The sequence below is a fragment of the Actinomyces sp. oral taxon 180 str. F0310 genome, from assembly GCF_000185285.1.
In the GTDB taxonomy this organism is placed as follows: domain Bacteria; phylum Actinomycetota; class Actinomycetes; order Actinomycetales; family Actinomycetaceae; genus Pauljensenia.
In genome coordinates this window covers 2154715-2211640 of the sequence record NZ_GL622194.1, presented here as the reverse complement: position 1 = coordinate 2211640, position 56926 = coordinate 2154715, and the positions used below count along the sequence as shown (strand labels likewise).

The window sequence follows — 56926 nt, the reverse complement described above, 5'->3', positions numbered from 1 at the left end:
GGGGAGGCATCCAGGTTCGTCACGTGCGCCTGCAGCGGCATGTCCGGATCGAAAGTGGGGCCGGGGATGCGGTTCAGGATGGTTTCGAACAGGGGCTCGAGATCCTCGGCGGGTACCTGTCCATCGCCGGGGTTGGTCAGGGAGGACTTGCCCGCCTTGGCGGAGGCGTAGACGACCGGCACGTCCATCAGCGAGTCCACGTCGATGTCAACGCCTTCGTTCATGAGGTCCTCACCCAGGGAGAGGAGGAGATCCGTCGTCTCCGAGACGACCTCATCAATGCGAGAGTCGGGCCGGTCGACCTTGTTGACGACCACGATGACGGGCAGATGCGCCTGGAGCGCCTTGCGCAGCACGAAGCGCGTCTGCGGGAGGGGCCCCTCGGATGCGTCGACCATGAGGACGACGCCGTCAACCATGGACAGGCCGCGCTCGACCTCGCCGCCGAAGTCGGCGTGGCCGGGCGTGTCGATGACGTTGACCGTCACGCCGTCCGCGAGGCCGAGGGCCTGAGCCGCGGGACCCCGGTAGTGCACGGCCGTGTTCTTGGCCAGGATGGTGATGCCCTTCTCCCGCTCAAGGTCTCCGGAATCCATGACGCGCTCACCCGTCTTTTCGACGGTGTCACGTTCGGAGAAGGCGCCGGACTGCCAGAGCATCGCGTCAACCAGCGTGGTCTTCCCATGATCGACGTGTGCGACGATGGCGACATTTCGCAGGTCAGGACGCGTGGACATATGTGGACTCCTCAAACATGGATACGTATTACTGCGTGTGATAGGGCACAGTAGCCGCGCCACCGTTCGATCGTCTGACCGATTCCACGCACATTCCCCCCAAGAATATCGGCTTACCCAGGGCCGATGCGGGCACCTTCCTGCGACTTCCACCACGCTGCGGAGAGGATGGAGCGAACCAAGCGGTCTACTTGCTGAACAACTACAGGTGTCGTTAACTGATGACCATGACAGACGTCGCCACGCTCAGCGTAGATATTCCCTCGTGTTCGGCCCTTGTCACCCCCTTCGGAGCCCACCTGCTGTCATGGCGTCCCGCCGGGCACTCCGACATTCTCTGGCTCTCCTCGCGCGCCGTGATGGACGGAACCCGCGCGATCCGCGGCGGCATCCCCCTGTGCCTGCCCTGGTTTGGCAGCCCCGCGGATTCACCGGCCGCACCGGGCGCCGGGGCCGGCGCCCACGGCTTCGCGCGGACCTCGCGGTGGTCGCTCCTGGCCCAGACGACGCCGGCGGACGCCTCCCCCGCCACCGTCTCGTTCGAGCGCCACCACACGGGGGAAACGTCCCTCCTCTACCCGCACTCCTTCTGCGCTCGCCTCGACGTGGTGGTCGGCGCGGAGCTGCACCTGAGCCTGACCCTGATCAACGAGGACGACCACCCCTTCACGATCGAGGCAGCCATGCACACCTACCTGCGCGTCGGCGACGTCAAAGACCTCTCGATCGAGGGGCTTGACGGGGCGCCCTACGACGACAAGGTCAAGGAGCGCCGCGGGACTCAATGCGGCGCCCTGGCCGCCGTCGGCCCCCTCGATCGCATCTACACGACCACGCAACCGGTCCACGTCGTGGACCCGAGGCTGGGTAGGCGCATCATCGTTGACAAGAGCGGATCGGGCTCGACCATCGTGTGGAACCCGTGGGCACAGGCGGCGGCGTCCATGGCGGACGTCGGCGAGGGCGAGTGGCAGCATTTCGTGTGCGTCGAAACCGCAGCCGTGCGCGAACGCGCCCTCACGCTGTGGCCTGGCCACCCGCACATCATGACGCAGACACTGGCGGTGGAGACGCTGGACTGATCGCGACGCGAGTAGGATTGGCTCCAGCTACGAACAGAAAGGCCGCCATGGCTCTCACCCGCGCACTTGCATCCGCCTACCTTGGGGTCTCACGCTGGAAGCTGTCGATTCAGCCGCTTCCCGACAAGGTCATCGTGATCGGCGCACCGCACACGTCGAACTGGGATGGCGTTTTCATGGCTGTGGCGATGTGGAAGGCGGGACGTAGCTTTTCGTTCCTCGTCAAGGACTCCATTGTGAAGGCCCCGGTGTTGGGCTGGTTCGTCAAGAAGATCGGAGCGGTCCCGGTGGAGCGCGGCGCGGCTCATGGCCTCGTGGAGCAGGTTGCGGCGCGTATCGCGCGTTCCGATAGCTTTACTCTGTGCATCACCCCGAAGGGAACGCGGTCGCCGCGTGAGTTCTGGAAGTCGGGTTTCTACCGCATAGCGATGGAGGCGGACGTCCCGATTCAGTTCGGTTTCGTCGATCGCGCCACCCGCACGTTCGGCTGGGGTCCCACCTATCGGCTCACGGGCGACGTTCGGGCGGACATGGACGTGATCCGCGCCTTCTACGCCGACAAGGTCGGCGCGCGCCCGGAGTTGACGTCGGTGCCCCGCCTGCGCAGCGAGGACGACAGCGAATGAGGGTGAAGCGCCCCCTCCTCGCCACGCTGGGAGCCTTCGCGCTGACCGCTGTCGGCGGAGCGGCGTTCGCACAGGAGCCGACGTCAATCCGACTCGTTGAGGAGTACGACATCACGCCGGGAGTGAGCGCGACGCACGAGGTCACCCTCTCCGCCGACGAGCCCCTCAGCGCGGACCAGTGCGAGGCGATGGGGAGCGCGGCGGGGGCTGTGTCCTCGCTGTCGGTCTCGGTCGACGGCATCTCAGGGTGCCGCTTCACGTGGCAGCTCGCCGATGTGGGCGCCGAGGTCATCTCTGTCGATACCGGCGGAATCTTCCACTTTGAGTCTGCCTCGTCCAGGCTCCTAGAGGGGTATTCCTCTCCCGAGGCCTCTGCGACGATTACTCGGGTGACCCTGATCGCTCACAGCTCACAGGTCGAAGAAGCGTCCGCGGGCGCGACGATCATCTCTTACGCCGGTTCGACGAAGAAGGACGCGACGACCGTGACCTGGGAGAACGTCTCCGGTACCGTGAGTGCGACGGGCACGGTGACTCCAAGCGTCGCGGCCGATGCCACCGCACGCTCGACGGGTTCATCGTCAGCGGCCAGCCCCTCGACACCCGAAGGCGACTCCACCTCATGGTGGACGCTGTGGCCGTTCTTTGCTCTCGCGGTGGTCGCGCTCGGCCTCGGCGTGACCGCGGCGGTGGCCCGCTCGATGGCCGGCGCACGCCGCGCGGCTGCCGACGCACGTTTCGACCGCGACCGGAGGCTGCGCGCCGCGCTGCGCGAGGCCGCCTTGCCCCCACCTCGCACACGGGAAACACGAGACGGCCCGGCGCAGGGAAGAAGCCTCGCGGGCTCGGCCCCGGCGACGCGATTTGCGCCGCCGGAGCGGGACTAGGTCGGCGGTCGGGTCTCGCGCCCGCCCGCGGACGGGGGTGGCCCGCGTCCCGATCGACGATGTGACACCGACTTACCGTCCCTACCCGCAGATGGGGACCGCCCACTGATCAGCCGATGTGGAAGTACCGTTCGACGAGTTCCTCGACGCTGAGGCGCGAGTCCGCCAGATCCTCGCGCAGATGCTCGTCGCCGAGAGCAATGAGACGCGACGCCCACGAATCGATGAGCCCTGCGGGGAACACGCCGCGCGCCTCGTAATCGCCGCGCTGGGCGAGGAGCCGACCCGCGGCCTCGAAGCAGGAGGCAGGCAGCTGATCGAGGCCGGGAGTCTGGGAGGCATCTCCGTCAACCTTGCGCACTCTCGCATAGTCTGCCATTCCAGGCACGGTAAGCCCCAGACGCGCGGCGACGGTGATGCCCGCGAGGAGGAGATGAACGGCGGCGGAGCCGTCGGGACTGCGCAACTCAACGGTCTGGGAGTCATTGGGCAGATCACCGAGCGGGCCTTCGCTCGGGTTGGCATCACGGAACATGGAGTCGTCAATGTTTTGCCACCCGAGCGGGACGCGCACGAGGACGGAGCGATTGCGGTCTCCCCAGCAGATCGCGGTCGGCGCCTCCTGGTGGGGGACCAAACGCAGGAAGGAGGTGGGGGCCGTGTTGCCGAAGGCGGTCAGCGACGCCGCGTGCGAGAGGTATCCGCCGATGACCTTGAGGGCTTCCTCCGTCAATCCCGATCCCGTCGAAAACTGGTTGACTCCGTCCCGAACGAGGCGGGTGTGGAAGTGCATGCCGGATCCCGCTTGTCCGACGGCGATCTTCGGGGAGAAGGAGACCTCGATGCCGTAGGAGTGGGCCACCTCGCGGAGCACCCACTTGGCGAGCACCATCTGATCTGCCGCGTCGCAGGCATCGACCGGGAGGAACTCAATCTCCTGCTGAATCATCTGACGCCCGTCCGCAACGAAGTTACCGACCTCCGAGTGCGCGTACTTGACCGAGCAGCCCATGCGAACGAGATGCAGGAGGGTTTCCGTTCGTACATCCTCCCACTTCGAGAAGGGACCCGATTCGTGATACCCCCTCTGGGGTTCCACGGGGAAAAGCTCCTCCTGGGCGGAAAAGAGGTAGTACTCGAGCTCCCCCAGGGCTTGCAGCTCGCAGCCGGTATCCTCCTTGAGCGCGCGTTGAGCCTTGCGCAGGATCTCCTGTGGAGCCGAGGCAAGGGGAGCCCCGTCGACATCGTAGAACCCGCACAGGATGTCGAGGGTGGGGATCGGCGCAAAGGGGTTCAGGAACGCGGTCGACAGGCGCGGCACGACGTACAGGTCTGAGGAGGTTGCGTCAACGAAGGTGAAGAGAGAAGACCCATCGACGCGCTCGCCGAGGGTGAGGAGGCGATCGAGGTGAGCCTTAGATTGGATCGCAAAGTTGAGGGTCTTGAGGCGTCCGTCTCCGCCGACGTACCTCAGGTTGAGCATCGGGATGTTGTTGTCCTCGATATAGCCGATGATGTCGGCTTTCGTGAACTCCTTGGCCTGTTTTCCGAGGGCTTGGACAAGGGGATTGGGGTTGAGGGAAAGGTTGTCATTCGACAGCATGGATCACTCCTCGTTGAGCATGATTGGCTTCACACGATTGTGACACACGCCGTGCGCGCGCGGCGGTCGCTAGCGGACGCAGATTCGAAATCTGCTGCCTGTGGGCAATTGACGACCGAAACACACCCCACTGATTAGTGACCCTTGTTACACTCTTGCCTGTTAGTCGTAAGGAGCCCCAATGACGGCGATCCCCCCTCCCCTCCCGCACGATCCCCGCGAACGACCCGCGTTCTCATGGCGTGGGCTTCTCGTCGACTCCGCCCACACCTTCTGGCCCGTGCCCGCAATGGAGCTCTTCCTCTCCCTCATGGCCCGATATCGCTTCAACGTGCTGCACTGGCGCCTCACGGATGACCGGGGGTGGCGCATGCCCGTCCCAGGTTTCCCTCGCCTCACGAGCGTCGGGGCTCAGCTGCCGCGCACCACGGCGCGGGCGACGCGGCCCCCAGCGCGGACGACGTCGCTCCTGCGCGTCGCGCGCAGGCCTTCGCGCGACACGGCTTCTACTCCGATTCGAACATCCGACACCTCGTCTCCTACGCCGCCGACCGAGGAATCCGCATCGTTCCCGAGGTCTGCATCCCTTCCGGGGCAGGGGCCGCTATCCGTTCGTATCCGCACCTGGGAAACCCCCACCTCGTTCGCTGCGGCGACACGCGCAACGCCACCTCCCTGTGGCCGAGCACGTCCTCCTTGAGCTTCGTCCAGGCAGCGTTGCATCGCGCGTGCGATCTCTTCCCCTCACCCTTCATACACATCGGCGCCGGGCCGTGCGACTGGGGAGAGTGGGAGGCCGACTCCGCCCTCATGCGTGCGGGGTTTCCTCTCGGCAGCGACATCGAGCGCGTCTTCGTGGAGCGAGCCCTGCGCACGCTTCGCTTCCACGGGAGGCGTGCCGCCGCGTGGGAGTCGCTCACTCGGTCCTTCCCAACTCCGCCCGACGGCACCGCGCTGCTGTCGCGGGGTGAATCGGCGGCGACCATCGACGCGGCCGCCGCCGCGGGCGGATGCTGGGTCCTCGCCGACGAGCGCCTCCTCGCTCCATCGATGTCCGCTGCTCCGGCTACTGCCGCTCGCGCGATTGGGGATGCTCGCCGTCTCTACGAGCGGCTTCCAGAAGCGATGCGGGCACGCGGCCTGGCAGGATGCGAGGTGGTGGCGCGCCCGGCAACAACGGCGAGCCCCGAAAAGCTCATGACGCAGCTGGTTCCTCAGCTTCTTGTCGCAGCGGAGATCGCCTGGCATGGGGATCAGGCGCTCACCTGGGAGCGATTGGCTCCCCTCATTGAGGCCAACGCCGCCTACCTTGAGCGAGCGATTCCCCGCTGGATCGCTCAGCGCACGTGAACGCGTCGGCGTACGAGCACCCCACTGAGGCTCGCGCCGCGGCCGCTTCACGCCGAGAAGCGGAGGACTCGACCACGCCTCCCACCCGGCCGGGCACGAGGACGGGATCCGCCGCGGGGACGGGATCCGTCAGAGCCTCTCGGCTTTCCGCTGAAACGCCCAGATCGGGCAGCTGCGCTCCCGCATCGTGACGTCCACGCGATCAAGAAGCTCACACCCACCGTTGAGGTAGAAGCGAGCATTCGACTCGGTCGAGGTCACGAAGCCGTAGGCGTGGCCCCCCTTCCTCGCAACAAAGTCGGGGAGAACCTTGGAGACAAGCCACCGTCCGACTCCACGCCCACGCATCGTCTTGTCCACCGAGAGAATCTCGAGGTACCAGTCGAAGTCCCCGTTGTCGATGGCAATCTGGTCGGCCCGGTTGGTCACGTTCGCGAAGTCGGCGATGAGTCGCGGGGTGGCGTAGCGAAAGAGCTCGTATCCCCCGCTTGTGATGTTGCTGGCAAATCCGACCTTGCGATCATGCATGAGCGCCGTCGCGACGATTCGCCCGCCCGTCTCAACGACGAAGGCGTTGCGCGAGCGTTGGTAGGCGCAGGCAAGCATGCGGTTGAGCGCGGTCAAGCACTGCGGGTATTGCTCCGGGTGGTAGAGGTAGGGTTTGAGCATGATGTGCAGCGGGTAGTCCAGAAATCCCTCTGTGACAATTCGTGTTATCTCGGGGATATCCTCGCGCGTGGCGGGGCGACACCTCATGGGGCACCTCCTGAGTAGGCGGCTGGCGACAACGTCAGTCGTCTTTCAATTCCTGACCGTGGGTAGACATCAGTCATACTACGCGACACAGTTGGATCTCACCTTGTCAGAAGAGCCTCTTTCTCTTTGCCAGCGGCTCACACCTTCCTTGACAGCCGGTCAGTGAATCTCGCGTTGAGATTCCTCGTTGCTTTGTATCCACGAACGGACGATAATCGAGTGACTCATATCAGGAGGACTGCATGCGATTCTCTCGCGCCCTGTGCGCCGTGCTCGGGGCATGGCTCATCGTGTTGGTGGCGCCGACAGCCACGCGCGCTGCCGACGTACCTACTCTCTCCGAAGCGTATGTCGTGACCAAGGATGGGCAGCTCGTCGATACGCTGACCGTGGTCGATCCTTCGCGCACGATGAGCGAGTCCATCTGTGAGCCTCGCGTCGGCAGCTCGGCGGCACACCACGTCGAGTTCGTGACCCGCGCTGACGCGTCAGTCTGTCACATGCAGTTGATGTACAGCCGCGCCCAGGACGAGTCGGAATTTACGGTCCAGGACTCGGGCGAGTTTGTGCTGACCGCCCGAACGGACCAGACCCTATCTGAGTACCGCAAGATCTTCGGTTCCTCTCTTGCCCTTGCTTCGGTCTCCCTGAGCATCGAGGGACAGGTGAAGTCGGCGACATCCGGGGCTGCAACCTCGGCAACGACCTACGAGAACAGGTCGTTGTCCGTCTCGACCTGGTCCGATCCGGTTCCTCAGGTGATCACCGTCAACGGGTCCTTGAGCGCCGGAGGCAATCCCGCCGCCGTCTCGGGTGCCAGCGGGTTGAAGGACCCGTGGGGTGCTACTCCCGTGCCCGGAGGGGCGGCTTCCGCTGATCCCGCGGCTTCCCCAGGTTCGACCGCGTCCGCCTCGTCGGAAGCTGGCGGCCCTTCTGTCGTTCTGCTGGTTGCTTTGATCGTCGGTTTGATCCTTGTTGTCCTCATCGGGGTCATCGCCTTCTACGCGGTGCGCGCACGCAGGTCGAAGGGCGGCTCCTCCGACGCGAAGGACTCGTTGCCTGCGTCGCATGTCCGCCGTCCGTCCTCGTCGAGTAGGAGCGAGGCGGAAGACTCCTCAGCTGCCGCTCCAGCCGCAGCCTTTGCTCCTCCGTCCCGTTCCTCCTCCGGGTCCGCGACACCGGCAGATTCACGTGCCGTGACATCGGTCGCTCCCGAGTATCCAGAGCGGAGCTACGCGCCCGCACCGGTTCCGTCGTCCTATCCGCAGCCGACCCCTCCCTCACGCCAGCCTGTCCGGGAACCCGCGCCCACGGCGCTCCCCGAGCCCGCGCATGAGCCTCCGGCCGCGTCCGCGGCGCTCCCCTGGCCCGCGCACGAGGATCCGGACGCGCCCACCGTCGTTCCCGAACCCGCACGCGAGACGACGCCCGTTCCGATCCCCAAGCCCCCGGCTCCGCCCGCGCCTAGCACCCCCAGCGATGTTCCCCCACCGGTGCCCGCGCCCCGGCGGGGCGTGACGCCCGTTCCGATCCCCGAGCCGCCGACCCCACCCGCGGCCACGGTAGTCCCCAGGCCCGCGCGCGACGCGATACCGGCTCCGGTGCCCGAGTCGGCGCCTGCCCTGCCTACAGATGTCCCCCCGCCGGTGCCCGCGCCTACGAGTGTGCCTGCTCCCTCGGACGAGCAGGCTCCCATTGCTGTGCCCGAGGCTCCGGCGGCGCCCGACGCCACGGCAGTCCCCGGGCCCGCCCGCGACGCGATGCCGGCTCCGACACCGGAACCCGCGCCGATCCCCGCTCCCGAGCCTGACCTTACGCTCATCGAGGATGCGGCTCCCCAGCCGAAGCCTGAGCCGACCCCCGCTGACGCGTCGTCTGAGGCAACGCCTGCCCCAATGCGGGTGCCCATGCCTCCCATGAGGATTCGTCCGCGCGGTGGGCACCGGCCCGCTGTCTTCCCGGAGCGTCCCACGCGTCCGGTCCCACAACCTCCGGCTTCCTCCTCTGCCCCCGACAGCGGGCAGGTTGACTCGGGCGCGGGAGAATCGACGCAAGCAGCCCTCCCTCCGGCTGTGCCGCTTCCACGCAGGTCGCGTTCGGCCCGCCCCGCCGTGGAGCCGGCCGTCCTTTCGCCGCATGACGGGGATCCGCAGATCAGGTCCGAGGGTGGCGCGCGCGCGGAGGCTGGCGGCTCTGCCTCGCGTCCGGAGTCTTCCGTGCCCCCACCGGCAATCCCGGATGCGGAGACGGAAACGACGCTGCTCCCCACGATCGGCAGGGACAACTTCGCTGAGGGTGGGCTCATTCCTCCGCCGGTTCCCACCCCCGCCCCGGCAGGAGCGCCCGAAGCGTTCGCCGAGCCCGAACCTGTGGTCGAGCCTGAGCCCGAACCGGCGGTCGAACCCGAACCTGTGGTCGAGCCTGAACCGGTGGTCGAGTCTGAGCCCGAACCGGTGATCGAACCCGACGCCGCGCCGGAACACGGCGACACCTTCGAACCCGAACCCACGCCCGCGGCCGAGGCTCCCCTGGCTCCTCCGCCTTCGCCCGCGCCGGTCTACGAGCCCGCGCCGGTCTACCGACCCGAGCCCTTCCTCGAAGCCGAATCGGTCGTCGCCCCCGAACCTGTGGTCGAGCCTGAACCCGAACCTGTGGTCGAGCCTGAACCCGAACCGGTGATCGAACCCGACGCCGCGCCGGAACACGGTGACACCTTCGAACCCGAACCCACGCCCGCGGCCGAGGCTCCCCTGGCTCCCCCGCCTTCGCCCGCGCCGGCCTACGAGCCCACTCCGGTCTACCGACCCGAGCCCCTCCTCGAAGCCGAACCGATCGTCGCCCCCGAACCTGTGGTCGAGCCTGAGCCCGAACCGGTGGTCGAACCCGAACCGGTGGTCGAACCCGAACCGGTGGTCGAACCCGACGCCGCGCCGGAACACGGTGACACCTTCGAACCCGAGCCCACGCCCGCGGCCGAGGCTCCCCTGGCTCCTCCGCCTTCGCCCGCGCCGGTCTACGAGCCCACTCCGGTCTACAGACCCGAGCCCCTCCTCGAAGCCGGATCGGTCGTCGCCCCCGAACCCGAACCTGTGATCGTGCCCGAACCTGTAATCGAGCCCGAACCGATCGCCGAACCCGAACCGGTGGTCGAACCCGAACCCACGCCCGCGGCCGAGGCTCCCCTGGCTCCTCCGCCTTCGCCCGCGCCGGAAGTGGAGCCGGAGCCAACCGTCGCCTCGTCGATGCCGTTTGACGATGCCGCGGAGATGCCGACGGCTCAGCTGCCTCGCGTCCGCCGAAACACGACGTTCGATTGGTCGTCCTCCGAGGCAGGCTCCCCCGCCCCGGAATCGCACGAGCAGACTCCGTCATTCGTGGAGGAGCCACCCGTGGCCCCTCGCGCGCACGAGGAGACGCCCACCTCCGGCGCTTCGTATGCTCCGATCCAGCCGGCTTCCGCTCCCGCCGCACCCCCCGCAGCCGAGCCGTTCGCTCCGGTCGTACCACAGACCCCGGTCGTACCACAGACCCCGGTCGCACCGCAGACTCCGCCGCCCGCTCAGGCCCCCGCGTCGCCCGCCCCCGTTCAGGAGGACTGGAACGCAGAGTTCTCGTGGAACGAGGAAGCCAAGCGCGAGCAGGAAGGCGAATCCAAGCGCCGTCGGCGTTGGGGTTGGGGCAGGCGCAAGAAGAAGCAGGCCGCACCCGAGCCAACCACGCCCGAGGTCAACGAGCAGACGCCCTCCGATCGCGTTCCGATCATCGCCATCGACGCCCAGGATGACGACTGGAACGACTGGCAGAACTGGAACTCGAGAAGCTAGCTCAAAGCGCCGAGGGGCCACCGAGGACACCGTCCGGGTCACTGCGTCGCCTCCGGGGATCTCGCGCGCGGCGGACACGGTCTTGCCGAGGGGAACGAGCGCGGCGTGCCGCGCGCACCCTGTTATGCTTGTGACCAGATACTCAGATTCTCGCCTCGATATGAAGGAGCTGCCGTGGATTCGCGTTCGTCGCTTATCGCCCAGATCAACGCCCTGCACGATGAGAAGGAACATCAGAAGATCATCGCCCTCATCGAAGGCCAGCCCCCCTCGTCCTTGGACTACGAGCTCACGAGCCTCTTGGCCCGCGCGTACATCAACTACGCGCAGCCCTACATGGATTCCTTCCGCGAGCACATCAAGCACGCGATCGAGCTGCTGCGCAGCGTCGAGGCGGAAGGCATGGCGGACCCCCAGTGGTACTACAGGATCGGGACTGCCCTGTACTGGCAGGACGAAGAGGAGAACGCCCTGACCTACCTGGAACAGTGCGTCGCCATGGATCCGACCAACGAGGAGGCCCCCCAGATCATCGCCGAATGCAAGCGCGCCCTCGAGCGCCGCACGGTCGTCCGTCCCCTCACTATCAAGGCGATCTCGGATTTCTTTGATCGCAACGACTACAAGTACGAGGTGGAGGACAATCGCCTGCGGACGGGTTTCTCGCAGGGATACTACGTGTTCGCCGTCATTGACGATGCGAGCGACCTGAGTCTGTGGGGCGCGATTCGCGAGGATGTGTCGATGGAGCTGCGGCCTCGTCTCATCCAGGCATGCAACGACTGGAACGCTGCGGCCAAGTGGCCCAAGGTCTACGTTGCCTCCCTTGATGACGGAACGCAGCGGGTGTGCGCCGAGCAGTTCATCTCGGCGCGCTACGGCCTCACCGACGCACAGGTCTCGATGAACGTGGACCGATTCATTGCCGCGGCCGAGGCGTTCTTCAAGGAGCAGATCGAGCGGATTCCCGCCCTCGGCGGCACGCAGGAGTAGGGCCGCAGCAGTGGGCGGTTCCCCGGCCTCGTGAGGGACGAGGCCGGGGATTCCTATTCGCGCACGCGCGGCACGTAGACGCTGAGTCCGCCGTCGCTGACGACGCCGGCAAGCGTTCCGTCCTCGCCGATGCGCACGGCGGGGTGGCCTCCGATGATGCACTTCCATTCTTGGCCGGCGTGGTGACGACCGACGTAGAGGGTCTTGTTGGCGCCGCGGCGGTCGGAGACGATGACGGCGCACCCGGAGCCGGGTGTTTCTTCCCTGCCCTCGCGGGTGAAGCCCACCACATCGGGGTCGTCGAAGGCATCGTGTTGGGGTCCCGTGGCGGCGCGGGAGCGGATCGCCATGAGGGTGGGCAGTTCTCGCACGGCGGGCAGGTCTCCGGTCTCGGGCGTTCCCAGGAGGTCGCCCCAGAACACGCAGGGGATTCCCGCCTCGGTCAGGAGGATGAGCGCGTAGGCCGCAGCCTTGAACCAGGGGGCGACAGTGGAGGCCAACGACTGGCCGGGCTGGGTGTCGTGGTTCTCCACAAAGGTCACCGAGCGAGACGGATAGGAGTGGGTGAGCGTGCCCTCCCACAGGCGCGACAGGTCGACGTTCCCGTCGCAGGTGGAGGCCTCGTGGAGCCGGTAGTGCAGGGGCACGTCGAAGAGCATGATGTCGGGGACCGCCGCAAGGTAGCGCTCCAGCTCCGTCACATCCCCGTTCCAGTACTCGCCGACGGCCGGGAGTGCGCGTCCGGTCGAGGTTCGAAGCTCGGCGAGCCAGCGGGCGTAGAAGTCGGATCCAACGTGCTTGACGGCGTCCAGGCGCAGGGCGTCCACTCCGGTGGTCTCCACGTACCAGCGTCCCCACCGGTCGAGCTCGGCGCTCACCGCGGGATCTGTGACGTGCACGTCGCAGCCCATCAGGTAGTCGTAGTTGCCCAGTTCGGCGGTGACGTTGTCGTTCCACTGCTTGCCGTCGAAGAGCCACAGCCCCTTGCGCCCCGTGGCCGCGTCCCAGTCGATCCCGTGGAAGCACGTCCAGTCCCAGGTGAAGTCCGAGTATGCGCCGGCGCGGCCCGGGAAAGTGAAGCGCGTCCATGCCTCGATGACTTCGGGAGGGCCGGTTTCCTTGCGCCGGTCCTCGGGATCGATCGGTGTGGCGAGCACCTTCTCCGACGCGTCCGCGCCCATGCGGTGATTGAGGACGATGTCGGCCGCGACGGCGACGCCCTCTGCGTGGAGGGCCTCGATCGCCGCCAGGTATTCGTCCTTGGTGCCATACTTGGTGGGCACGGTCCCTTTCTGGTCGAACTCGCCCAGGTCGTACAGGTCGTAGACGCCGTAGCCGACGTCGCGGATTCCTCCCTTCCCCTTGTAGGCGGGCGGGAGCCAGACGACGCTGACGCCGAGGTCGGCGATCGCCGAGGCGTGGTCGGCGAGGTAGCGCCAGTGGCTTGCGTCGGCTCGCATGTCCCAGGCGAAGGCCTGCAGGATCAGCGGGCCGGCCTCGTTCATTGACGAGGTCAGGGCCGGGTTCCTTGTCTCACTCACCCGAGTATGGTGGCAGGTTCGTGCCTGTCTCCGCGGGTGAGAACCGTAAACAGTGGCATGGTAGACACGAGGCCGGGGCGGGCTTGCGCGGACAGCTGTGCTCCCCGTATCACGTGTGGGGCCAGCGGATCTAGAGTTGATTCCATGTGGATCGTCTTCGCCTGCCTGTCTGCCCTCTTCGCGGGGTTGACGGCCGTCCTAGCCAAGGCGGGCGTCGCGTCCACGTCCTCGACGGTGGCGACGGCACTGCGCACGATCGTCGTGGCCGCTGGAGCGTGGGCGATGGCCGCACTCACCGGCGTCGTCTCCGGTGTTGCCTCCATTGACGGACGATCACTGCTCTTCCTCGTTCTCTCGGGGCTGGCGACGGGGGCGTCGTGGCTCTGCTACTTCGCGGCCCTGACACGGGGTGACGTGTCCCGGGTGGCCCCCATCGACAAGCTGTCAACGGTTGTGGCGATCCTCCTGGCCCTGATTTTCTTGGGTGAGCCAGTGAGTCCGTGGGGAGGCGCCGGGATCGTCGTCATCACGGTGGGGACGCTCCTCATGGTCGAGCCCGCTGACCTCGCGGCGCTGCCGGGAGCGCTGCGTCGGGGAGGCAGCTGGCTGGTCTACGCGCTCGCGTCGGCGTTCTTTGCGGCGCTGACCTCGATCCTTGGGAAGGTCGGTGTCAGCGGGGTTGACGCCACCCTGGGGACGGCGGTGCGCACGATTGTCGTGCTGGTGATGGCGTGGGGTATCGTCGTCCTCCGGGGACGCGCGGGCGAGGTTGTGGCAATCCCCTTACGGGAGCTCGCTTTCATCGTCGCGTCGGGAGCGGCAACCTGCGCGTCCTGGCTGGCGTACTACCATGCGCTTCGAGGTGGGCCCGCCTCGATCGTGGTTCCCATCGATAAGCTCTCGGTTCTGGTCACCGTCGGCGTGTCCGCGTTGGTGTTTCACGAGCGTTTCACGCGGCGCTACGTGCTTGGCCTGGGGCTCCTGTGTGCGGGGACGGCGGCCATGGTGATGCTGTAGGGGCGTGGCTCGGTTCTCCCCCGGCCGACTCGGTCCCCGGGCGGCCCTGTCACGCGGGGAACAGCCCGCTCCTACAGCACGCTATCGAGCGCCTCCCGAATCAGCTCGGGTTCGCCCGAACCGTTCGTTGGGAGGCGTAGCACGGGCACGCCGTACGCCGTCATGATCGAGTCTTTCAGCGCGTCGCGCCTGAGCTGTTCCTCGTTGTTTCCATGAAACTCCCACCCGTCAACCTCGATCGCGAGAATCAGCTTTCCCGTCACTCGCGAGTAGACGCCAAAATCCAGTGCGCTGGCACTGTAGACGAACGCACGCTGTACTTCGTTGAGGCGTCGCGTGTTGGGAAGCGCGTCCTTCAGGGGAACTTCCATCCGATAGCCACACCTCGAGTATCGCTGCTCCGCGAGCACCTCTTGGAGGCAGAGTTCCGCAGCATTCTCGGCTGGAGAGCGATTGCGGTTGGCCCACTTGACGCGCGCGTAGCGCTTAAGGGAATCACTGTACGCGTCGTAGAGGACGTCAAAGATCGACACGATATCCGAGTCGACGATGCTCGCCGGGTCGTACATCGTGATGTATTCGAGGAGGGACCTGATATTGCGGCTATGGCGAACACCCCCGTGAGCGGTCACCACTATGAGCCGGTTCTTCGCTCGTGAAACGATGACGTTTGCCATGGCATCGCAGTCGTAGAATTCGCGCGCTGCGCTCGAATCATCTGCGTTGAGGACAGTAGACAGGATGACGGTGTCCGCGCCCCTGCCCTGGAACTTGTGTGCAGTCTCCGCCAGCCAACGCGCATGTCCTCCGCCGTTAAGGTCGGCACGGACGCGCTCCCCGAGACTCTTCGCCTGCGCACGGAAGGGGGTCACCAATCCCACAACATAGTCTCCGGACGGGTCCTTCTCGTCGGCCCCGATCCCCTCGCGAATAACCTGCATCTCCTCAAGTTGAGCGATGATATCGATCTCTCGCTGGGAGAAGCGACTGCCACTTGTCGTGCAACGCGCGTGGTTTCCGGGTGCCGCGTAGACGATCGCGAGTGGGTTCGGGGCATCCGGCACCGGGACTCGCATCGGGATCAGCTCGCCGTCGTAGTACATGCGGTTGCAGAATTCGATGATCGCCGGGTGGCAGCGGTAGTGCTCTTTGAGCAGCGTGCTGGGCACCGGCGCGCTGGCGGCCAACATCTTGGCGGAATCCAGCAATGACACGGCGCGCACGTCGAATCGATTGTCGGGCGGTTGACGCGTGCTCTTATCCCACCCTTCGAAGATCGGGCCGATCTGCTTGTCGTCCCCAACGATGACGGCGTTACGCGCTTTGCTCAACGCGGCCAGTCCGGCTGGGAGCACGACCTGGGATGATTCGTCGATAATGATCCAGTCCAGCAGCGCGTGCGTGGCCAGGTTCGCGCGAATTGAGAAACAGGTGGAGGCCACAACCGGGTAGGTGCGTAGCAGGATGTCCGTCTGTTCACCGAGTCTTCGCTCGGGGCTCAGGCGGCTGGGGCGCTGGCGATCGAAACGGCTTAGGAGGGCCACGTCAAGCCGCTCCCGGGAGCGCCGACGATACGCGGCACTGACCGTCGCGAGGCCGTGGCGGTCGGCGCGCGCCTGCGCTTCCTCGATGCGGCGGGTGATTTCACGCTCTCGCGCCTGGTAGAAGGCCGCCTGGAGCGCCGACTGCACGTCCACGTCGACCAGGTCAAGCCCCTTGAGGGAACCGTATGCGAAGTAGCGGCGCACTCGCTCGACAATGCCTCGCAGGGTCCGAGGGGGTATCGGCGCGCAACGTGCCAGGGCGAGTAGATCGGCGATGGTGGCAGAGTTGCGCGTCGCGATTGGAAAGCGGGAGATGTCAGGGATCAAGCGGCGGCTCTCCTTGACCTTCTCCTCGAAGACAAGGCGCTCCCGTTGGGTCGCGGTCAGGAGCGCTCGCTGCGCCGGTATATCGCGCGCATCCTCCCATAGGGAAACGAGGTGTTCCTCGTCGGCCTTCAGCGCCGTGTCTTCGACGCGTGTGGGGGCACGAGACGCCCCAGGCCGCGCCTTCTGGATCCAGGTCTCGCGCCTCTGCTCGAGGATGCCCTCTCGCCGGTGGAATTCCTTGACGCGCTCCCTGTTGCCAATGTTGGCGATGAGGAAGCCGTAGCCCTCCTCCGTCAGCTTGTCGACCACGTTATCCACCGCGGAGTTGGCGCCCGCGACGACACCGACCGTCTTCCCCTGGGCGATGAGGGTTGCGATCAGGTTGAGGATAGTCTGCGTCTTTCCCGTTCCCGGGGGTCCATCAATGATCGAGATCTGGTGTGTGAGCGCTGCGCGTATACCATTGCGTTGATCGATGTTGGAGTGAAACGGCATGATGACCTGGTCTCTGGCGCCGGTCGCACGGTTGGAGGGGCCCGAGAGAAAGGCCTCCAGGGCGGAGCCACGGGGTACCGTGCGCATCCACTCCCACACATTTGCCAGGACCGCCGCCGGAGCCGCGTCTCCTTCACCAACCCACTTGTCGTAGCGTCCGCTCGTGTCCAGGCTCGCCCCCGCTCGCCTGGCTTGCGAGCGAACCTCCTCGCGCACGTAGTCGAGCGTGGCGGCGCGCTGACGATCCTGCGGGGTCGCGTACGCCGCACTGACCTCGCTGCTGCCGTATCTCCTGATCCCGAGCTTCCCATTAGCCTTCCGGTATGCGAGCGTGTAGCGCACGTCGCGAGGGTCGTGCCGGGGTCGGAGCGTCCAGATGATCTCGACATTCGTCCAACGCTTCCCGCACACGCGTACCTCATCAAGGGCGTCAATGGTGCGGCGCTCGACCTGGTCGTAGATGCGTACCCTGCCCTCGCCGTATGGAAACTCTTTGCCGTCGGTGTAGGTGATGACGATACGCTTCCCATCGCGGCGCGCCTTCGCGACTTTCCAGGTGCAGTCTTGCCAGTTCGGAGTTTCCTTGTCCCGAATCAGTACGTGCATTGTCCTTGAATCGACGGCTTCCATGCCCCTCCCCCATGAGTTGTACGTCCAGGATAGGTCAGTGGTGATGCCTGCGATAGGTTGCTGGACACCCACCGGCAGGCTGCGGGACACAGATGAGCACGGTGCCTCGTATGGTTCCGGCATGGGTACTTCTCTTGTGTTTTTGGTGATTGGTTTGGTCGTGGGAGCACTAGCCGGGTTCGCGGGCGCGGTGGCGCGTCGAGCATCACAACCGGGCGACGAGCTCGGTGCGCTTCGCGCGCAGGCCGCCGGATGGCAGGCGCGCGCGGAGGAACTGTCCCGCCGGGTCGAGCATGCCGAGGCGCGCGCGGCCGGGGATGACTCCGTCCTCAACGCGCTCGCGCCGGTTCGCTCGCAGCTGGAGCAGATGAGCCGGCGAGTCGATCGGATGGAGCAGGAGCGGGCGCGCCAGCACGGGGCCCTGACCGAGCAACTGCGCGAGGCCGCCCAGCGCGAAGCGGAGCTGGCGCGCACGACGGCGTCCCTGGAGGGTGCGCTGCGCTCGCGCAGCGCACGAGGCTCGTGGGGCGAGGTCGAGCTTGCCCGAATCCTGGAGGCATCAGGGATGATGCCGCACGTTGATTTCGCCCAGCAGCGCTCGATCGGCGCGCTCACTCAGGGACGAGGCCTCGGCGCAGAGGGTGCGCGAGGTGAGCGCGGGCGGCCCGACGTGACGATTCACCTGCCCGGGCAGGGTTTCCTCGCTCTCGACGCGAAGGCACCGATGGACGCCTACCTGCGGGCGTGCGGCGTTGAGGGCAGCGGCGAGCAAGCCGAGGAGCGGCGGCGCGGCGAACTGGCTGCACACGCGAAGGCACTCCGCGCTCACGTCGATGCCCTGGCCTCGCGCGACTACGCCCGGGCGCTGGGGTCCTCGCCGGAGCTGGTCATCCTGTTCGTCCCCTCCGAGGCGGCACTGTCGGCGGCGCTGCGCGCGGATGCGGCGCTGTTGGACGACGCGATGGCCCGCGGCGTGGCCCTGTGCTCTCCGGTGACCCTGCTGGCGGTGGCGCGCACATGCGCGAGTGCGTGGGCGCGCACCACCGTCAACGACCAGGCCGAGGACATCATCACGCTGGGGCGCGAGCTGTACGAGCGCCTCGGCGTCGTCGCTGGCCACATGGAGAACCTGGGCAAGGCCCTGGCCAGGAGCGTGGACTTCTACAACAAGGCCGTGTCTTCGATGGAGAATCGCCTGCTGTCCCGGGCACGTTCCGTAGGTGCTCTCGAATCGGCCTCGAAGAAGCCGATGACCGCCGCCGAAATCTCCCCGGACGCCGCACAGGTCCGCTCCTTCACGAAGCCGGAGTTGACGGGGCAGTAGGCTATTTCAAGACGACGCAGCTATTGCTTCCGCATCTCCCGATCCTCCTAACCGTGTGCGTGCTCTGCGATCTCCATCGCCTACGCGGATTCCCGTGGACCGGCGATCGCAATCCGTTGTTTCTCATCGCCGGATCCGGCGAGGCCTTTCGCCCACGCCTCAAGGTCACAGGAACATTCATGGGTACCAGGAGCGGCAGCAAGGCGAGGCGCCAGCAGCGCAGACCCATTCAAGACACAGATCACACTTGAATCATTCACGGTTTTACGCGATCATGAGGGTGGTCGCGTCGGGCTTGGACCGGCGCAGTCTACCACGGGGACCCTCGCCACTGCGGTGGGGGTCCCTTGGTATTCCAAGAGTATTCCGCGCTTCGACACACGGACGGGCCTCCTACTCTCACCAGAAGCACGTGGCCGGGCCACGCCCTCGCGCGCCCCGGCCATTGCCTCGTCGCATGTGCATGCCTCAGTCAAGGTCCGCTAACACGCCCACGTCACGCGCGGCCTGGCGCAGGCACTTATCGCGCGTCCACAGCGAGACGCCCGGGGTCACGACGACGCTCGCCAGCAGTGCCGCATTGACGGCGCTCAGCCCTCTCCCCCACAGCCGCCGTTCTTCAATGAAATGGCGCACCCCCTGATCGTCCACGTTGCGAACGATGAGCAAACGCTCGAGTGCGCCAAGGAAGATCGACCGGTCTTTCAGGTTGCCCAATGCCAGCTCGGTGATGACACTCTGGTGCACGCACACCTGATCGCGCTCAAGCAGATCGACCAGGACTGGATCGGTTGTGCGCAGGTGGTCGATCCACACGTTCGCGTCGACGAGGATCCTCATGCGCGCGCACGATTCCTCGGTGCTGCCTCCGCTCCCGGGTCGCTTCCACCGAGTGCGGCAAGTTGTCTCCCGGTCTCAATTCGAACGAGGAGCTCCACGGCGTCTCGGATCAAAGCCGAGCGCTCTGTGATCCCGGTGAGCTCCTCGGCGCGAGCGAGCAGGTCATCATCGAGTGTCACGGTCGTTCTCATGCCAGCCTCCTACTTCGGACAACATCAACACTAGCATCACTTGATTCACTCTGCGATGCGCATGTTCTGCGACCGAGACACCGCTCCTCTCCCCAGAGCCAAGCCGGGCTACACCCTCGCGCGACCCGGCCACTGCCTCTTTCAGGAGCTGGGTTCTGGTACCGCGAGCCACTCGCCCGCTTTCCGACTGGCCACCCGCAACTGCGGGTGCTCTCGCACGATCTGGCGCTGCCGCTCCGCTGACAGCCCAAGCTCGTGCAGGATGTTGAGGATCACGACCGCGGTCGTAGCCCCGACAATGGCGTCAAGTTCATCGATGGAATGGTCAGGTGTCCTACCCTCGTGTGCGAGGTCGTTGCGGGCACGCGCCGTCTGCTTCGCCCAATGATCGACGTCTGGCACGAGCTGCTTGATCGCACCTTGATCGGGCCGAGCGGCTAGGGCGAGAAGCCGGTCCCGAAGCGTCGGAGCGTTTCTGATCGCCGCCTTGAACCTGCCACGGTGCTCTTCGGGCACCTGGTCGAGCATGGCGTTACGGATCGCCTTGAACTCTGCCTCGGGGATTGGTTTCTCATCGATGTCGAGGCCTCGGTGCAGCGCTTCGGCAGCGCCCACTGCCGTCAGGAGGTTGTTCTCGATGAAGCGAGCCGGTGCGTAGCGCAGCCCCAGGATCATGTTGGTCGCTGCCTGCAATCGACCGTGCGCCTCGCACCAGCGCTGCATGACCTCCTCGAACGGGAGCTCCCTACAGGTGAAGAACACCCGATCAGGGTCAACCCCCTTCTCGTCGTGCTTGCCGGGTGCTACGGGAGAGTAGAGCACGTTGGCGCGCCGACGTGGCGAAGACAGGCCATTCGGCAGGACCGTCTCGGTTCCGGCGACCTCCAGCTGGAGCCAGATCACGCCAGCGGCACGGTGCGTTGCCAGCGCGATCAGATCCTGTATCAGGCTCGCCGCATCCAGCCCAGCTCTCAGGGTGAACGGCTCGGCCCGGCGGATGCGGATGGAGGCAGTGTCTCGCATACGTCCGACTGTTCTGCCCTTGCGTCGGTCGAAAAATGGCAGGGTGTGAGTGTGCACAAGGCTATACTCCGTGCCATCAACTGTTACTGTCTCCGCATTGACTGGTTTTACTGAGACCGTCCCGGTCCCATCGAGCTTGCCATCACGAGAGCCGAAGGAGCCCGAGAAGACAGACGATGCAGCCCAGAGCGCCAAGTCTTCGACTGAGACCTCAGCCGCCGCGAACGCCGCGTCTTCTTCTCCGCTGACGTGCGCGCCGACGATCACTATCGTCGCACTGATGGTCTGTATGTCGGGGCTCTTCACCCGCGAAAACATGGTCCGCGTCGATCTGGTGGGGACGCAGCCAAAGAGCGTGACCTCACGCTGCTCGGCCACCCCGTGAATTACGTCCCACGTCCTAGTGCCCTCGAGTTCATCCATAACTCCAGAGGCGACAGTCGAAAAGATGCGGTCCTCGAATGCACCGATCAATGAAAGCGAAGATCTCCCTTCGCCGTCATACCGCAAGATACCTGGGATCTGCTTGCCGGGGTCGTCCGGCAGCCACCACAGGCCAGCCCACTCAACGGCCTCATCGAGATTCAGCGGATCGTTGGTCATCGTTCTCCCATGACGACTGCTCAGACATTGAACCTGAACTCCACCGGGTTACGGCGTGTAGCAACGTTTCAGGGTAAGCTATAGCTCATGAGAAGAGATTTCCCCCGCCGCGCTGCCGTGTACCTACGGGTTAGCCTCGACGCTACAGGCGAGCACCTGGCCGTAGACCGCCAGCGCGCCGACTGCCTCCGTATCATCCGCGAGCGCGGGTGGACGCTGACGCAGGAGTACGTCGATAACTCCGTCTCCGCGTCGAAGAGGACCGTTCGCCGCCCGGCCTATGACCGCATGGTGCAGGACTACGACGCGGGCTTATTCGACGCTCTCGTATGCTGGGACCTGGACCGGTTGACCCGCCAGCCCCGGCAGCTGGAGGACTGGATTGAACGAGCCGAGGAGCGCGGCCTCATCATTACGACCGCCAACGGGGAGGCCGACCTGTCCACTGACGGCGGGCGTATGTACGCGCGCATTAAGGCCAGCGTTGCCCGTAGCGAGGTGGAACGCAAGTCAGCCAGGCAGAAGGCCGCGAACGCCCAGCGAGCACGCCTAGGCCGCCCGCCACTAGGCACCCGGCTCATGGGCTACACAGCCAAGGGCGAACTCATTCCCGAGGAAGCCAGGGTTGTACGAGGCATCTTCGATTCCTTCCTGGCCGGGGAATCGTTGAAGGGCATCGCGCGGGGGCTGCAGGCCTCTGGGGTGCCCACGCGCCACGGGGGCCGCTGGCATTCCTCGTCTATCCGTACGATCCTCCTCAACGAGAGGTACGCGGGCATCATGGAGTACATGGGTGAGGTGCTCCCTAACGTGCCGGTCACGTGGGAGCCTATCGTATCGGAGGACGCGTACTTCCTAGCCCAGTCCCGGCTCTCCGACCCACTACGCAAGACCGCCAAGGAGGGCACCCACCGTAAGCACCTCGGCTCGTCCCTGTTCCGTTGTGCTGAGTGTGGGCACGGCATGCACGCCTTCAGTAACGTCCGCTACCGGTGCCCCCGGTGCGAGTTCAGCCGGTCCCGCACGCAGGTTGACGCCTACGTGCTGGCGGTGGTGCGGGCGCGCCTGGCTCAGCCGGACGTTGCGGACCTGCTGGCCGTGGACCATGAGCCGGAGGTGAAGGAGCTGACGGCCCAGATTCAACGGCTCCGCGATCGGCTAGAGCGCATCAACCAGGACTACGACGAGGGCATTATCGACGGCTTGCGTTACCGCACGGCGGCTGAGCGCGTGCGAGCCGAGCTGACCACTACCGAGGGGAAGCGCGCGGCGCTGTCCGGTGGGTTGAGCGGTACATCGTCCGTGCTGGGAGCGCCGGACCCAGTGGAGGCATTCGACGCCGCTTCCCTCATGATTCAGCGGCGTATTATCGACGCCCTGCTCGACGTGCAATTGAAGCCAGGCGCGCGCGGGCGCAAGACATTCAACCCGGACAGCGTCATCCTCACGTGGAAGGAGAACTAACATGACCGAGGCGTACACTATCAAGCTCGTTCACCGGCATGCGGGGCGGCGCGATGACACCGTGCTGGATACGTTCACCCCTGACGGGGAGGGCGGTTGGGAGCCGGTGCGTAAGAGCCGCCACGAGGTGCCCCTTGAAGGCAGTTCCCCTTTCCCTGAGAGGCAGGACTTCACTCCGAAGGAACCCGTGGTGCGCCCGTACAGTGCCGACGAAATGCGCTCTAGCCGGAAGGACGCCAGGCGCTTTGCGCGGGAGCACCCCAATTTCCCTGAGTATTCCGGGGTCCCGGTTTCAGCGGGTGATACGGGCTTCCCGGCCCGCTTTGCCATGCGCGCCGCTTCGCGCGTGATAGAGCGCGATTTGGAGAGCCGTATTGCCTGGCAGATCAACCGTCGGTGCCCGGGGTGCGGTGAGGTGTTGTCCTACTCGTTCCGCGAGGAGACGCTCTACCGTGCGTTCGACGGTTTGCGCGAGGCAGGTAGGCGCAAGGTGGACGTTGAGGCCCTGGCCAGGGCGCTCGACCGCTAGCCGTACTGCCTACGCAGCGTTATACTAAACGGTGTGATGGCCGTCCTACGGCGGCCTGGCTACCGGCGAGCAGTCACAGTAACGCCGGACGCCCCGAGCAGTTTCCGGGCGATTCTCATGGCGTTCCTCAACGGGAGCGCGGTTTGTTGTGCCTAGGAGGCATCATGGGAACCGCCCGTCAGCGCGCCGCCGCGCGTTACGCATCCCTTACCCGTTCAAGGTCCGAGGACGACCCCACCCTGCTCGCAGCCCGGCGGGACCTGCACGCTGCAGAGCTGGAGGACGCTATCAACCGAGCGCTCGCTAGCGCCCCGCCGCTGGGTGCTGAGCAACGCGCCCGGCTCGCAGCCATGCTCTCCGCTGGGAAGGCGGTGGCAGCATGACCCCCAACGCGAAGAATGGGGGCTATTCCGGCCCCATGCCTGAGGAACACCGGAACAGCCCCCTTCCTGACAACCACGACGTGGACGGGCGTCACGCCCCCAATTTTAGCCCGGACGCGCTGTTGCCCGCTCTGCTCGTAAGCGAGGCTGACCAGGTTGACCGGATGCGGTGGACGCCCCGCGAATACACGCGCGACGCGTTCAGGGAGCGCTTCCAGCCGGGGAACGTCCCCGTGCGCTCGGAAAAGAACGGCCCGGCCTACGTGGGCGGCTCGTTCCGCGACGCGAACGCCCCGCGCGGCAAGCGCAACATGCGTGAGCGTTGGCTCGTCACCCTCGACGCTGACGAGGTGACCAGCGAGGCGCTCCCCCGCCTGGTTGAGGCAGTGCGGGAGCTGGGCTATGAGTCCATCATTCACGCTACGTACAGCAGCACCCCAACCGCGCCGCGTTGCCGCGTGGTGTTCCCGCTGGCCGCGCCGCTCCCGGCGGCTACCTATCCCGAGGTCGCTAACGCCCTCATGGCAACGCTGGAGGTGCCAGGGGTGAAGTGGGACCCTAGCTGCAACCAGGCGGAACGAGCCATGTACTGGCCGTCTACGCCCGACCGCGCCAACTACTGGGCTGAGTTCACGGAGGGGCAGGCTATGGACGCCGCCGAGTTCATGGCGGAGAGGACGCCTCCCGCTCCCTCTAAGGACGCGGGAGCACCCGCCGGTACGCCCGGCCCTAAGCGCGATCCCAGCTCCCTGCCCGACATTATCGGGGCCTTCAACCGCGTGTACGACATTGCAGCGGTGATCGACGCCTACTCCCTGCCCTACACGCCAGCCGGGCCGGAACGCTGGAGCTACAACTACGCGGAAACGACCGGCGGCCTGAGCCTCGTTGAGGGGCGGGCTGACCTGGCTATCTCCCGTCACGCCAACACCGACCCCGCTTGCATCCCCGATAGCCGGGGTGGCTTCCACGCTGTTAACGCCTTCGACCTGGCAGCGCTCCACCTGTTCGGAAACCTGGACAGCGAGGCCGACCGAGCCAAGGGGCCATACGAACGCGAGGCGAGCCAGGCGGCTATGGAGCAGCTTGCCGCGCGGGACCCCGCGGTCATGCGCGAGTATGCAGGAACGGACTTCCCGCAGGAGCCGGACACCGACCGCGTGCGCACCGTCATTGCTAAGACCGCCGAGGACACGGACTCTGCCCTGGCTGACTGGTGCGAGCCGCGCCTGGCCGGGCGGCTAGAGTACGTGAGCGGCGCGGGGTTCCGCCTGTACTCCCCCAGCCGGGGCACCTGGGAGACCGACAACAGCAAGGACAACGCCCGCACGATCAAGCTCGTAGAGGACATGCTACGCGAGCGGCACATGGGCATCGTCGCTTCCGGCGACTCCAAGCGCACCCAGCGGGACAGGAAGAACCTCAACAAAGGCAAGATCGAGGCGGTGACCCGGCTGCTCCAAGGCAGGCTCCTGCACAGCCCCGACGAGTACGACGCCAACCCGGACATCCTCAACGTTGGCAACGGAGTGGTGGACCTGCGGACCGGGGAGCTTCACCCGCACACGGCAGCCTACCGGTGTACGCAGTACACGCCCGTCCCCTACCGCCCGGCAGCCATTCACAAGGACTGGACGGCGGCGCTCGCGGCCCTCCCGGCTGAGTCCCACCCCTGGTTCCGCCGGTGGGTTGGCCAGGCGGCTACCGGCTACACGCCTCGGGAAGACAACACCATGCTCGGTATCGCGGCGGGCATCGGAGCGAACGGCAAGACCACCCTCCTGACGGCGGTACGGCTGGCGCTGGGCACTTACGCCGGTACCGCCGCTATGGACCTGTTGCTCAGCAGCCCCCGCAACACCAACAACACGAAGATGGCCCTGTACGGTAAGCGCTTCGTGCTGATTGAGGAGCTGCCCGAGGGCCGACTCGACGGCGTTCAGGTGAAGGCCGTGACCGGTACCGAACTCATCCGAGGCAACCTCAAGTTCAAGGACGAGTTCGAGTGGCGGGCTACGCACTCCCTGATCGTTACGACGAACAACCTCCCCACTGTCTCGGAGTTTTCCGAGGGCTTGTGGCGGCGTCCGTTCGTGCTGGAGTTCCCGTACCGCTTCACCTCCAACCCGCAGGCGGAGGCGGATAGGCCGGGCGACGCGGGGCTGACTCAACGCCTCCTCGCACCGGACAGCCCGGCTCTGCCCGCCGTGCTGGCGTGGGTAGTGCGGGGCGCGGTGGAGTTCTACGCGCACGGTCAGCAGGTAGGCGCGCTCCCCGCGCCAATCAGCAGCGCTACGGCCTCCTGGCAGGAACAGTCTGACGTGCTGCTGGCGTTCGCCTCCGAGTGCCTCGTGAAGGATGCCGGGGCGGTCGTTCCCGGCTCGCACCTGTACGCGGCGTTCGAGGCCTGGCTCTCCGAGCAGGGGGCGGCAAGCTGGAGCCAACGCACGTTCCGGGGACGTATCGCGTCGCACGGCTACTTCCGCGACGTGAAGGAGGGTACCCACCGGTGGAAGAAGCTCACGCTCTCTACGTGGGGAGCGGAGGCCCGCCCCACGGCGGACAAGGTGCGGGGCTACCGGGGTATCCGCTTCCGCACGAGCGAGGACGAGCGCCGCGCTCGGGAGGCTGAGCTAGCCGGGCGGGGCCTGGCTGTAGTGACCGGCACCGCTGACATGGACCTGATCTGAGGAAGGGAGTACAGCCATGACACGCTACGCCACAGTGCAGGAACAGGACCGGGCTTGCGCCGCTATCCTCGTGGACAGACTGCGCGGCTACGTGAAGTGCGAGGGCCGCCGCTGGTACGTGTGGGACGAGCATGCCTGGAAGTGGGAGCGGGGTACCGTAGGCTGGGCCGTCTCCAGTCGCATCGTGAGGGAGGTGGAACGCCTGATCGTTCAGGCAGTGATGGAGGACAGGTACGAGGACGCTCGCAACTGGTGCCGGTACCTCGACCCGACGGACGTCCCCACGCGGCTCACCCCGTACATGTCGCGCATCTACAGGGAGAACCAAGCGCTACTCCGTCAGTGGGGGTAGGCCTGGCTGAGTGGGTGGGGAGGGGGCTGTATACCCCCACCCCACCCCTCGACGCCCCCAGAGGCTCAAGCGCTATACCCCCCTTGGTTTAATTTTTAACTATCTGATTCACTTTACGCCCCAGATTTTGAGAGACGCTCGGCATCGAGTCCGGGCGTCTCTTTGCGTACCCGTTCGAGCAAACGCGTACCCGGTCCTTTCCCTGTTATTCCAACGAAAAGTCGATTTCTAGGCCAAAACGGGTACGTCTTTTTTAATCTCACGCGGGGGAAAAATTAAAAATAGAGATATAAAAGATTAAATGAGGCGTACCCGTTCGACGTCGAAAACGCACTTTTCATTGGAATTGCACAGAAAGAACCGGGTACGCTTTTATTTCTGCCATGTTTCAGCCAGGCAGTGGGCGCAACTTTACGCTTTCAGCCCGGGCACGTTGCCGACGCGGCCCTACGTAGCCCGGCGGCCCGGCTCGCTACTCCCCCCCCCACTCCTTCAGCAGGGGTCAGCCAGGCGCACGCGGCAGCAAGCAAATTCCTAAACAGCAGGACCGACGCAGTCAGATCCTCGCCTGCATACATGCACTCGACTAGACCTCAATATAGTCACTAGACAAAAGTCGAGTGCCTTCCTTTTCGCTCTTCCGAACGCTCAGTACAGCGGTTAGCTTGATCTCGCGCAGCTCTGGGGGCACTATGAGGAGCAACTTCAAAGACTGCCCTGGAAGAATGTATTGCGACAGAAACAGACCACGGGAGAGCTTCGCCTGTCTCTTGTGTATTGAATCTAGCTCTTCGGGCAACGAATCACCCGTTGCTACGCCCACCGCAAATCGAGAAGGCATATCCTCCAGCAGGTCCTTCGGCGAGCAATCAGCAACGTACACATCACGCAAGTAAGCCCGGACCCCAGTGTTCTTCAGCTCCACGGCCATCAGATGGTTTTTACCGCTATTGATGGGGTGCTTACGCGTCACAACACGGAACTCCACTGACACCGGCAGCGCTTCGCGTTGCGTCCGGAGCGCACCAACCGATACCACTAGGGCGACAATAGCCGTGATGAAAGTGCCGATTGCTCCGAAAATCGTGGCTATGTTCGTCCAGTCCTGAAGGCTCAACCCCAGCCAGGCACTAGCCCCGTCCTGGGGAGTCACTTCTTCCCCCCAGACGTTAGTCCAGAGCGGAACTCCACCACGTCTCCGTCTTCCATGACGTAGTCCTTGCCTTCCATGCGGACCTTGCCGGCGGCCTTGGCGGCGGCCATGGAGCCGGCCGCGACCAGGTCGTCGTAGGAGACGACCTCGGCCTTGATGAAGCCCTTCTCGAAGTCCGTGTGGATGACGCCGGCTGCCTTGGGGGCGGTGTCGCCCTTGTGGATCGTCCAGGCGCGCGCCTCCTTCTCACCGGCGGTGAGGTAGGTCTGCAGGCCGAGGGTGTCGAAGCCGACGCGGGCTAGCTTGTCCAGGCCCGACTCGTCCTGGCCGGACTCGGCGAGCATCTCGCGGGCGTCCTCGTCGTCCAGCTCGACCAGCTCGGCCTCGAACTGGGCGTCCAGGAAGATCGCCTCGGCGGGGGCCACCAGGGCACGCAGCTCGTCCTTCATCTCCTCGTTGTCCATCTCGGCGGCGTCCATGTTGAACACGAAGATGAAGGGCTTGGAGGTCATCAGCTGGAAGGAACGCAGCGCGTCCTGGTCGAGCTTGGCCCCCTCGGGACCCGACAGGAGCTCGCCGCGCTCCAGCAGCTCCAGGGCGGCGCGCGCGGTCTCGAGCACGATCGGCTCGGTCTTCTTGCCGCGCACCTCCTTCTCCAGGCGCGGGATCTGCTTCTCCACCGTCTGCATGTCGGCCAGGATCAGCTCGGTCTTGATGGTCTCGATGTCCGAGGCCGGGTCCACCTTCCCGTCCACGTGCACCACGTCGGGGTCGGAGAAGGCGCGCGTCACCTGGCAGATGGCGTCGGCCTCGCGAATGTTGGCCAGGAACTGGTTCCCCAGGCCCTCACCCTCGGACGCGCCGCGCACGATCCCGGCGATGTCCACGAAGGACACGGTGGCGGGAATGATGCGCTGGGAGCCGAAGATCTCGGCCAGCTTCTCCAGGCGCGGATCCGGCAGTGGCACGACGCCGACGTTGGGCTCAATGGTCGCAAACGGGTAGTTCGCGGCGAGCACACTCGCGCGGGTCAGGGCGTTAAACAGGGTGGACTTGCCGACGTTGGGCAGTCCGGCGATACCGATAGTGAGAGACACAGCCCCATCCTATCGGAGCGCACCGGCGGGCGTTGTCCTACTTGGTGTGGTTTGGCCCGGCCACGCGGGGCGCGTGGGGGCGCGCGGGAGCCATGCCCGCCTTCTTCAGGTCGGCGCGCAGGTCGCGGGGAAGCGCGAACGTCGTCGATTCCGTCTCGGTGCGGGCCACCTCGACGGTGGGGAATCCGTGCGCCTGCAGCCACTCGATCACCTCGCGCACGAGGATCTCCGGAACCGACGCGCCCGAGGTCAGGCCGACGGTGCGCGCTCCGTCGAACCAGGATTCCTTCAGTTCCTCGGCCTTGTCGACACGGTAGGCGCCGCCCGCCCCCGCCTCGAGAGCGACCTCGACGAGGCGCACAGAGTTCGAGGAGTTCGCCGATCCGACCACGACCATGACGTCCACCTGGGGGGCGATGTGCTTGACGGCGCCCTGGCGGTTCTGGGTGGCGTAGCAGATGTCGTCCGAGGGCGGGTCAATCAGCTGCGGGAATCGCTCTCGCAGCCGGTCCACGGTCTCGCGCGTCTCATCCACGGACAGGGTGGTCTGGGAGATCCACACGACGCGGGAGGGGTCGCGCACGACGACGTTGTCCACCTCGTCGGGGCTGCCCACGACCTGAATGTGATCGGGGGCCTCGCCGAAGGTGCCCTCGACCTCCTCGTGCCCCTGGTGCCCCACGAGGATGATGTCGTAATCCTCCTTGGCAAAACGCACGGCCTCGCGATGCACCTTGGTCACGAGCGGGCAGGTCGCGTCGATCGTCGCCAGGTGGCGGGTAGCGGCCGAGGCATGCACCGCCGGGGAGACGCCGTGCGCAGAAAAGACGACGCGCGCCCCCTCCGGTACCTCGTCGGTCTCCTGCACGAAGATCGCCCCGCGCTTGGTCAGCGACTCGACGACGAACTTGTTGTGGACGATCTCCTTACGCACGTACACGGGCGCGCCGTACAGCTCGAGGGCCTTCTCGACGACGTCGACGGCACGATCCACCCCGGCGCAGTATCCGCGGGGCGCGGCCAAAAGGATGCGCCCGCTGCCCTCGCCGCGTCCTTCGGGCAGGGGAACCTCGGCGCTGGCGTGCAGGTCGACGTTTTCACTCATGCCCACAACCCTATCGCTCGGGGCGCCGGGCGTGCGCGGGGGCCAGGCAATCGCACACGGCCGCCGAGGCGTCGTCCGAGCGCGGCGCTCCACCCGAGCCTGTGGCATGCTGGGTCCGTGACCTCGCCCCACACCGCCGCCCCCTCGCCCGGCTCCCCCGCATCCGCGCTCCCCCCGGCTGCCCGCGCGGCCGACACGACGCGGGAGAACCCGTGGCCGCTGCGCAGGCTGACGGAGAACATCAAGGTGTACGTGGACCGCATGAGCCCCCTGTGGGTCGAGGGTCAGGTCGTGGAGTACAAGGTGCGGCCGGGAGCGAGGATGCACTTCCTGACGCTGCGCGACCTTCAGACCGACACGTCGATGACGGTCACGGCCTGGGCGGGGGTCATGGACGCCGCTCCCCTGACGGAAGGAGCGCGCGTCGTCACCCGCGTCAAACCCGTGTTCTGGGAGCGTTCGGGCCGCCTCAACCTCCAGGCGGCGGAGATACACCTGCAGGGCGTGGGCGACCTGCTCGCCCAGATCGAGGCGTTGCGCGCCCGCCTGGCCGCCGAGGGACTCTTCGCGCAGTCCCGCAAGAAGCCCCTGCCCTTCCTTCCCCGCACGATCGGGCTGATCTGCGGCAGGAACGCCAAGGCCAAGGATGACGTGGTGGTCAACGCCTCCGAGCGGTGGCCCCACGCGCGCTTCGAGATCCGCGAGGTCGCCGTCCAGGGCGAGCGCTGCGTGGCGGAGGTCGGCGCCGCCCTGGCCGAGTTGGACGGCATGAACGGCGTGGACGTCATCGTCATCGCGCGCGGAGGCGGCGCCGTGGAAGACCTGCTCCCCTTCTCCGACGAGCGCCTCGTGCGAGCCGCGGCGAGCGCCCACACCCCCATCGTGTCGGCCATCGGACACGAAGGCGACTCCCCGCTTCTGGACCTCGTGGCCGACTACCGGGCATCGACGCCCACCGACGCGGCTCGCCGCGTCGTACCCGACGAGGCCCGCGAGCGCGACGGCATCGCCCAGGCCGTCGGTCGCATGCGAGGAATGCTCGCGGCCCGCCTGGCGACCGAACGCTCGAACCTGATGCTCATCTCGTCGCGGCCGGTGCTGCGCGGACCCGAGGCGATCCTCGAGAGCCACCGCACGGCCCTGTCCCAGCACGTGGTGGCCATGCGCTCCTGCCTGGAGCGACGCCTCGGCGCCGAACGCCAGGGCCTGACTCGCCTGCGCGCCACGCTGACCGCCCTGTCACCGCGCGCGACGCTGGATCGCGGATACGCGCTGCTCAAGACGCCGTCGGGCGCTCTTATCACCTCCTCGCAGCAGGTGAAGAAGGGCGACCTCATCGAGGGGATCCTTGCCTCTGGCCGCATGGTCGCTCAGGTCGTGGGCGCGACTGCCCCCACGCCGCCGGACGACCAGTAGCCTCCCCACACCACCACCCGCACAACGTAAGGAATAACACAATGACCTCGAAGGAACAGCTTCCCGACCCCGAGTCCCTCGGATACGAGGCCGCGCGCGACGAGCTCGTCGGGATCGTTCGGGCACTTGAGGGAGGCCAGGCCCCCCTCGAGGACACGCTGACGCTGTGGGAGCGCGGCGAGGCCCTGGCCGCCCGCTGCTCGCAGATCCTGGACGGCGCGCAATCGCGCCTGGCCGAGAAGAGCGGGCAGCAGGCGCCCGAGGCGCGCTAGGGTGGAGAGCACACACCGCACACCAACGTTTCAGCGAGGAGAACGCATGGCGCGCCCGTCCACCCCCCACGTGCTCGCGATCGGCGAGGCTCTCATCGACATCGTCATCGCGCACGACCAACCGGAGTGCCCCTACGAGATACCGGGAGGCTCACCGGCGAACGTCGCGGTGACGCTGGGCAGACTGGGACGCCCGGTTGCCCTGTCCACGTGGATCGGCTTGGACGAGCTGGGTCGCCTCATCGAGTTCCACCTCACGGACTCCGGGGTACGCCTCACGGACGACTCGCGGGGCGCTTCCCACACGTCGACGGCGCTCGCGCGCCTGGATGAGACAGGCGCGGCGTCCTACACCTTCGACCTGGAGTGGGCCCCCACTGCCCCCATTGACGTGCCCGACAGCGCGCAGATCCTCGTTGCCGGTTCAATCTCGGCGAGTATTGAGCCCGGGGCCGACGCGGTCCTTGACGCTCTCGCCCGGGGACGCGGCCACGCCCTCGTCTGCTTCGACCCCAACGCGCGCCCCTCCATCATGGGAGACCCGACGGACGCCCTGGCCTCGGTTGAGCGCTTCATCGCGCTCTCGGACGTCGTGAAGGTCTCGGACGAAGACCTCGCGTGGCTCACGGGCGACTGCGGCATCGACGAGGTCGCCCGGCGCTGGCTGGACCTCGGCCCCTCGATCGTGATCGTGACCCACGGCAAGCACGGCTGCGTGGCGTTCACCTCCGACGGGCTGCGCGTCGTCAAGTCCGCGGGCGATGTTGATGTCGTCGACACGGTCGGGGCGGGCGATTCCTTTATGGGTGGCGTCATCGACGCCCTGTGGAGCATGGGGTTGCGCGGCGCGACGGCACGCGAGGAGCTGAAGAACATCGGAGAGGACCGGCTTCGGGCGATCCTCGACCGGGCGAGCGCCATCTCGGACGTCACGGTCTCCCGTAAGGGCGCGAACCCTCCCTGGGCACACGAGCTGCCCTGAGGCCCCGCGAGCGCGCAGTCCTACTTGCCCATGCGGCGTTCCCGCTGCGCGTAGGAGCGCAGGGCGCGCAGAAAGTCGACGCGACGAAAGTCGGGCCAGTAGACCTCGCAAAAGTAGTATTCCGAGTGCACGGACTGCCACAGCATGAATCCGGAGAGGCGCTGTTCTCCCGATGTCCGGATGACGAGGTCGGGGTCGGGCTGGTCCTTTGTGTACAGGTGAGCGGTGATGTCCGCGTCGGTAAAGGAATCGGCCAGTTCTTCCAAGGTGCGTCCCTCGGCCGCCGCTTCGCGCATCATGGAGCGCACGGCCTCGGTAATCTCGTGTCGGCCGCCGTAGCCGACGGCGATGTTGACCGTCATCCCCACCGTCCCCTCCGTGCGCGCCACCGACGCCCGAAGATCTTCCGCGACGCGTTCGGGCAGCAGGGAGAGGTCCCCGACGAGGGCGAGCTTCCACCGTTCCTGGTCGGCCAGGAGAGAGACGGCCTCGCAGATGATGCGCAGCAGCTCGCCCAGCTCGGCGGCGTCGCGCGAGAGGTTGTCGGTCGACAAAAGCCACAGGGTGACGATGGAGACACCGGCGTCGTCGGCCCACTGGAGGAACTCCGAGATCTTACCGGCGCCCGCCCGGTGCCCCTGGGACGCAGTGGCCCCCAGGGACTTCGCCCAGCGCCGGTTTCCGTCAAGGATGACGCCGATATGCGCCGGAACGTTCGCCTCGGACAGTTCGGCTTTGAGGCGACGCTCGTACATGTCGTAGAGCATGTTCCACTGGGCCATGACGTCCCTCCTGCTGTGTCGCGCCCCATGGCGCGGCGTACTCTTGTCCTGTTAAGGGTATCGCGCTGCAGGACGCAGGGAAACAGATGCCTTCTCGGAACTCGAGAAGTATGTTCCCGCTCAAACCTACGGCGTAGTAACCTACGGGATCGTAGGAAGAGGACAGAGGTACCGCATGAAGATCGCATCACTCACACCGAAACAGTGGTTCTCGGGACAGCTCGTGCAGATCAAACCCAAGCTGCGCGGCTGGCTCCACCTGGCCGCAACCCCCCTCTCGCTCGCCGCCTCGATCGTCCTGGTGTGCCTGGCGCCCACGCCAGCAACCAAGTGGGGCTCCGCCGTCTACCTGGCGTGTTCCCTCGTGCTGTTCGGCGTGTCGGCCACCTATCACCGCTTCTACTGGGCCCCCCGCTGGGAGACCCTGTGGAACAGGTTGGACCACTCCAACATCTTCCTCCTCATCGCCGGCACCTACACGCCGCTCACGATCGCGCTCCTGGACCGCTCCGACGCCACAGTCCTCCTCTCGGTCGTGTGGAGCGGAGCACTCTTCGGCATCGTTCTCAACCTCTTCTGGCCCGGCGCACCGCGCTGGCTCAAGACCCTCATCTACGTTGCCCTCGGATGGGTCGCCGCATGGTATCTGCCGCAGTTGTGGGCGGGCGGTGGCCCAGCCATCGTCTTGCTGATCCTTGCCGGCGGCATCCTGTACACCCTCGGAGCAATCGTCTACGGCATGAAGAAACCCGACCCTTCCCCCACGTGGTTCGGCTTCCACGAGATCTTCCACGCCTTTACGGTCGCGGCGTGGGCGTGTCACTGCGTCGCCGTCTACCTGGCGGTCCTGTGGGCCTAAGACGCCACGCGCAGCGCTTGCCGTGACGGCCTCCGGACTTGCTACACTCGAGACCATGCGCGTCGGCACCCGTGTGTCGGCGCTTCACTACTGACACGTCATTGGAGGAACCATGGCTGACACACAGTGGCTGACGCAGGCCCAGTACGACCTGCTGGCGAACGAACTGAAGGAACGCATCGAGGTCAAGCGCGTCGAGATCGCGCGCCTCATCGACGCGGCCCGTCAGGAAGGCGACCTGCGCGAGAACGGCGGATACCACGCCGCGCGCAACGAGCAGTCCATGAACGAGACCCGCATCCAGGCCCTCCAGGAGATGCTCGAGCACGCCGAGGTCGGCGAAACACCCGCCGACGACGGCATCGTCGAGCCCGGCATGGTTGTCACCGCCCTCGTGGCGGGCCGCGAGCAGACCTTCCTGCTCGGTTCGCGCGACGCGGGTGGCGACCTGGGGATCCAGGTCTTCTCCGCTCAGGCGCCCCTCGGCGCGGCAGTCATCGGCCACAAGGCCGGGGACAAGCTCTCCTTCGAGGCTCCCACGGGGCGCATGATCGACGTCGAGATCTTGGATGCCAAGCCCTTCGAGGGCTAGGCGACACAGCGGCGATATAGCGTGCGGGTCCCGCCAGGCGGCGGGACCCGCACGCTATGCGTGAGAGACACTCAGGGCCGCACGGGAGTCTCGTCCTCCGGCATTTCTTTGTCTCCCGCTGCCGTCGCAGAAGCGCCGACGCTCTGGGCGCCCTCGTTGGCCTGCGCCTCGCCTCCTGCCCGCTCGGGCGCCCCGTCTGCGGCCTCGTCGTCGGCATCGTTGGCACGTGCCACGTAGGGGCGCGTATCGGGCTTACCCGCATACGAGGCGGCGATCTCCTGCTCGAGGGTTCCCGGAGATCCCCCTGGGCGGTTCTGAGCGGTTGCCAGCTCGGGCATCGGATCGTAGCCGTGCAGGTACATGACGGTGGCGTTGATGAATGCGGCGATCGGCACGGAGAAGACCGCCCCCGCAATGCCGGCGATTGCCGAACCCGCGGTGATGACCAGCATGACGGCCACGGGGTGCAGGGACACGGCATTGGACATCATGAAGGGCTGAAGGATGTTGGACTCAACCTGCTGGACGACCAGGATGATGACCAGCATGATGATGGCCTTCGTCAGGCCCCCGTTCACGGCGGCGACGAGAACGGCAATCACGCCCGAGGTCAGGGCGCCGAGGATCGGGACGAACGCGGCGAAGAACGTGATCACGCCGATCGGGATGGCCAGGGGGACACCGAGGAAGAAGGCACCCAAGGCGATGCCGATGGCGTCGATCGCCGCGACCTGAATTTGGGTGCGTACGTACGATCCGAAGGTCGCCCATCCCCGAATCGAGCTCTCGTAGACGGGAACGCGGGCGCGCGCAGGAAGCAGGCGCACGCACCACAGCCAAATCGAGCGTCCCTCTTTCAGGAAGAAGAACAGGCAGAACAGCATGGTCAACCCGGAGGTTGCCAGCGTCCCCACGGAAGAGGTGATGTTGAGTGCACCCGTCGCCAGGGCCTCCTTGTTGGTGTTGAGCCAGCCGACGAGCTCGGAACGCAGCTGATCGACCCAGTGGTTGAGGACCGTGGTGTCGATCTTGAGCGGCCCGTTTTTCAAGAACTCGTTGTGCGTGATCGTATCGAGCAGCGCGCGGAAGCCGTCAGCGGCCTGGGTTGCCAGCTGCGGAACCTGCTGGATCAGTTCGGCCGCGGCCTGACTGAGCGCGCCCGTGATGACCGCAAAGAAGACCAGCAGACCGACAGCGGCCGCCAGCGACGGCGGGAAATGCAGCTTGCGTCGCATCCACGACACGAGGGGTTCGAGCAGCACGGCAACCGTCAGCGCGATGGCGACGGGCATGATGACGATCGTCAGCCGGGCGGCGCCCCATAGGACGGCGGCGACGAGGCCCACGACGACCAGGGTGCGCCACGAGATCGCCGCGGCGACGCGGAGGGTGCGCGGGACCGCGTTGGCGGCATCCTTCTCATCCTGCAGTTCCTCGCGTACGGAAACGAAGACGGGGGCGGGCGCCGGATGCTCGGCGTTCTTCGCGGGCAGGACGGCAGTGAGCCGCCCCATCAGGTCGGACAGCTTCCAGCGCGGTTGGTCATGTGTGTCGGCCACGGAACCTCCTCTGTTTCCTCCCTAAGCCTACCCGCATGGCCTCGCTTTTCCACGCTTCGCGCGCTCAGCGAGCGAGCCGGCAGGCTGTGGTGGTGAAATGAGGGGCATGAGATCTATCTTTTCGTTGGCCCATACCGGGCTTCGCGTGTCGCGTCACGCGGTTCTTGGCTCGTTGATGACGGAGGATGCGGGGACTGGCCAGGAGGTCATCTTCCTCGCGGCAGGGTGCTTCTGGGGCGTCGAGAAGGCCATGTGGAACGCTCCCGGGGTCGTGACCACGGCGACCGGCTACATGGGCGGACATTCGCCCAACCCGACGTACGAGCAGGTGTGTTCTCATTCGACGGGGCATGCGGAGACCGTGCGCGTCGTCTTCGATACCGCGCTCACGAGCGCCGCTGACCTGGTCCAGCTCTTCTTTGAGATCCACGACCCGACGCAGGTGGGCGGACAGGGCAACGACATCGGCGACCAGTACCGTTCGCAGATCTGGACGACGACGCCCGAGCAGCTGCGCGACGCGACCGCCCTGCGAGCCGCCTACCAGGAGGTGCTCACTGAGCGCGGTTTCGGCCCGATCCAGACGATCATCTCCCCCGCTCCCGATGCCCACTCCGCCGCGCGCTTCTGGTACGCGGAGGACTACCACCAGCAGTACCTGTTCAAGAACCCGGGCGGCTACGAGTGCCACGCGCGCACCGGCATCGCCTGCCCGGCACTGCCACGCTCCTAGAGGCTCGAAAGGCCGGACAATCGCAGCTATCGCCGCCTCATTCGCGCCGGCGATTCACCCCCAACGACGTGGTGGTGCGCCGCACGAAATTGTGCGGCGCACCACCATCGTGTCACGCGCCAGGATCAGGAGACTCCGAGGATGTCGGTGACGAAGACGAGGGTCGCGCCGCCGGGGATGCCCGCCTGCGGGACGCCGCGTGCGCCGTAGCCAAGCTCGGAGGGGATGGACAGCAGGACGCGGTCGCCCACGCGCTTGCCCACGAGGCCCTCATCCCAGCCGGGGATGACCATGCCGACGCCGATCTGGAAGGACAGGGCGCCGCCGCGGTCGAAGGAATTATCGAAGTCCACGTCGGAGCCGAAGACCGCGCCGTAGTAGTGGCAGGTGATCGTGTCCCCGGCCTCAACGATCTGGCCGTCACCAGCGTGGAGGACCTCGACGACGAGCTCGTCGGAGGGGGTGCCGTCGAAGGAGAGGGCGGGCTTGCGGCCGAATTCGCCGGCGACAGAGATGTTTTCCATGGGGGTTTTCCTTAGGGGCGGTGAAGCGGCGCGTCAGTTGCGGCGCATGAGGTAGGACAGGATCCTGAGGATCTCGAGATAGATCCAGATGACGTCAGTCATGATCGCGAAGGTGCACAGCCACGAGTACTTCTCAGGCACGTTGTTGGCGACGCCGACCTTGACGGCATCAAAGTCGCGCACGAGGCACAGGACGCCGATGAAAACCGCGAGAACGCCGATGATGACGCCGAGCGGGATACCGAAGATCGGCGTGTTGCGCACCGCCGTCATGTCCACGAGGCCGGTACCAGAGAGGAACAAGCTGGCCAAGTAGTAGAAGAAGAAGGCGACAGAGCCGATGCCGGCGACACGGGTGAGCGTGTTCGAGTTGCGTACAAAGCCCATCGTGAAGGCGCCCAGGGTCACGCCGATGACGACGAGGGTCGCCAGAACGGCGCTCACCACGATGCCCGGGAACATCGCTTCGAAGGCGCAGGACAGGGCCCCGAGAACGAAACCTTCGATGAGCGAGTAGGCGACGATAGCGCCGGGACGCACCTTCTTCGAGAACTGGATGAACAGGGCGAGTCCGAGAGTGACAGCGCAGGCTGCGAGCGCAACCATCATCGCCGCGCCAATCGCGACCAGGCCGGTCATCCATCCGGCGGTCGCACCCACGAGAAGCAGGCCGAAGCACATGAGGGACTTGACCACGACGTCGTCGTAGGTCATGACGCCCCGGTCCACCGCGTCTGCGGCAGGCGCGTTCATCATCGCCTCGTAGGAGGCCATCGAATCGTCGTAGCCTGCCGGAGCGCCCTGAGGGACCCCGTAGACGGGCCCACGATCAGCCGCCCGACCGGCCTGCGCGCCGGAGGGTCCGCTCTCCTCGGGCGCTCCATAGGGGTTCGTCGAACCGCCGAAGGGATTGTGAGCCTGCTGGGAGGCGGGCTGGTAACCGGGCATCGCAGGATAGCCCGCAGGTGTCGTGGTCTGAGCCGACCAGTCTTTGACGATGGAGTTCATCACCGGGTTGGCCATAGTATCTCCTTGGTCCGTTATGGTGTCTCTAGTGTCGCACGAGGCCGAGCCATACACGAAACGCACGCCCCAACACCGGCACCGACGGGCCAAGCAATGGCTCCCCGGCCTGGTCGCTGAGGACAGAAACAGTGCCCCCGGTGGGACTCGAACCCACAACACACCGATTTTAAGTCGGTTGCCTCTGCCAATTGGGCCACGGGGGCGCGATGCGCGTGTCCAGCCTACGGGAGGGAAAGCACCGACTCAACCGGCGTCACGGATCATCGCCATCGCGATGCCGTCAAGGATGTCGTGCTCGGAGGTGACGACCTGCTCGATCGGATGCCCGGCGGCCTCGGCGCGCGCCAGAACGCGCGTGACGATGCGGCTCCAGATAAGCGCGCCCGCCGCGATGACGTCCTCGCGCCCCTCGGGCATGAAGCCCAGGGAGGCCTTCACGGACGTCGGCTGATCGACCATGAAGCGCACGGCCTCCTCGAACTGTGCCGCGCTCAGGCGCGCGCCGTGGATACGCTCGGGCTGGTACGACGTGAGACCCAGCGCCTGGGCGGTCAGGGTGGTCACCGTGCCCGCAACGCCCACAAGGGAGTGCACGCGCGCAAGGTCCACGGACTTTTCCGCGCCGTCCAGCTGCTCATCGATCCACACGATCGCGCGCTCCTGGTCCTGAACGGGCACTCCGCCTGCCGGATCCACGTGGGAGAAGAACTTCTCGGTGACACGCACGGCGCCCATGTCGATCGAAATCGCCTGCTCAACGCGGGTCGCACCCAGCACCAGCTCCGTCGACCCACCGCCGATATCGACGACCAGCATCGGGGCGCACACGGACTCGCCCAGGCCGCTCACCGCGCCGTTGAAGGACAGGGAGGCTTCCTCCGTGCCGACAACGACCTCTGGCTCCACGCCGATGACGGCCTGGATCTGACGCACGAAGTCCGCGCTGTTGGACGCGTCCCGGGTTGCCGAGGTCGCGACGAAGCGAGTGCGGGTCGCCCCCGCCGCCTCGATCATCCGCTGGTACTCAACGGTGGCCTCGACGGTCCGTTCGATCGCCGCCGGGTCAAGGTAGCCTCGAGCATCCACCCCCTGCCCCAGGCGCACGATACGCATCTGGCGGGTCAGATCACTCAGATGAACGGTCCCATCCTCCCCCATGCTCCCGTCGGCGACAAGGAGTCGGATCGAGTTGGTTCCACAGTCAATGGCAGCTACGCGGGTCATCACGGTCGTTTCTCGTGGGTTACATCCCCGGAAAGAGCCCGGGGCTGGCTCAGTTTCTCTCAGCAGAAGCAGCGGTGCGGCGAGAAGAGGCCGCGCTCGTCAAGCATCGTCAGGACGCGGTCACCGATCGGGTTGACGCCGGGGCCGACGGCGAGGGAGTGCCCGACCAGGGCATGCAGGCACTTGACGCGCGTGGGCATTCCCCCGGCGCTCACCCCGGAAATCTCCGGGACCTCACCGAGGGTCAGGCGAGCCTCGATATACGCGCGATGCGCGCGCTCGTAGGCGCCGCGCAGGTCCTCGTCCGCGGCGAGGTCCTCGTTGAGGCGTTCCATGACGTGCTCCGCCTCGAGGGTGGAGGCCCCCTTCACGGCGGCGGGGTGGGTGAGGTAGAACGTCGTGGGGAAGGGCGTTCCGTCGGGAAGACGCGGGGAGGTTGCGACAACCAGGGGGCGTCCACACACGCAGCGTGCGGCGATACCAACGACGCCCCGAGGGACGCGTCCCAGCTGCTCTCGCAGGACCTCCAGGTCATCGTCGGTGGCGTCGGTGGTGTGTGCGAGGCTCATTCTGCGCTTTCTTGGCCGGTTGTGGTCCCCTGACCCGACTGGCTGACTTCTGCCGACGGGACGGGCGTCGAGGTGGGCGGCTGATCCGCCTTCCCCACCAGGATAGCGAGCTGGAGCACCCATGGGCGCGCGGGTCCTGTGGGTGCGGCCGCCGCAGCCAGCGCGGAGTCCTGGTATTGCGCCCCCGGATCAACGACCGTGTACTGGGTCTCACCCGGCCGCACGTATCCGAGGCGCTCGCGCGCCTGGGTCGAGATGTAGTCCGGGTCGTTCCACAGGTCGAGCTGGCGCTGCATCTGGGCGTTCTTTTCCTGTTGCTCGGCGACCTGTGCCTTGATCTGCGCCAGCTCACGTTCCTGTTGCCACCACTGGTAGACGCTGGGAACAAGCATGACGGCAAGGATCGCGGCGACCGTGAGGACGACGACGAGGCGCGCCGAGATGTCGAGGCCGCCGATAGACAAGACAGCGGCGCCGTCGCGCCCGACGTGCCTGTCCGCTGCCAGGGCGCCCCGCCGCACTCCTCGTTTCTTGCGGTCGGTCGACGCCTGGTCCTTGGCTCCGCGCGCCGGAGCACTCTCCCCGCCCGCGAGCTTGGCGGCCTGGGCGGCCGCGCGGCGCTGGCGCGACTTCTCCGCATTGATCTCTCGCGTCGTGCGCGGCGCATCGGACGAGGTGCGGCGGCGCCTGGAGGGACGGGAGGAGGGACGACGGCTTGCCATTGTTCTATCGTGCCTTACGTCTGTTCGTTTGGATCGACCCCACGCCGACAAGACTCCGCGCGGGTCCGGAGGGACCCGCGCGGAGCTATGCGGCTAGTTGCCGACGCTCACTTGGCGAAGCGAGGGAAGGCGGAGCGGCCGGCGTAGACGGCCGCCTCACCCAGCTGCTCCTCGATGCGCAGGAGCTGGTTGTACTTGGCAACGCGCTCGGAACGGGCGGGAGCACCGGTCTTGATCTGGCCGGAGTTCGTCGCGACGGCGAGGTCGGCAATCGTGGTGTCCTCGGTCTCGCCCGAACGGTGCGAGGTCATCGTACGGTAGCCGTTACGGTGCGCTTCCTCGACGGCGTCAAGGGTCTCGGTCAGGGAGCCAATCTGGTTGACCTTGACGAGCAGCGCGTTCGCGACACCCAGTTCGATGCCCTTCTTCAGGCGCGCGGGGTTGGTGACGAAGAGGTCGTCGCCGACCAGCTGGACGCGGCCACCGATCTCGGAGGTCAGCGCAGTCCACGCGTCCCACTCGTCCTCGGAGAGCGGATCCTCGATGGACACCAGCGGGTAGTTCGAGATGAGCTTCTCGTAGTAGTCGACCATGAAGTCGGTCGAGCGCCCTTCGCCCTCGAACTGGTACAGGCCGTCCTTGAAGAACTCGGAGGAGGCGACATCCAGCGCCAGGGCGACGTCCTCGCCCGGCTTGAGGCCGGCCTTCTCGATGGCGGAGACGATGAGGTCCAGGGCCTCGGCGTTGGAGTCGAGGTTGGGGGCAAAGCCGCCCTCGTCGCCCAGGCCGGTGGACAGACCGCGATCCTTCACGACACCCTTGAGCGTGTGGTAGACCTCGGCGCCCCAGCGCAGCGCCTCGCGGAAGGAGGGTGCGCCGATGGGGGCGATCATGAACTCCTGAATGTCAACGTTGGAATCCGCGTGGGAGCCGCCGTTGAGGATGTTCATCATGGGGACGGGCAGGACGTGGGCGTTGGGGCCGCCCAGGTACTTGTAGAGGGGAAGATCCGCGTACTTGGCGGCGGCCTTGGCGACGGCGAGGGAGACGCCCAGGATGGCGTTCGCGCCAAGTTTGCCCTTGTTGGGGGTGCCGTCCAGGTCGATCATGGCCTGGTCGATGTAACGCTGGTCGTCGGCTTCCTCACCGATGAGCTCGGGGGCGATCTGCTCGACGACAGCGTCAACGGCGTCCTGAACGCCCTTGCCGAGGTAGCGGCCCTTGTCGCCATCGCGACGCTCGACGGCCTCGAACGCGCCGGTGGACGCGCCGGAGGGGACGGACGCGCGCGCAGCGGTGCCATCCTCGAGGACGACCTCAACCTCGACGGTCGGGTTACCGCGCGAGTCGAGGATCTCGCGTGCACCAATGCCTTCAATAACTGCCACGTCATTCTCCAATCGATTTGTTGCGTGGAAGCGGTCAGTACAACGGTAATACGGACCGCCGTGTGTGGTCACCCCCGGCATGGGGGACGTTCTTCAATTCGGGGCTTTTGCTCACCCATTGGGAGGAAGACAAGCGACATTGGTCCCTGTCACGCAGCCTGTGAGTGAATGCTCACATGTCTCAGTGGGAGCTACCGCCGGTGGTGGATCCTCCCAGCAGCGCAGAGGCTCCACCCTGCTGGTTGCCCGCGACGGCGTCACCGAACATGGGGACCGTACTCGCCTTGTTTCCCCCCTGCGACGGCTGGCGGAATCGCGGATTGACCTGCGGATTGGCCGACTCTCGGGCCTTCGTCATCACGTCGTTGAGTCCCGCGACGATCGACGGGTCCGACTGAACGAGTCCGTTGAGCGTCTGTTCCAGGAGGATCGACCTGACGGTCGTGCGCGTGGCGTGGCCGAGCGTCAGGCCCGACAGGCCCTGCGCCTGCAGGACGCGTTCAACAGTCTGATCGACCTGTTCATCACTGATCGTAGTTCCCACCGACGAGGCCGCCGCGGCCAGGATCGGCTCGTTCAGGAGCGCCGTGCGAATCTGGTCGGCGCTGATCTGAGACTGCTGGCCGGTGAGCAGGCCCATCTGCTGGACCGCCTCGTTGACGTCCTCGGTGCTGTAGGAGCCGGAGGAGGTGACGACGGCGGCTCCTGGGTGAGCCGAGCACGCCCCCAAACCCAGTCCTGCGGCCACGATCAGGGCGGCGGTTGCCAGCTGGCGTGTATAGCGCACGAGCGATCCTTCCTCGGGTGTGTTGCGACGCAATGGGACCAGTGTATTCCACCACAGGCACTACTCGCCAAAAGGCACGAGAATCTTGGTCACGAGCGTGTCCACCCACTCCAGGAGAGGCGCGTCGGTGAGGGGGCTTCCTCCCACGCGCGAGGTGAGGGGAAGCGGCACCAGCACCTGGCGCACGGCTGCCTTGATGACGGTCCCGGGGTGCAGGCGCTTGAGGCGCATGACCTGGGAATCGCGCAGCTCGACGGGGCTCACGCGCAGGTACTTGCCCTGCGTCACGACCTCGGAGATTCCCGCGCGACGCACCACTTCGCGCAGCCGTGCAACCGCAAAGAGCAGGTCGACCTGGGGCGGGATAGGTCCGTAGCGGTCAAGGAGTTCCTCGCGCACATCCGCCTCCTGCTCGGGGGTGGCGATGGCCGCGATCTTGGCGTAGACCTCCAGGCGCAGGCGTTCTCCTCGGATGTATCCGTCGGGAATGTGGGCATCGACCTGCAGATCCATGCGCACGTCCGTCTTCTCGGCGGGCGTCTCCCCGCGGTAGGCGGCCACGGCGTCGGAGACCATTCGCACGTAGAGATCGAAGCCGACGCCCTCGACGTGCCCGGATTGGGCGCCACCCAGGAGGTTACCGGCGCCGCGGATCTCCAGGTCGCGTTGCGCGACGGCCAGGCCTGCGCCCAGCTCGGTGTTCGCGGCGATGGTCTTGAGGCGCTCGTGCGCTGTCTCGGTGAGGGCCTTGTCGCCGGGGTAGAAGAAGTAGGCGTAGGCGCGTTCTCGGCCTCTCCCGACGCGCCCGCGCAGCTGGTGGAGCTGCGAGAGACCGAAGGTGTCGGCTCGGTCGACGATGAGCGTGTTCGCGTTGGAGATGTCCAGCCCAGTTTCGACGATGGTGGTGCATACCAGGACGTCGAACTCGTGGTTCCAGAAGTCCTGGATGACGGCCTCCAGCTGGTGCTCGTTCATCTTGCCGTGGGCGGTGCGTACCCGGGCCTCGGGCACCAGCTCGCCGATGTGAGCGGCGACGGAGGAGATGGAGTCGACGCGATTGTGCACGTAGAAGACCTGTCCGTCGCGCAGGAGTTCGCGGCGGATCGCAGCGCTGACCTGGGCGTCCGTGTAGGCGCCCACGAAGGTCAGGACGGGCTGACGCTCCTCGGGCGGGGTCTGCAGGATCGACATCTCGCGGATGCCGGAGATTGCCATCTCGAGGGTGCGGGGAATGGGGGTGGCCGACATGGACAGGACATCAACGTCCGTGCGCAGGGCCTTGAGGGTTTCCTTGTGTTCGACGCCGAAGCGCTGCTCCTCGTCAATGATGACCAGGCCGAGTTTCTTGAAGGAGACCGTTCCCGTCAGCAGGGAGTGGGTACCGATGACGAGGTCGACCTCGCCCGAAACGAGCCCCGCTTTGACCTCCTCGGTTTCCTTCGGCGTCGAGAAGCGCGAGAGGGTGCCGATGCGGACGGGGAAGCCCGCGTAGCGCTCGGAGAATGTCTCGGCGTGCTGGGTCACGAGGAGGGTGGTGGGCACGAGCACGGCGGCTTGGTAGCCGTCTTGGATGGCCTTGAAGGCGGCGCGCACGGCGATTTCGGTCTTACCGTAGCCGACGTCGCCGGTGAGCAGGCGGTCCATGGGCACGGCCTTCTCCATGTCGGCCTTGACCTCGTCGATGGTGACGAGCTGGTCGGGGGTCTCGACGTAGGGGAAGGCATCCTCGAGTTCGCGCTGCCAGGGCGTGTCGGGGCCGAAGGCGTGTCCCTTGGTCTGCTGGCGCACGGCGTAGAGGCGAATGAGTTCCTTGGCGACCTCGTTCACGGCCTTCTTGGCGCGGGCCTTGGTCTTGGCCCAGTCGGCGCCGCCCATCTTCGTGAGGGAGGGCTCGTCGGATCCGGTGTACTTCGAAATCTGGTCCAGGGAGTCGGTGGGCACGAAGAGCCGGTCGGCGGGCTGGCCGCGCTTGGAGGGCGCGTATTCGATGACGAGGTAGTCGCGCGTGGAGGCCGCATCCCCGCGCCCGATCGAGCGGGACACCAGCTCGATAAAGCGCCCGATGCCGTGCTGGTCGTGGACGATGTAGTCGCCCGGGTGCAGGGTCAGCGGGTCAACGCCCTTGCGGCGCCGCGAGGGCATACGGCGCATGTCGCGCGTGGAGGCCCCGGCTCGCCCGGTCAGGTCACCTTCGGTGAGGACAGCGATCTTGAGATGGGGTGCGACGAAGCCGACGCCCGCCTGCGCGGTCGTAATCGTGACGAGGCCCGCATCGGGTCGCGCTTCGACGTCGTCCGCGAGCGCGGCCGGACACGAGGCGTCGGTGAGAATGGAGCGGATGCGTCGTCCGGGTCCGGGGCCTTCGGTCGTGACGACGATGCGCCAGCCGCCTCGGGCCAGGTTGGTCAGGTCTGCGCCAGCGCGGGCGAAGTCGCCGCGGTAGGGGCGCACGTCGCGCGCGCCAACGCGCACGAGGGTGGGCGAGACGACGAGGGGGGCGGGGCCGTCCGTCTCGGCCCCTGCGTTCGTCTGTTGCCCGAGCGCGCCGGCCAGGTCGGCGGGTGGAAGAGCGGTGATCTCCCACCAGGGGTGCTGTCCGCTCCCCCACAGGTCGCCGAGGTCGAGGAAGGAAGCCTTCGAGGCCTCGAGCGGGGTGTCCGCGCCTGCGGCGGCGGCGCTCCAGGCTGCTGCGAGGAACTCTTCGGTGGTGGCCACCAGATCTGCGGCCCGGGCGCGGATACGCTCGGGCTCCGAGGCCACGATGGGGCACGCCGGGGGCAGGAGGTCAAGGAGTGATTCCATCCCTCCCACGAGGATGGGGGCCAGGGATTCAATGCCGGGCGCGGCTATTCCCTCAGCGGCGAGGGAAAGCATTTCGGCGGCTCCGGGCAGGCGGCTCGCTGCCTCCCGCGCCCGGGCGCGCACGGCTTGCGTCAGCAGGAGTTCGCGGCAGGGGACGGCCCATAGCCCGTCGCCCGCCTCGCCGAGGGTGCGCTGGTCGGACACGGAGAACGCGCGGATGTCGTCAACCTCGTCGCCCCACAGTTCGACGCGCAGCGGATGGGGTTCTTGCGGGGGGAAGACGTCAAGGATGCCTCCGCGCACGCTTATCTGACCGCGCGCCTCCACCATGTCGACGCGCTCGTAGCCCAGCTCGGCGAGGCGCTCCGTCATCTCGGTGAGGTCCACGACGTCGCCCGCTCGCACGCGCACGGGTTCGAGGTCGGCCAGCCCGGCGATGATCGGTTGGAGGAAGGCGCGGATCGGGACGACGAGGACCGAGATGGGACCCGCGCTCGCGTCGTCGGCGACGGGGTGGACGAGGCGGCGCAGGACGGCGATGCGGCGCGCCATCGTGTCGACTTGGGGCGAGAGCCGCTCGTGCGGCAGGGTCTCCCAGGCTGGCAGCATCGCCACGCCCGGCATCCACGAGGCCAGCGCGTTGGTCAGCGACTCGGCGTCTCGCCCGGTGGCGGTGAGGACGACGAGGGGACTTTTCGCCCCGGATGCGAGGCGGGCGAGGAGGGGCGGACGAATACCCGCAGGGGCGACGATCGTGCCCGAGCGTCCGGCTTCGACGGAGTCCGCGGCCGTTTCGATCGCGGGGTCGGTGGAAATGTCCGGGAGGAGTCCGGTGAGTAGCACTCGCTGCCTTTCGCGGTGTGGGTGGGGGTAGCGCCGTGGTCAGACCCGTGAGGAATCGGTGTGCAGGTCCTGCTGGGTGGGGGCAAATCCGCGGGTCACGATGTCTTCGACAACGTCGCTGGCCTGCTCGAAGGTAACGTCCCAGTCGGGGCGTTCCTTGGCGGGCAGCGCGGAGAGGACGTAGTCGGCTGGATCCATGCGCCCCGGGGGGCGTCCGACGCCGATGCGCAGGCGGGCGTAGTCTCGGGTGCCCAGGTGGGAGCTGAGGGACTTCAGGCCGTTGTGGCCGCCTTCGCCCCCTCCGACTTTGAGGCGCAGCGTGTGCGCGGGCAGGTCCATGTCGTCGTGGATGACGAGGATGCGCGACGGGAGGATCTTCAGGAAGGAAGCCAACGCCGCGATCGGGCCTCCGGAAGTGTTCATGTAGCTGTCGGCGCGGGCGAGGACGACGCGGGGTCCGGGCACGCCGCCCGGCCCCACTCCGAGGCGCACGTCGGCGGTGTGGGTGCGCGATCGGTGGGATGTGAGGGAGGCTCCCCCACGCGATGCGAGGACGTCAAGGGTGAGGTATCCGACGTTGTGTCGGGTGGAGGCATACTGCGCGCCGGGGTTTCCTAGCCCGACGACGAGCCACGGTCCGTCAGTCGTCATACTCCGATTGTGCCACCCGCGCCGAGAGCATGTCCCAGCGGGGGGCGTCTTCCACGACGGGAACTGCCTCACGCCGCGACGTCGCCCACGCATCCGCGAAGAGCTGGGCCCACTTGGCGTACGCGGCCGAGTTGGGGTGGAAGAAGTCCGCCGCATGGTAGGCGAAGGTGTAGGTGGGCAGGGAGTATTCCTGCGTGAGGGACCGCAGGTCGACGAGCTGCGCGTCACTGTCGGCGACGGCAGCGCCGATCCGGTCGGACATGTTCTGCGCGCGCGCCTCCTGGGGCATAATGCCGAAGGAGGGAATCGTGGAGACGAGGGAACGCGGCGGCAGGACGGATAGGACGCGACGCAGGCGCTCCTCGAATTGTCCGGGGGCCATGTCTTCGGCCATGACATCGTTGCCCCCGACGGTCAAGGTCACCAGGTCTGGGACGCGCGAGCCGTCAATGAGGCCGAGTCCTCGCATCTGGGGAATCTGGGTGAGTTCGACGGACTCAATCGTGGCTCCCGACAGGGAGAGGTTGAGGAGCAGGACCTCTCGGTCGAGCTGGGAGGCGATCGCCGAGGCCAGGCGCGCCGGGTAGGACTCGGTAATGCGCGATGCGCCCATGCCCTGGACAGAGGAATCACCCAGGGAAACGATCAGGTACGGAGCGTCTCCCTCGGGATGTTCCTCGAGCTGGCGCAGCCTCTCGAGGGTGGCCAGGTTGTGGTTCTCCCAGGCCTTGCGGTAGTCGCCGCGTTGGGAGTCCAGTCGCAGGAGGCGCCCGATGGCAAGGCCACCACCGAAGAGGCTCGCGCCGCCCGCGGCCGCGCCCGCCACCTGCCATGCTCGTTTGCTGATCCCCATTGAAGTGTCCTTCCCTCGTTCGTGCTGCGTACCTAGTGTAACGAGGCCGGGGGCGGTGCTTCAAACGATGAAGCACCGCCCCCGGCCCGGTTTCTTACCGTCAGTTCATGCGTCCGGCGGGCTGGCTGGGCAGGGCTCGGATGAAGTGGGGTGCCTCCCAGCCGCGCTCGGCGTATGCGCGGGCGATCGCGCTCGCGACACGCGTCGTCGCCTCCGCGTCCACCAGGGCAATGGCGCTGCCACCGAATCCTCCTCCGGTCATGCGGGCGCCGTGGGCCCCGGCAAAGCGGGCGGCCGCGACGGCAACGTCCAGCTCGGGGCAGCTGACCTCGTAGTCGTCGCGCAACGATTCGTGGGAGTCATACATGAGGGCTCCGGCCACGGCGAGGCGGCGCCCCTCCAGCGGCCCCTCGTCAAGCAGCTCAATGAAGGCGCGCGTGCGCGCAATCTCGGAGATGACGTGCCGCGTGCGAGCGGCCAAGCGCTCGTCCCCGAGGGCTGCGACTGCCTCGTCCAGGTCCGTCGCGTCGGCAAGCTGGCGGACGCCGAGGAGCCTGGCGGACTCTTCGCAGTCCGCCCGACGCGAGCCGTACTGTCCGTCGGCGAGCGAGTGCTTGGCTCGCGTGTCGATGACGAGGAGCTCGAGGCCGACCCCGCCGAGGTCGAAGGGAACCTGGCGGGTGGACATATCGGAGCAGTCGAGGGCCAGGGCATGGCCCTCTTGGCAGCGCATGGAGGCGGTCTGATCGAGTCCTCCCGTGTTGGCACCCGCGATCTGGTTTTCGGCGACGCGAGCGGCGTCGACGAGCTCACGTCGTCCCTCGTCGTTGGGGGACTCCAGCGGTCCCGCCAGGCCGAGGGAGCACACCTCGTCCAGGGCGACGGCGGTCGCGCACTCCAGGGCGGCACTCGAGGAAAGCCCTCCCCCGAGGGGGACGCACGACCACAGTGCGGCATCGAAGCCGGGGATCGGGCCGTGTCCGGCCTTTTCCAGCGCCCACGCCACGCCAGCGAGGTACGCGGTCCAGTGGTTGGTCACCTCGCCCGGTCCTCCCTTGGGCCCAAGGACGTCGAGATCGAGAACGTCGACAGCGTCGCGGGTCTGCGGCGAAATCAGTCGGATCGTTCGATCGGCGCGGGGCGAGAGCGCGACATAAGCGCGGTGCGGTAGCGCGATCGGCAGGCAGGGGCCGCCGTTGTAGTCGACGTGCTCGCCAATAATGTTGACTCGCCCCGGGGCGCTCCACACGCCCCTCGGTTCATATCCAAAGGCATCGCGAAAGAGAGCGTTCGCCTGGGATGCCCCTTCTTCCGGGCTGGCGGCGTCTGCCCACACGAGAGCGTTCAATGGGTCCTCCTTGTCATCACACCAAGGCTACGTGAACGCCCTCACATTCTTCAAGCCGTGTGCCGCAGGACCCTACCGGTACAGTGGAGCCACCCCATACGCGACAGAGGCAGGCGTCATGTTCCTCCCCCAACGACTCCCCGGCCAGGAGTGGCTCGGCGTCGTCGTCGCTATCCCGGAGCCGTGGGTCACCCAGCTGACCAATCTGCGGCTGCGCTTGGGCGACCTGGCCGGCTCGCGCATCCCCGCTCACATCACCCTCATGCCACCCACGCCGGTCGCCCGCGACGCGCGCCCGGCAGTCATTGACCACCTGCGCTCCATCGCGAGCCGTCATGCACCCTTCCGCGTCACCCTGCGCGGCACGGGCTCGTTCCGGCCCGTCTCGAACGTCGCCTTCATGACCCTGTCCGAGGGGGGCGCCGCCTGCGTGGATCTCGCCGAGGAGATTCGCTCGGGCCCCCTCGACCACGAGTCACGCTTCCCCTACCATCCGCACGTCACCCTGGCTCAGGACGTTGACGACGTGACGTTGGACCTGGCGCTCGACATCGGGACGACCATCGAGGTCTCGTGGATCGTTCCGGGTTTCCGCTTGGACCGCATCGACCCCTCCGGGCTCTACTCCTCGATGGCTCTCTTCGACTTCGACGCGAGCAGCCGCTAGGAGAACGCGGCGCGCGCCGCACGGCGGCGGGGTCGGGGAGCACTCAGATGTCGTAGGTCACCGACACCGGGGCGTGATCGGAGAATCGGGCGTCGTAGTCGGGCGCCCGTCCGATGTCGAAGGAACGAGCGAGCGCCCCGAGCCGCGGGGTCGCGTACTGGTAGTCGATGCGCCATCCGGCATTGTTGACGAAGGCTTGTCCACGCCAGCTCCACCACGAGTAGGGCCCCTGGGTATCTCCGGCGAGATCGCGCACGGTGTCCCGCCACCCCTCGTCTACCCACCGGTTCAGGAAGGCAATCTCCTCGTCCAGGACCCCTGCCCTCTTGTTGTGGTTCGGTGTCCAGTTCTTGATGTCGCAGCGCGAGCGCACCACGTTGAAGTCCCCGCAGACCAGGGACGAGACGCCACCGTTGGCTTCCTCCGCGATCAGCTCGGCCATCCGGTTTCCGATGCGAGGCAGATGCGCCATCTTCGCGTCCTGCTTCGGGGTGTCCTTCTCGCCCGAGTGGAAGTACGCAGAGACAACTCGCACGGGGACGCCGCCACCTTCACGGGACACGGTGGCCTCGAGCCAGCGCCCGGAGTCGACGTCACTTTCGGCGTCGTCGAGGACGAGGCGAGGCTCGCCGTCAATGCGCGCCCTCCCACGCCGCACGGCCACGCCGACCCCCGCGCGCCCCTTGATCCTGCAGGGGACCCAGACGCTGTCCCATTCCTCGCCCATGATCTCCCGGGAGATCTCCTCTGGCGCGCGAACCTCCTGCACGAGCAGGACGTCCGTATCGCTGGCGTGGAGCCACGGCAGGAAGCCACGCTTATGGGCCGCTCGGATGCCGTTGAGGTTGACGCTCGTTACCGTCAGGGTCATTGTTGTCTCCTTGTGCTTGCATTCGTTGCGCGGCGGCTAAGGGGCAGGCGCGGCGACGGATGCTCACCCTCGCTGCCCCTGCCCCGCCTCGCGGCGCTGCTGAGGGGGCGCCGACTAGGAAATCAGTCCCGCCTGGCGCTCCGCGGCCTCGACGACGTTCGTGACCAGCAGGGCACGCGTCATCGGGCCGACCCCTCCGGGGTTCGGGCTGATCCAGGACGCGACCTCGTCCACCCCATCGGCGACATCCCCCATCAGTCGCGCCCTACCGTGGGCGTCCCGAACCCGGCTGACGCCGACGTCGAGGACGATCGCACCGGGTGCCACCATGTCAGGGGTGATAATGCCCGCGCTTCCGGCGGCAGCCACGACGATGTCCGCGCGACGCACGTGTGCGGCGAGGTCACCCGTGCCCGTGTGGCAGACATCGACGGTCGCGTTGACTTCTTTGCGCATCAGCAGCAGTCCGATGGAGCGCCCCACCGTCACCCCGCGGCCGACAACGCACACGTTCTTTCCGGCGAGGTCAATGCCGTGACGCTCGACGAGCTCGATCACAGCGCGGGGCGTGCACGGCAGGGGCGAGTCGATCGGGCCCGACCCACGCAGGACGAGGCGTCCGAGGTTCATCGGGTGCAGGCCGTCGGCGTCTTTCGCCGGGTCGATGCGCTCGAGGACGGCATTCGTATCGATCCCCTTGGGCAGCGGGAGCTGGACGATGTAGCCCGTACACTCGGGGTCGGCGTTGAGACGGTCGATGGCGGCTTCGACCTGTTCCTGCGTGGCATCGGCCGGCAGGTCCACTCGAATCGAGCGCGCCCCGATCTGCGCGCAGTCGCGGTGCTTGCCCGCGACGTAGGCGATGGAGCCGGGATCCTCACCCACCAGGATCGTTCCCAGTCCCGGAACGACGCCGACGGCGCGTAGCTTCTCGACGCGCTGCGCGAGCTCGGACTTGATTGCGGCGGCCGTGGCCTTGCCATCGAGGACCTTCGCGGGTCCAGGCCAGGGGGCCCTCATTGCTCGAGTCCGGCGTAGAGGGGATGCTTATCCGTCAGCTTCTTGACGCGCGCGCGCAGCGTCTCCACCTCGACGTTGCCTCCCGAAGCGCCCTGGACGAGGGTCGTGCCGATGATGTCCGCAACCTCGGCGAAGTCCTCCGCATCGAAACCGCGTGTCGCGAGGGCGGGCGTGCCGATGCGCAGGCCCGAAGTCACGGCCGGCGGACGCGGATCGAAGGGAACCGCGTTGCGGTTGACGGTGATGCCGACCTCGTGCAGCAGATCCTCGGCCTGCTGGCCGTTCAGCTCGGAGGCGACCAGGTCCACCAGGACGAGGTGGACGTCGGTACCCCCCGTCACCAGCTTGATGCCCGCCTGGCGCGCGTCATCTGCTCCGAGGCGCTCGGCGAGGATCTGAGCCCCCTCGAGGGTCCGACGCTGGCGATCCTTAAACTCGTCGGTCTGGGCGATCTTCATGGCGATCGCCTTGGCGGCGATGACGTGCATGAGCGGGCCTCCCTGCTGGCCGGGGAACACCGACGAATTGAGCTTCTTGCCCCACTGCTCGCCGCGCGAGGACAGAATCATGCCGGAGCGGGGACCCCCCAAGGTCTTGTGGACGGTGGTCGTGACGACATCCGCGAAGGGAACCGGGTTCGGATGCAGGCCTGCCGCAACCAGGCCCGCGAAGTGAGCCATATCCACCCACAGGGCGGCTCCGACCTCGTCGGCGATCTCTCGGAACGCCTGGAAGTCGAGGTGACGCGGATACGCGGACCAGCCTGCGATGATGACCCGGGGCCTGTCGGCCAGCGCCGCCTGGCGCACCTTCTCGGGTTCAATGCGCATGGTGTCACGATCGACCTCGTAGGCGAGCGCCCTGTAGTTCTTTCCCGAGAAGTTCAGACGCATGCCGTGGGTCAGGTGACCACCGTGAGCGAGGGAAAGACCGAGAATGGGATCGCCAACGTTGGCCATGGCCATGAGCGCCGCAGCGTTGGCCTGAGCGCCGGCGTGAGGCTGAACGTTGACGTAGTCACCACCAAAGACTTGCTGAGCACGCTCAATTGCCAGGGATTCGGCCACGTCGACGAACTCGCATCCGCCGTAGTAGCGCCGCCCCGGGTACCCTTCTGCGTATTTGTTCGTCAGGACCGAGCCCTGCGCCTCGAGAACGGCTCGCGGAACAAAGTTCTCAGAGGCGATCATCTCCAGGGTGTCGCGCTGTCGCCCGAGCTCGGCATCTAGAACAGCCTGGATCTCGGGGTCCAGCTGCGCCAGCGTCACGTCGTTGAGGGAATCCATCGGGTTCTCCTAATTGATCATTCGATTGTGGTTGGCGGTGGCTTCTAGCCCAGGCGGGCGGCTATCGATGCCGACGCGCCGCTCCCCGGTGGTGGTCCACCTATTCGCCAGTCACGACGCGTTTCCCAGTCTATCCTCCGCCTGTTTCCCTCGCAGCTTTCACGGGTGTCAGACAGCTACCACCTGGTCACGACTTGTTACAAATCAACGTGTGGAACTCTCATGGTGCACGAAATCACAGCATTTTTTCGCTTGTAGTTAACCTTTTGGTTAGCAAATAAGCTAACCGTGTGGATAGACTAGGGTTAACACCTAACGATGACCGATACGCGCTCACCACGTTTACCCCGTAAACGTCCTAGTCGGCTCGGGTTTGACAGACCTAACCGACATGCAGCATTTGAGTTTGATTGAGCAGAAGGAATAGGCACAGATGACAACCTTGACAAAGCCCACCGCGCGGGCCGCATCAACGGCTTTCGCACTTGAGCATGCATCTGATTTTGCCGTGTCCGCCGACAGGGCAATCAAGCGCGCATGCGACATCTTCGCAGCTCTCATCGGAATCATTCTCCTGACTCCCCTCTGGCTTGTCGTCGCGCTCGTCGTGCGTCTCAACGACGGCGGACCGGCCTTCTTTACGCAGGAGCGCGTGGGCCTTGACGGGCGGACTTTTACCATGTTTAAGTTCCGCACCATGCGCGTGGATGCTGAGGCCCTCAAAGCCTCGCTCCAGGAGGCCAACGAGGCCGACGCCAGCGCGGGAAACTCGATCATGTTCAAGATTGCGAACGACCCGCGTATCACGCGAGTTGGAGCTTTCCTGCGCAAGACCTCGATTGACGAGCTTCCCCAGCTGTTCAACGTCCTGCGCGGCGACATGTCTCTCGTCGGCCCCCGCCCCCCGCTCCCCAGCGAGGTCGCGCAGTACGAACCGCGAGTGATGGGCAAGTTTGCCGTTCGTCCCGGCATCACGGGACTGTGGCAGATATCCGGCCGCTCCAACCTCTCCTGGGACGAGACGGTTCACCTGGATCTGTCCTACGCCCAGCACCGCTCCCTGACCCTGGATGCGTGGATCATCCTCCAGACCATCCCCGCGCTCCTGCGCCACGAGGGAGCCTACTAGACCCGCTTGCGTGTGTGTGATGACGGGTGGGGCTCGAGCCAACGGCTCGGGCCCCACCCGTGTCTGAACCTAAGACTCTGTCTCGGCCTTAAGGGCTGTGGGGGGCGAACCAACGGTTCGCCCCCCACAACCGACAAGCAGTCCTATCGCGAGCCTATCGCGCTCCTTCGACCACCAGCCCCAAATCGTCAAAGTGCCCGATGGCTTCCAAGCGCCTGATGAGTTCGGGAGCGTGGGCGACGAAGTCGAGAGCCTCGATCGTGTAGCGCCTCGTGAGACGACGCGGCTCGTGCGCGATACGCCACGCCCACCCGAGCCTCGCCGCGTGCACCCAGTCGGGGAAGTAGTCATCCGCAGCCGCCGAAAACTGGTCGATCCACCCACCGGCGACGCAAGCGGAGGCACTGGGCACCTGCTCGAGCGCGTACGCGGCGACGATGTCCTGGAGGCCCGCACCCAGGCCGACGACAATCAGACGCGGATCAAACGCGCGCAGAATCCCAGGATCGGCCTTGAGGCGACGCAACCCCTCGTAGCCGTCGATCGTCTGAACATCGAAGCGCGGCAGGCGCGCGGCCGCCGCCTGCCCGGCTTCCACGGTGGTTCCGATCAGGGTGATGCGCGTTCCCTGATCAAGCCGATCGAAGACGTACGGAAGCACCAGGTCCGTTGACGTGCGAGCCACCGCGTGCCCCGCGGCACGCAGCCTCATCTGCAGGAAGGTCCCGTCGAAGCCGATAGTGTTCATGCGCGCCAGCGCGCCGAAGTCCGCGTGCAGCAGCGACCAGTGGTTGAGCCAGGATGTTGCATGTCCGCGGGTCAGCAGGCGGTCGGCCATTGCCGCGAACGCGGCGTTGTCGACGACGGAATCGGATGTCGGCTTGTTCTCGGTCATGGGGATTACCTCACCATCCTCGCTTTCAGATCGAAGGTAACAGATGCGGCGCCGCCGTAGTTGGCGTGCTCCTCGATGGCGATGCGATTCACCCCATCCTTGAGGTGCTCGCTCGGCACCGCGATGACTACGAGGTTCTTGCTGGCTTCCGCGAGAGGGACGCTGGTCGTTGCCCGCGTGTCGGGAGTGATCGTTCCCTCGGGGAGATTGACCCGCTTGAGTTCGGTGCCGTTGATGTAGATGACGGCTCCATCGTCAACGCGCACGCGTAGCGTGAGGTCAAAGTCTGCGGTGACCGTGCCGAAGTTGACGTCTCGGGCGTAGTAGGTCGTGATGGGGCGGTCCGCCTGGGGCAGATCGAAGGGTGTCCCCGCGTCCTTGTCGCCCCATCCGATGGGGGTCGGGCCGTGTTTCCACGTCGACAGGTCACCGGTCGAGTTCCAGGCGGCATCGGGGGCTTCCTTGGAATTCCAGTAGTTCCAGTACATGCCCGTCGGCATGAAGTTGCCGAAGTTGAAGCCGGATGCATCCAGGGCACCGAGGGGCTTCTCCGGGTCGGGTTCGACGCGCATGTCGGGCGCCGGCGCCGGCGCGGGGTCGGGCTCGGGATCGGTGGGCGCAGGGCGAGCGGCTTCTGCTCCACCGGGAACGGCGCTGACCTGGGCATCGATGCTCATCGAGATGCTGGAGCGGTAGTTGAGGTGTGTTTCGACGGCCAGGATGTTGACCCCGGCGCGCAGGAGCGACGCGGGGACGAAGACGGTGCGGCGATCCGCCCGGGCTGCGGGCGTCGATACCGATGCGTTGGCGAAGGTCCCTGCGGAGACCGGGCCTTCACCGATCCGCTGGCGCGCGACCTCGGTGCCATTGACGTAGACGACTGCGCCGTCATCGGCGGTGACGGTGACGTTCACTCCGCCGATCGCACGCGGATCGGCGAGCGTGAAGGGGGTACGCGCG

At 66.4% G+C, this 56926-nt stretch carries 50 protein-coding genes, 1 tRNA gene, 1 pseudogene and 1 riboswitch (2 of these 53 running past the window's edge); of the genes and pseudogenes, 22 read left to right on the top strand and 30 right to left on the bottom strand.

The genetic code is table 11. From position 1 onward, the window contains the following. Positions 1-737, bottom strand: partial view of a translational GTPase TypA gene (gene typA, locus HMPREF9006_RS09445; protein WP_009213374.1) — the start only. The gene continues 1183 nt to the left of window position 1, outside the view; only the first 737 of its 1920 coding nucleotides appear in the window; its start codon is at positions 735-737; the stop codon falls past the left edge of the window. Positions 738-964: 227 nt separating this feature from the next. Here typA and HMPREF9006_RS09440 point away from each other — a divergent pair, with 227 nt between their 5' ends. Genes HMPREF9006_RS09440 through HMPREF9006_RS09430 form a run of 3 tightly spaced genes read left to right on the top strand, consistent with a single transcriptional unit; the run spans position 965 to position 3332 of the window. Next, on the top strand, positions 965-1819 hold the full coding sequence (locus HMPREF9006_RS09440; RefSeq protein ID WP_034231699.1) for a D-hexose-6-phosphate mutarotase: 855 nt from the start codon (positions 965-967) through the stop codon (positions 1817-1819). A 47-nt stretch (positions 1820-1866) separates the two neighbouring features. Further along, a complete protein-coding gene (locus tag HMPREF9006_RS09435; protein WP_009213372.1) occupies positions 1867-2445 on the top strand; it encodes a 1-acyl-sn-glycerol-3-phosphate acyltransferase in 579 nt (192 codons plus the stop codon). Further along, positions 2442-3332 carry a hypothetical protein gene (locus HMPREF9006_RS09430; RefSeq protein WP_009213371.1) on the top strand — a complete coding sequence of 297 codons (891 nt, stop codon included), beginning with the start codon at positions 2442-2444 and terminating at the stop codon, positions 3330-3332. The genes HMPREF9006_RS09435 and HMPREF9006_RS09430 overlap by 4 nt, the downstream gene beginning before the upstream one ends. A 109-nt stretch (positions 3333-3441) precedes the next feature. Here the strand turns inward: HMPREF9006_RS09430 and HMPREF9006_RS09425 are convergent, their stop codons facing one another. Then, positions 3442-4935: a glutamine synthetase family protein gene (locus tag HMPREF9006_RS09425; RefSeq protein ID WP_009213370.1), complete on the bottom strand. Its 1494-nt coding sequence runs from the start codon at positions 4933-4935 to the stop codon at positions 3442-3444. A 181-nt stretch (positions 4936-5116) separates the two neighbouring features. Here HMPREF9006_RS09425 and HMPREF9006_RS11050 point away from each other — a divergent pair. Continuing rightward, positions 5117-5305, top strand: a pseudogene (locus tag HMPREF9006_RS11050) (family 20 glycosylhydrolase); the annotation flags it as partial. After that, a complete protein-coding gene (locus HMPREF9006_RS09420) occupies positions 5299-6285 on the top strand; it encodes a family 20 glycosylhydrolase (RefSeq protein WP_009213369.1) in 987 nt (328 codons plus the stop codon). The pseudogene HMPREF9006_RS11050 and the gene HMPREF9006_RS09420, both read left to right, overlap by 7 nt. Positions 6286-6414: 129 nt before the next feature. Here the strand turns inward: HMPREF9006_RS09420 and HMPREF9006_RS09415 are convergent, their stop codons facing one another. Then, a complete protein-coding gene (locus HMPREF9006_RS09415; RefSeq protein WP_009213368.1) occupies positions 6415-7041 on the bottom strand; it encodes a GNAT family N-acetyltransferase in 627 nt (208 codons plus the stop codon). A gap of 242 nt (positions 7042-7283) precedes the next feature. Here HMPREF9006_RS09415 and HMPREF9006_RS10175 point away from each other — a divergent pair, with 242 nt between their 5' ends. Together HMPREF9006_RS10175 and HMPREF9006_RS09400 are read left to right on the top strand one after the other, a co-directional pair. Next, positions 7284-10865, top strand: a complete 3582-nt coding sequence (locus tag HMPREF9006_RS10175) for a hypothetical protein (protein ID WP_009213367.1) — start codon at positions 7284-7286, stop codon at positions 10863-10865. A gap of 174 nt (positions 10866-11039) precedes the next feature. After that, on the top strand, positions 11040-11858 hold the full coding sequence (locus tag HMPREF9006_RS09400) for a YbjN domain-containing protein (protein ID WP_009213366.1): 819 nt from the start codon (positions 11040-11042) through the stop codon (positions 11856-11858). 53 nt (positions 11859-11911) lie between these two features. On the opposite strand, the gene HMPREF9006_RS09395 is transcribed toward HMPREF9006_RS09400, so the two are convergent. Beyond that, on the bottom strand, positions 11912-13363 hold the full coding sequence (locus HMPREF9006_RS09395) for an alpha-amylase (protein ID WP_050786708.1): 1452 nt from the start codon (positions 13361-13363) through the stop codon (positions 11912-11914). 180 nt (positions 13364-13543) lie between these two features. On the opposite strand from HMPREF9006_RS09395, the gene HMPREF9006_RS09390 reads away from it, so the two are divergent. Then, positions 13544-14416: an EamA family transporter gene (locus tag HMPREF9006_RS09390; protein WP_009213364.1), complete on the top strand. Its 873-nt coding sequence runs from the start codon at positions 13544-13546 to the stop codon at positions 14414-14416. A gap of 71 nt (positions 14417-14487) precedes the next feature. On the opposite strand, the gene HMPREF9006_RS09385 is transcribed toward HMPREF9006_RS09390, so the two are convergent. Continuing rightward, positions 14488-17412 carry an AAA domain-containing protein gene (locus tag HMPREF9006_RS09385; RefSeq protein ID WP_009213363.1) on the bottom strand — a complete coding sequence of 975 codons (2925 nt, stop codon included), beginning with the start codon at positions 17410-17412 and terminating at the stop codon, positions 14488-14490. A gap of 121 nt (positions 17413-17533) precedes the next feature. On the opposite strand from HMPREF9006_RS09385, the gene HMPREF9006_RS09380 reads away from it, so the two are divergent. Continuing rightward, positions 17534-18736, top strand: coding sequence for a DNA recombination protein RmuC (locus tag HMPREF9006_RS09380; protein WP_034231696.1), 1203 nt, complete (start codon positions 17534-17536; stop codon positions 18734-18736). A gap of 468 nt (positions 18737-19204) precedes the next feature. On the opposite strand, the gene HMPREF9006_RS09375 is transcribed toward HMPREF9006_RS09380, so the two are convergent. The 3 genes from HMPREF9006_RS09375 to HMPREF9006_RS09365 all read right to left on the bottom strand — a co-directional run bounded on the left by HMPREF9006_RS09375 (position 19205) and on the right by HMPREF9006_RS09365 (position 21393). Beyond that, the gene (locus HMPREF9006_RS09375) at positions 19205-19576 is read right to left on the bottom strand and encodes a type II toxin-antitoxin system VapC family toxin (RefSeq protein WP_009213361.1); all 372 of its coding nucleotides are present in this window, start codon (positions 19574-19576) and stop codon (positions 19205-19207) included. After that, positions 19573-19767 (bottom strand): type II toxin-antitoxin system VapB family antitoxin, encoded by a 195-nt coding sequence (locus HMPREF9006_RS09370; RefSeq protein WP_009213360.1) that lies wholly within the window; start codon positions 19765-19767, stop codon positions 19573-19575. Before HMPREF9006_RS09370 ends, HMPREF9006_RS09375 begins: the two co-directional genes overlap by 4 nt. A gap of 141 nt (positions 19768-19908) precedes the next feature. Next, on the bottom strand, positions 19909-21393 hold the full coding sequence (locus tag HMPREF9006_RS09365; RefSeq protein WP_009213359.1) for a HEPN domain-containing protein: 1485 nt from the start codon (positions 21391-21393) through the stop codon (positions 19909-19911). A gap of 87 nt (positions 21394-21480) precedes the next feature. Here HMPREF9006_RS09365 and HMPREF9006_RS09360 point away from each other — a divergent pair, with 87 nt between their 5' ends. The 5 genes from HMPREF9006_RS09360 to HMPREF9006_RS09340 all read left to right on the top strand — a co-directional run bounded on the left by HMPREF9006_RS09360 (position 21481) and on the right by HMPREF9006_RS09340 (position 26811). Next, on the top strand, positions 21481-22857 hold the full coding sequence (locus HMPREF9006_RS09360) for a recombinase family protein (protein ID WP_009213358.1): 1377 nt from the start codon (positions 21481-21483) through the stop codon (positions 22855-22857). A gap of 1 nt (position 22858) precedes the next feature. Continuing rightward, positions 22859-23386, top strand: coding sequence for a hypothetical protein (locus HMPREF9006_RS09355; RefSeq protein WP_009213357.1), 528 nt, complete (start codon positions 22859-22861; stop codon positions 23384-23386). 164 nt (positions 23387-23550) lie between these two features. Next, the gene (locus HMPREF9006_RS09350) at positions 23551-23769 is read left to right on the top strand and encodes a hypothetical protein (RefSeq protein ID WP_034231693.1); all 219 of its coding nucleotides are present in this window, start codon (positions 23551-23553) and stop codon (positions 23767-23769) included. A gap of 35 nt (positions 23770-23804) precedes the next feature. Further along, positions 23805-26459, top strand: coding sequence for a DNA primase family protein (locus HMPREF9006_RS09345; protein WP_034232407.1), 2655 nt, complete (start codon positions 23805-23807; stop codon positions 26457-26459). A gap of 16 nt (positions 26460-26475) precedes the next feature. Continuing rightward, positions 26476-26811 (top strand): hypothetical protein, encoded by a 336-nt coding sequence (locus tag HMPREF9006_RS09340; RefSeq protein WP_009213354.1) that lies wholly within the window; start codon positions 26476-26478, stop codon positions 26809-26811. Between the two features lie 586 nt (positions 26812-27397). On the opposite strand, the gene HMPREF9006_RS09335 is transcribed toward HMPREF9006_RS09340, so the two are convergent. The 3 genes from HMPREF9006_RS09335 to HMPREF9006_RS09325 are packed head-to-tail and all read right to left on the bottom strand — an operon-like array spanning position 27398 to position 30166. Further along, positions 27398-27964, bottom strand: coding sequence for a hypothetical protein (locus tag HMPREF9006_RS09335; protein ID WP_009213353.1), 567 nt, complete (start codon positions 27962-27964; stop codon positions 27398-27400). After that, on the bottom strand, positions 27961-29061 hold the full coding sequence (gene ychF / locus HMPREF9006_RS09330) for a redox-regulated ATPase YchF (protein ID WP_009213352.1): 1101 nt from the start codon (positions 29059-29061) through the stop codon (positions 27961-27963). The genes HMPREF9006_RS09335 and ychF overlap by 4 nt, the downstream gene beginning before the upstream one ends. Before the next feature lie 37 nt (positions 29062-29098). After that, positions 29099-30166, bottom strand: coding sequence for a 4-hydroxy-3-methylbut-2-enyl diphosphate reductase (locus HMPREF9006_RS09325; RefSeq protein ID WP_034232405.1), 1068 nt, complete (start codon positions 30164-30166; stop codon positions 29099-29101). A 117-nt stretch (positions 30167-30283) separates the two neighbouring features. Between HMPREF9006_RS09325 and xseA the strand changes: the two genes are divergently transcribed. From xseA to HMPREF9006_RS09310, 3 genes are read left to right on the top strand one after another with little or no spacing between them, the layout of a single operon-like run. After that, on the top strand, positions 30284-31582 hold the full coding sequence (xseA, locus tag HMPREF9006_RS09320) for an exodeoxyribonuclease VII large subunit (RefSeq protein WP_009213350.1): 1299 nt from the start codon (positions 30284-30286) through the stop codon (positions 31580-31582). A 41-nt stretch (positions 31583-31623) separates the two neighbouring features. Then, entirely contained in the window at positions 31624-31854 is a 231-nt protein-coding gene (locus HMPREF9006_RS09315; RefSeq protein ID WP_009213349.1) for an exodeoxyribonuclease VII small subunit, read from the top strand. Between the two features lie 46 nt (positions 31855-31900). Continuing rightward, positions 31901-32836, top strand: coding sequence for a carbohydrate kinase family protein (locus HMPREF9006_RS09310; protein WP_009213348.1), 936 nt, complete (start codon positions 31901-31903; stop codon positions 32834-32836). A 20-nt stretch (positions 32837-32856) separates the two neighbouring features. On the opposite strand, the gene HMPREF9006_RS09305 is transcribed toward HMPREF9006_RS09310, so the two are convergent. After that, complete coding sequence (locus HMPREF9006_RS09305; protein ID WP_009213347.1) at positions 32857-33618, bottom strand: isoprenyl transferase; 762 nt, start codon at positions 33616-33618, stop codon at positions 32857-32859. A 175-nt stretch (positions 33619-33793) separates the two neighbouring features. On the opposite strand from HMPREF9006_RS09305, the gene trhA reads away from it, so the two are divergent. Together trhA and greA are read left to right on the top strand one after the other, a co-directional pair. Beyond that, the gene (trhA, locus tag HMPREF9006_RS09300; RefSeq protein WP_009213346.1) at positions 33794-34477 is read left to right on the top strand and encodes a PAQR family membrane homeostasis protein TrhA; all 684 of its coding nucleotides are present in this window, start codon (positions 33794-33796) and stop codon (positions 34475-34477) included. A gap of 112 nt (positions 34478-34589) precedes the next feature. After that, entirely contained in the window at positions 34590-35069 is a 480-nt protein-coding gene (gene greA / locus HMPREF9006_RS09295; protein WP_009213345.1) for a transcription elongation factor GreA, read from the top strand. Positions 35070-35140: 71 nt separating this feature from the next. On the opposite strand, the gene HMPREF9006_RS09290 is transcribed toward greA, so the two are convergent. Next, positions 35141-36628 carry an AI-2E family transporter gene (locus tag HMPREF9006_RS09290; protein ID WP_009213344.1) on the bottom strand — a complete coding sequence of 496 codons (1488 nt, stop codon included), beginning with the start codon at positions 36626-36628 and terminating at the stop codon, positions 35141-35143. Between the two features lie 106 nt (positions 36629-36734). Between HMPREF9006_RS09290 and msrA the strand changes: the two genes are divergently transcribed. Further along, positions 36735-37361 (top strand): peptide-methionine (S)-S-oxide reductase MsrA, encoded by a 627-nt coding sequence (msrA, locus tag HMPREF9006_RS09285; RefSeq protein WP_034231689.1) that lies wholly within the window; start codon positions 36735-36737, stop codon positions 37359-37361. Positions 37362-37486: 125 nt separating this feature from the next. On the opposite strand, the gene HMPREF9006_RS09280 is transcribed toward msrA, so the two are convergent. The 12 genes from HMPREF9006_RS09280 to galK form a co-directional block, all read right to left on the bottom strand. Further along, the gene (locus HMPREF9006_RS09280) at positions 37487-37885 is read right to left on the bottom strand and encodes an FKBP-type peptidyl-prolyl cis-trans isomerase (RefSeq protein ID WP_009213342.1); all 399 of its coding nucleotides are present in this window, start codon (positions 37883-37885) and stop codon (positions 37487-37489) included. 33 nt (positions 37886-37918) lie between these two features. After that, positions 37919-38908 (bottom strand): Bax inhibitor-1/YccA family protein, encoded by a 990-nt coding sequence (locus tag HMPREF9006_RS09275; RefSeq protein ID WP_009213341.1) that lies wholly within the window; start codon positions 38906-38908, stop codon positions 37919-37921. A 132-nt stretch (positions 38909-39040) separates the two neighbouring features. Further along, positions 39041-39114: transfer RNA gene (locus HMPREF9006_RS09270), tRNA-Leu, on the bottom strand. Between the two features lie 40 nt (positions 39115-39154). Beyond that, entirely contained in the window at positions 39155-40135 is a 981-nt protein-coding gene (locus HMPREF9006_RS09265) for a Ppx/GppA phosphatase family protein (protein WP_034231687.1), read from the bottom strand. Positions 40136-40194: 59 nt separating this feature from the next. Further along, positions 40195-40704 carry a DUF501 domain-containing protein gene (locus HMPREF9006_RS09260; RefSeq protein WP_009213339.1) on the bottom strand — a complete coding sequence of 170 codons (510 nt, stop codon included), beginning with the start codon at positions 40702-40704 and terminating at the stop codon, positions 40195-40197. Beyond that, a complete protein-coding gene (locus HMPREF9006_RS09255; RefSeq protein WP_009213338.1) occupies positions 40701-41426 on the bottom strand; it encodes an FtsB family cell division protein in 726 nt (241 codons plus the stop codon). Before HMPREF9006_RS09255 ends, HMPREF9006_RS09260 begins: the two co-directional genes overlap by 4 nt. Before the next feature lie 107 nt (positions 41427-41533). Then, complete coding sequence (gene eno, locus HMPREF9006_RS09250) at positions 41534-42814, bottom strand: phosphopyruvate hydratase (protein ID WP_034231686.1); 1281 nt, start codon at positions 42812-42814, stop codon at positions 41534-41536. 181 nt (positions 42815-42995) lie between these two features. Continuing rightward, positions 42996-43601, bottom strand: a complete 606-nt coding sequence (locus tag HMPREF9006_RS09245) for a hypothetical protein (RefSeq protein WP_009213335.1) — start codon at positions 43599-43601, stop codon at positions 42996-42998. A 60-nt stretch (positions 43602-43661) separates the two neighbouring features. Next, entirely contained in the window at positions 43662-47246 is a 3585-nt protein-coding gene (gene mfd, locus HMPREF9006_RS09240) for a transcription-repair coupling factor (RefSeq protein ID WP_009213334.1), read from the bottom strand. Positions 47247-47285: 39 nt separating this feature from the next. Continuing rightward, positions 47286-47897, bottom strand: a complete 612-nt coding sequence (gene pth, locus HMPREF9006_RS09235; RefSeq protein ID WP_009213333.1) for an aminoacyl-tRNA hydrolase — start codon at positions 47895-47897, stop codon at positions 47286-47288. Then, positions 47887-48750: an SGNH/GDSL hydrolase family protein gene (locus tag HMPREF9006_RS09230; RefSeq protein ID WP_009213332.1), complete on the bottom strand. Its 864-nt coding sequence runs from the start codon at positions 48748-48750 to the stop codon at positions 47887-47889. The genes pth and HMPREF9006_RS09230 overlap by 11 nt, the downstream gene beginning before the upstream one ends. A gap of 100 nt (positions 48751-48850) precedes the next feature. Then, entirely contained in the window at positions 48851-50098 is a 1248-nt protein-coding gene (gene galK / locus HMPREF9006_RS09225) for a galactokinase (RefSeq protein ID WP_009213331.1), read from the bottom strand. Between the two features lie 118 nt (positions 50099-50216). Between galK and HMPREF9006_RS09220 the strand changes: the two genes are divergently transcribed. Continuing rightward, a complete protein-coding gene (locus HMPREF9006_RS09220) occupies positions 50217-50765 on the top strand; it encodes a 2'-5' RNA ligase family protein (protein WP_009213330.1) in 549 nt (182 codons plus the stop codon). 43 nt (positions 50766-50808) lie between these two features. Here HMPREF9006_RS09220 and HMPREF9006_RS09215 read toward each other — a convergent pair whose 3' ends face one another. The 3 genes from HMPREF9006_RS09215 to glyA all read right to left on the bottom strand — a co-directional run bounded on the left by HMPREF9006_RS09215 (position 50809) and on the right by glyA (position 53942). After that, entirely contained in the window at positions 50809-51636 is an 828-nt protein-coding gene (locus HMPREF9006_RS09215; RefSeq protein WP_009213329.1) for an exodeoxyribonuclease III, read from the bottom strand. A 114-nt stretch (positions 51637-51750) separates the two neighbouring features. Continuing rightward, a complete protein-coding gene (locus HMPREF9006_RS09210; RefSeq protein ID WP_009213328.1) occupies positions 51751-52656 on the bottom strand; it encodes a bifunctional methylenetetrahydrofolate dehydrogenase/methenyltetrahydrofolate cyclohydrolase in 906 nt (301 codons plus the stop codon). Next, positions 52653-53942 carry a serine hydroxymethyltransferase gene (glyA, locus tag HMPREF9006_RS09205; RefSeq protein WP_009213327.1) on the bottom strand — a complete coding sequence of 430 codons (1290 nt, stop codon included), beginning with the start codon at positions 53940-53942 and terminating at the stop codon, positions 52653-52655. The genes HMPREF9006_RS09210 and glyA overlap by 4 nt, the downstream gene beginning before the upstream one ends. Before the next feature lie 40 nt (positions 53943-53982). Next, positions 53983-54067, bottom strand: a riboswitch (ZMP/ZTP riboswitch). Positions 54068-54375: 308 nt separating this feature from the next. Here glyA and HMPREF9006_RS09200 point away from each other — a divergent pair. Continuing rightward, positions 54376-55071 carry a sugar transferase gene (locus HMPREF9006_RS09200; RefSeq protein ID WP_009213326.1) on the top strand — a complete coding sequence of 232 codons (696 nt, stop codon included), beginning with the start codon at positions 54376-54378 and terminating at the stop codon, positions 55069-55071. 154 nt (positions 55072-55225) lie between these two features. Here the strand turns inward: HMPREF9006_RS09200 and HMPREF9006_RS09195 are convergent, their stop codons facing one another. Continuing rightward, entirely contained in the window at positions 55226-55966 is a 741-nt protein-coding gene (locus tag HMPREF9006_RS09195) for a WecB/TagA/CpsF family glycosyltransferase (RefSeq protein ID WP_009213325.1), read from the bottom strand. A gap of 5 nt (positions 55967-55971) precedes the next feature. Then, positions 55972-56926, bottom strand: partial view of a fibrinogen-like YCDxxxxGGGW domain-containing protein gene (locus tag HMPREF9006_RS09190; protein ID WP_009213324.1) — the final stretch only. The gene runs 2507 nt beyond the window's last position; 955 of the gene's 3462 nt are visible here — the last part of the coding sequence; its start codon lies beyond the right edge, outside the window — the gene reads right to left on this strand; it ends in the stop codon at positions 55972-55974.

Bases quoted from the DNA above. Each gene is read 5' to 3' on its own strand.
- HMPREF9006_RS09440 (WP_034231699.1), top strand. From the start codon at position 965: ATGACAGACGTCGCCACGCTCAGCGTAGATATTCCCTCGTGTTCGGCC.
- HMPREF9006_RS09435 (WP_009213372.1), top strand. From the start codon at position 1,867: ATGGCTCTCACCCGCGCACTTGCATCCGCCTACCTTGGGGTCTCACGC.
- HMPREF9006_RS09430 (WP_009213371.1), top strand. From the start codon at position 2,442: ATGAGGGTGAAGCGCCCCCTCCTCGCCACGCTGGGAGCCTTCGCGCTG.
- HMPREF9006_RS09425 (WP_009213370.1), bottom strand. From the start codon at position 4,935: ATGCTGTCGAATGACAACCTTTCCCTCAACCCCAATCCCCTTGTCCAA.
- HMPREF9006_RS09415 (WP_009213368.1), bottom strand. From the start codon at position 7,041: ATGAGGTGTCGCCCCGCCACGCGCGAGGATATCCCCGAGATAACACGA.
- HMPREF9006_RS10175 (WP_009213367.1), top strand. From the start codon at position 7,284: ATGCGATTCTCTCGCGCCCTGTGCGCCGTGCTCGGGGCATGGCTCATC.
- HMPREF9006_RS09395 (WP_050786708.1), bottom strand. From the start codon at position 13,363: ATGAACGAGGCCGGCCCGCTGATCCTGCAGGCCTTCGCCTGGGACATG.
- HMPREF9006_RS09390 (WP_009213364.1), top strand. From the start codon at position 13,544: ATGTGGATCGTCTTCGCCTGCCTGTCTGCCCTCTTCGCGGGGTTGACG.
- HMPREF9006_RS09385 (WP_009213363.1), bottom strand. From the start codon at position 17,412: ATGGAAGCCGTCGATTCAAGGACAATGCACGTACTGATTCGGGACAAG.
- HMPREF9006_RS09380 (WP_034231696.1), top strand. From the start codon at position 17,534: ATGGGTACTTCTCTTGTGTTTTTGGTGATTGGTTTGGTCGTGGGAGCA.
- HMPREF9006_RS09375 (WP_009213361.1), bottom strand. From the start codon at position 19,576: ATGAGGATCCTCGTCGACGCGAACGTGTGGATCGACCACCTGCGCACA.
- HMPREF9006_RS09370 (WP_009213360.1), bottom strand. From the start codon at position 19,767: ATGAGAACGACCGTGACACTCGATGATGACCTGCTCGCTCGCGCCGAG.
- HMPREF9006_RS09365 (WP_009213359.1), bottom strand. From the start codon at position 21,393: ATGACCAACGATCCGCTGAATCTCGATGAGGCCGTTGAGTGGGCTGGC.
- HMPREF9006_RS09360 (WP_009213358.1), top strand. From the start codon at position 21,481: ATGAGAAGAGATTTCCCCCGCCGCGCTGCCGTGTACCTACGGGTTAGC.
- HMPREF9006_RS09355 (WP_009213357.1), top strand. From the start codon at position 22,859: ATGACCGAGGCGTACACTATCAAGCTCGTTCACCGGCATGCGGGGCGG.
- HMPREF9006_RS09350 (WP_034231693.1), top strand. From the start codon at position 23,551: ATGGGAACCGCCCGTCAGCGCGCCGCCGCGCGTTACGCATCCCTTACC.
- HMPREF9006_RS09345 (WP_034232407.1), top strand. From the start codon at position 23,805: ATGCCTGAGGAACACCGGAACAGCCCCCTTCCTGACAACCACGACGTG.
- HMPREF9006_RS09340 (WP_009213354.1), top strand. From the start codon at position 26,476: ATGACACGCTACGCCACAGTGCAGGAACAGGACCGGGCTTGCGCCGCT.
- HMPREF9006_RS09325 (WP_034232405.1), bottom strand. From the start codon at position 30,166: ATGAGTGAAAACGTCGACCTGCACGCCAGCGCCGAGGTTCCCCTGCCC.
- HMPREF9006_RS09315 (WP_009213349.1), top strand. From the start codon at position 31,624: ATGACCTCGAAGGAACAGCTTCCCGACCCCGAGTCCCTCGGATACGAG.
- HMPREF9006_RS09310 (WP_009213348.1), top strand. From the start codon at position 31,901: ATGGCGCGCCCGTCCACCCCCCACGTGCTCGCGATCGGCGAGGCTCTC.
- HMPREF9006_RS09305 (WP_009213347.1), bottom strand. From the start codon at position 33,618: ATGGCCCAGTGGAACATGCTCTACGACATGTACGAGCGTCGCCTCAAA.
- trhA (WP_009213346.1), top strand. From the start codon at position 33,794: ATGAAGATCGCATCACTCACACCGAAACAGTGGTTCTCGGGACAGCTC.
- greA (WP_009213345.1), top strand. From the start codon at position 34,590: ATGGCTGACACACAGTGGCTGACGCAGGCCCAGTACGACCTGCTGGCG.
- msrA (WP_034231689.1), top strand. From the start codon at position 36,735: ATGAGATCTATCTTTTCGTTGGCCCATACCGGGCTTCGCGTGTCGCGT.
- HMPREF9006_RS09280 (WP_009213342.1), bottom strand. From the start codon at position 37,885: ATGGAAAACATCTCTGTCGCCGGCGAATTCGGCCGCAAGCCCGCCCTC.
- HMPREF9006_RS09275 (WP_009213341.1), bottom strand. From the start codon at position 38,908: ATGGCCAACCCGGTGATGAACTCCATCGTCAAAGACTGGTCGGCTCAG.
- HMPREF9006_RS09265 (WP_034231687.1), bottom strand. From the start codon at position 40,135: ATGACCCGCGTAGCTGCCATTGACTGTGGAACCAACTCGATCCGACTC.
- HMPREF9006_RS09260 (WP_009213339.1), bottom strand. From the start codon at position 40,704: ATGAGCCTCGCACACACCACCGACGCCACCGACGATGACCTGGAGGTC.
- HMPREF9006_RS09255 (WP_009213338.1), bottom strand. From the start codon at position 41,426: ATGGCAAGCCGTCGTCCCTCCTCCCGTCCCTCCAGGCGCCGCCGCACC.
- pth (WP_009213333.1), bottom strand. From the start codon at position 47,897: ATGACGACTGACGGACCGTGGCTCGTCGTCGGGCTAGGAAACCCCGGC.
- HMPREF9006_RS09230 (WP_009213332.1), bottom strand. From the start codon at position 48,750: ATGGGGATCAGCAAACGAGCATGGCAGGTGGCGGGCGCGGCCGCGGGC.
- HMPREF9006_RS09220 (WP_009213330.1), top strand. From the start codon at position 50,217: ATGTTCCTCCCCCAACGACTCCCCGGCCAGGAGTGGCTCGGCGTCGTC.
- HMPREF9006_RS09215 (WP_009213329.1), bottom strand. From the start codon at position 51,636: ATGACCCTGACGGTAACGAGCGTCAACCTCAACGGCATCCGAGCGGCC.
- HMPREF9006_RS09210 (WP_009213328.1), bottom strand. From the start codon at position 52,656: ATGAGGGCCCCCTGGCCTGGACCCGCGAAGGTCCTCGATGGCAAGGCC.
- glyA (WP_009213327.1), bottom strand. From the start codon at position 53,942: ATGGATTCCCTCAACGACGTGACGCTGGCGCAGCTGGACCCCGAGATC.
- HMPREF9006_RS09200 (WP_009213326.1), top strand. From the start codon at position 54,376: ATGACAACCTTGACAAAGCCCACCGCGCGGGCCGCATCAACGGCTTTC.
- HMPREF9006_RS09195 (WP_009213325.1), bottom strand. From the start codon at position 55,966: ATGACCGAGAACAAGCCGACATCCGATTCCGTCGTCGACAACGCCGCG.